Genomic DNA, 55,199 nt, shown 5'->3' with positions numbered 1-55,199 from the left:
TCGGCCCGACACTCAGGCTCGGTGCACCGTTACTCAGGTTGAGGCGAACGCCAGGAATAATGTTGATCGACTTTCTGAACCTGAACCCCATTATGATTTCCTTAATGATGCTGGGTCACGGTAAGTAATCTGATTCCATCAGCGCTTTGCTCGTTCTGTAACCCATAAAAACGAGCTCTGTCCAGAATGCCAGCCGCCCAGCGGCGATGTGTGGCGGGTTCACACATTGCTCCCTGCGACTTAAACACGGCCTGGGTAGAGTTCAGGATCCGCAGAGCGTCAGAATACTCACCCTGAGTGACCATCAGCGCGTTTTGAATGACCTCTATCTGACCCGGGTGAATGGCCGTTTTCCCAACAAGCCCATGTGCCATATCAAGAGCCAGCTCTCTGGCCATAACGGCATGATCGTCAATATGCTCACATACGGGCGCGGTCAGGGCAAAATCACGCGGGCCGAAGACTGAAACGAGCATTTTGATGACGTAGCCCATCGGGCTGTCATACAGCGTCAGGTCCCGGGGGCGGCGAAGCGACACAACGTTCATAAGATCGTTGCCGCCGATTCGAAGCGCAATAATGCGGTCGTGGCAGGGATGTTCCACCAGGCGAGTGGCCAGCTCGCGCATCTGAACCACGTCAAAGACGTCTTCTGTTTCCAGCGTTGGCATCATGCACAGGTGAGTCCCGCCCATGATATCCCACCATTCAGCTAACGAACTGAGGGTAAATTTCGGCAACACAAACCCATCGACAGCGGAAAGATCATAATGCGCTTTTAACCATCTGCCCATTTCGGCATGCCGAGGGCGAATGAACACCAGAGGCCAGTCATTTTTACCCAGGCTACGCATGCTGTTACTGAGCTCGTGCAGCAGGTGCTCCAGATTTTTGAGGGCGATGGGGATGTCTGCTTCACTGACAGCATCCTCCAGGCAAATCACCAGAGAGCGCAAACCCGGGATTTTCCCGTGCAGGACGGCATCAGCAATATCTTCCCGTGTTGCAGGCATGTATAGCGTGGCTCCCAGATTCCAGGGAGAAAGACGATTTTTCATCAGAGTACCTTCTTGATAATGGTTACAGCCCGATACTGGCCGAGGGTTCCCCCCATTTCTGTAACAACTATTCCCTTTTCACGAGCAAGCCCTACAAGCAAGGCAACGTCCGGGTCGTCAATAGAACGCACAAATACATGGTCCGGTACCCGACGTAATACAGCCCGGGTTGCTTCAGCAATACCGGGTTTAATACGATTGACGCTGTCCACTTTAAATTCATCGGCCAGGAACGCGATAACGTCGCGACTTGTCTGCCATAAGACCCGGGCTGACTCCATATTCCAGCTCAGGGTAGCGAGGGATGACGGGGTTAACTTCTTACGGAAATGGGCGACGGTATCGACAAGCATCCGGCTGCATTCGAATTCACTGAGATGCTCGCAAACCATGCACCCATGTAATCCTTCAGAGGACCATACTGACCGGGAGATCAGGCCTGATACCGGCGCACCCATGATGCCAAAAGGAATGAGCCAGTCATCATCACTGGCTGCAAGCCAGGAGCAGCCACAGGGATCGGCCAGGACAACCAGTCGCGGCTGCTCAGGATAGCCCGGGCGATCTTTCAGTGCGCGTACAAGCTCTCCGGTAATTGCGCCTTTACCTGTCCATCCGTCAACAAAGACAATACCGCTGGTACCATGGCGCTCTTCAATGACGTCGAGGGCTGCACCGTCAATTCCACGATCCCGGATAATGCTGATACCGTAATGCCATGAGGTTTTCCCCATGTCACGCAGGGCCTGGTGCAGCATAACGCCGAGCGGCACGCCAGCTCTGACGAGACTGGCCAGTACAATGGGCTCATCACCGAAGCGTTCGGCCAGAGCAATAGCGAGCTGTGTGACTTCTTTTGCAAGTCTCTCTGCGCCCCGATCCAGCGCCCGGTGAAACAAATCAAGATGCCATTGTGTTGGCGCTGGCTCCTGACTGAGCATGTCCGAATAATGTTTCTTCCCTGACTGAATCAGCTCTTCTTTTTGCTCAACCGGCGTCATCTCAATGACTACCGGCTTTAGCAGAAATTCCACGTCACCGGGCTGGTATGAGCCGGTAAATGTGTCATGTGGCTGCATTTTAATTTTCTCCAAAAATTCGCTGTGAAATGGCATCTGCAAACTGACTCTGACGCGGGATGCCAAACCAGCTGCACAGTTTCATAAAACGATGATCGCTCAGGCTGTCGCCCAGACCAATTACGGGGAAGACTCCGCGTTCAGCCCGAAGTTTTTCAAGAAGCCATCTGACTGCCAGCCCTTTCTCAACCGCGGTGGGAAGCCAGGCCACGTTATTACTGTTGCGGTGGATGTAGAAGCCCTCGGTCGGAAACACCGTTTCTATCTCATCTGCAATGGCATTGAGCTCGTCAAGGCGGGTGCTGTCGCGGTGCTTCATCACCATATAAACCGCCGTTTCACCGTATTCGAAGTTCAGCCTTGCCCAGGCATTGATCCCTTTTGCGTCCATCATTTCAGTGATCAGACGCTGCATCGATGTCAGCTTTTCCTGATAGGGAGCCAGCTGGCCGAGCATATGGGCCTTCCACTCCTCGTCGGGTTTGCCTTCTGGCGTGAGAATGACGGCCCCGTGAGTGGTGATTGCCCAGGAGTGGAAAGGGATCCGTACGCGGCTGATTTCTTCAGTTCCCCGTGCGGTAACGGGTATGAGTTCAGCCTGCTCCAGGAGCCAGTCCACCAACATGGACTGTTCTTCCGTCATAAAGCTTCGTGGATTCAGGGTGCGATCAACGGCACCGGTACGGAATGGCTCCAGGGCCAGCTCGTCCACCATTTTACGACGGGTCTGAAAGAGCGTGTCGTCAAGGTCGCTCAGAACAACGGGTTTATTCATAGGTAACAATCTCCACGACGGCCGCAACCTCAGCCAGCGCTTTAAGAAGCTGCGTGTCAATACTTTCTGCGGGTGTCTCAGTACACACAAGAATGCGGTCAAACTGCTGGTGGGCGACGTTATAGACAAAATTGGGGATGCCCAGCCCGTAGTTATCCGTAAAGGAAATGGCGGACTCAATGGCATAACCAACGGCGATAGGGGAGCGGGTGGTCGATCCATAAAATGCCTGTGCTCCGGCAGCTTCGAGCCGTTCAGCAAGCAGGAACGGCTCCCAGACGAATTCCCCGGTCCCGAGAACCAGAATACGTTCCCCCTTGTGGACGGAGACCTCATGGCCGAGATCGGCCGCAGGTGCGAGCATCCCCAGTCGGCCCCAGGACTGTTTTCCCTGGATGTCCCATTCTCCTCGTGAAGTTACGTTGACTTTCGGCATGTCCGGGACAGGTGCATCAGGTAATGGGGTCCATCCCCACTTACCGCTTACAAGAGAAACCGAAGTGACTGGTAAGGTGCTGCGCTCGGACAAGGCTTTGCCACTCCAGTCGGTAAGCGTAACGGCTATAACCTGTTCAATATGTTGAAGCTTGCCGGTATTACGCAGGGCTGAAAGCAGGTTAATAAAGGTATTACCGGTGGTTGCCTCGTCATCAATCAAAACCAGCGTTCGTGCGTTGGTAACACGACGTCTTTTCTCTTCATCATCTGGCAGATAGATCAGATGATCGGTGGCGTGGCTGTGTTCTTCCTTGAACTCGCAAAGCAACGTGCCATCAACCGGGTGACGGGTAGAGGTCAGATAGACAGATTCAGGATGCTGGTGGCGCACTTCATCAAATACACCGGCCCCAAGCCCAACGGCGGTTTCAGCCATACCGATAAACAGTACGGGTCCTGTCAGTGTCGAGGGGAACTGGCTGGCAAGCTGTCTGTAGGCCTGCCGCATGACTGAGGGTGGCACGGGAATGTGCCTGCCGAGTACTTTGCTGACAAACAGAAAGGCGCGTTTCGGGTTACGTCTTTCAGCGATGTCAAACAGGTCATCGAGCGAAACTTCACCCTGGTCGCGGGTTACCTGAATCGTACCGCATGAGAGGGTACGGCGATAAATCATATCTTCGAGGATATCAGACATAAATACGCCTTAATTCAGAAGGTTAGAGAGTGATTCCGGGTATGCAATTACATCCGTAATGGATCTCACCGCAACCGGAGAAAAGGTGTTTTTAGCGCTCTGGCGCACCATATCTTCAGACATCAGACCGAGCTTAAAGGCAGCAAATAACCCAGGAAGGTTCACCCCGCTGTGAAGGGTATAACCCACCCCCCCTGACGGACGCATGTTGGTTTCAAGCAGCACCGGGTTGCCATTCACATCGTTTCGCGTCTGAACATTCACCAGCCCGTCGGCCTTCATAACCCTGGCGCAGTCACACGCCAGTTCCCAGGCGCTTCCTTCGTTTACCAGATACTGGATAACCCCTTCCTTACGGCGTCCCACGGCTGCGAGTATTTCGCCCTTATCCGCGAGGATATCGACGGAAAATTCCGGGCCTGGCAGGTACGGCATCAAAACAAGGGGTTTAAACGACTCAGCAGCTGATGCTGCTGCAATATACTGTTGCGGACTGACCAGACGATGTTCGGGATGATTAAAGACGGCCATAGGCGAAGCACTGTCATCAAAGCGCCAGAATCCCATGCCATAGATACCCGTCACCGGCTTCACGCATACCGGGCTGTCAGTGAACGGCGGGGCCGCGAGGTGTGTTTTTAATTCTGCCAGCGTATTCACCCGCCAGGATGGTACGACCGGGAGACCCTTTTGCTCCATAAACTGAGCAAAAGTAACTTTTTCGTCAGCCAGAGTTAACCAGTCGACGCCCGTTGCACCGGTAGTAAGGGTGGCACCGGTCGATTCAATGGCTGAACGGTGTTCTTCAAACCACTGGCTGTTACGGCCAGTATGAATATGGTGGATGCCGTAGGACTGAATGGTTTCCTGGATAAACTGAAGACGTTTTTGAGGATCTTCAGGTTCAGTCAAAGAATAGTCGGCAACGGAAAGGATTTCATTTCTTTCGTTACGGTGGGAGGCAAAAACGGTAATGGCAAAATTATTTTTTTTTGCAAATGATTTTACCCCCTGAATAATATCTCGCTGGGAGGATAAACCTTCCATAAACCAAATTTTCTTGTTCATTTTTTTTAATTATCCGGAACGCCATGCAAATTTATGATTGAGAAGTGAGTCTATGAGTGTCTAAGCTACATGTCAATCATAATATGATTAATAACTCCTGTGGTTATGGAGTGCGTCAGGTTTTTTGGATTCCTGATAACACATTGATATTTAAATTAAACTTAGAAAATTAACACCCTGAAAAGGATTTCTTTTTGTGTTTTTACAGAAAACTACCAAAATTTCCCTTGTCAGAGAACTTCATCATGATATGATTTTCTTCGTCAGTTACTAAATATACCTTTGATTGTCTCGGTCATTACCATTTTAAGGAATAAAACATGGTTTCATTAGTTAAGAACCAGACGGTATCACTCAGCAAAGAATCATCTGCATTAAGCCAGCTTCATTTCGGTCTCGGTTGGGATCCGGTTAAGAAAAAAGGTCTTCTTGGAGGATTGTTTGGAGGCAACGACTCAATCGATCTCGATGCTGGCTGCGTATTAATGGACAGCACCGGTAAAACAATTGACACCATCTGGTTCCGCAAACTGGAATCCACCTGCGGCGCTGTTGTGCACAGTGGCGATAACCTGACCGGTGAAGGTGACGGTGACGATGAGGTGATTAATGTCAACCTCTCCCGACTGCCTGCAAACGTTGAATACCTGGCGTTTACGGTAAACAGCTTCCGTGGTCAGTCGTTCAATGACGTCGAAAACGCGTTCTGCCGCGTTGTCGATCAAACCGGCAAAGAGCTGGCTCGCTACAAGCTGACTGAGCAGGGCTCACATACCGGGATCGTTATTTCTTCGCTGCGCCGTAATAACGGCAACTGGGACTTTACCGCCCTTGGCCATGCCTGTCGCGGCCGCACAATTGACGATATGCACTCCGATATCGTTTCAGCGGTTATTCGCTAATGAACCTGACGCCGGGGGGCAATGCCCCCGTTCCAGCCCAGGAGTTGCGGGTCCGGATCACCTCGGGCGGCCAGGTGGATGCTTCGGCGTTTCGCCTGTATGCCGACGGGAAGGTGCAGGGTGATGCGGACATGGTGTTTTATGGTCAGCCACGTAACGATGATGGTACCGTCAGCCTGGTCAGTGAAGGCCAGTACTCAACCTTTACTGTCGCGCTCAACCGGCTGAAACCTGATGTCCAGAAAATTGCGTTCACCGTGACCTGTGACGGTGGGCAGACGGCGTCCGGTCTTCGTAATCTTTCCATCGACGTGGAGCAAGGGGCTACCGGCCTGGTTAGCGGCAGTGTCGAACTGAGCGGCCGTCAGGAAGCAGCCTTAATTCTGGGTGAATTTTACCGTCGTAATAATGACTGGAAATTCCGCTTCGTTGCGCAGGGGTTCAACGGTGGACTTAAACCGCTGGCAGAGCATTTCGGCGTAAATATTGCCGACGAACCGGCTCCCGCAGCCCCGACTCCTCCGGTTGTAACCCCTCCGCCAGTTGAGACAAAAATCAGCCTGAGCAAGGTATCGCTGACAAAAGAGAAGCCTGCAATCAGCCTGACCAAACGGGATAACTTCGGTGAAATCCGGATCAACCTGAACTGGCACCGGGGCAGCGGCAAATCAGGCTTTGCAGGCATGTTCGGCTCCAAAGGAATCGACCTGGATCTGGGGGCCTTTGTTGAGCTTCAGGACGGGTATAAATCGGTCATTCAGGCGCTCGGTAATGCATTCGGTGATTATCGCGATGAACCGTATGTTCAGCTCAAGGGCGATGACCGGACGGGTGATGTATCAGACGGCGAGTGGCTGCATATCAATGGACGTGAATGGAAGCATATCCGCGAAGTGCTGATTTACGCCTTTATTTATGAAGGTGTTCCCAGCTGGGACAAGACTGATGGTGTGGTCACCATTCATGTGCCGGATCAACCGCCCATTGAGACCCGCCTGACCGAAGGTGAAAACCGTCGCACATTGTGCGCCATTGCCAGACTCGTAAACGAAAACGGCGCAATTAAAGTCGAGCGAATTAACCAGTACTTCAAAGGCCAGGACGAAATGGACCGGGCATTTGGCTGGGGATTTCGCTGGAGCGCCGGTTCTAAATAACACAGCAACAAAGGAAACAGGTATGAGCTTTTTCGACAAAGTTAAAGGTGCCATTAACTCAGGCCGTGACGAACTGACCCGCCAGGTTGGCCGTTTCAAAAACAAAAAATTCATGCAGGGCACCGTTGCTGTATGTGCCCGTATTGCCGTATCGAGTGACGGCGTAAGTTCGGAAGAAAAGCAGAAAATGATGGGCTTTCTGCGCTCTTCAGAAGAGCTGAAGGTCTTCGATACCAATGAGGTGATTGAGTTCTTCAATAAACTGGTTTCAAGCTTCGATTTCGATGTTGAAATCGGCAAGGGCGAAACCATGAAATACATCCTGGCGCTGAAAGATCAGCCTGAGGCCGCTCAGCTGGCCTTACGTGTTGGTATTGCCGTTGCGAAAAGTGACGGTAACTTCGATCAGGACGAGAAACTGGCCTCCCGCGAGATCGCTATCGCGTTGGGCTTCGACCCGGCTGAATTTGGCCTCTGATCCACATCCCTAAGGGTAAAATATGGTTTCCACACACATCGGCTTCCCGACTGAAACGGTCATTGTTTTTATTGCGCTTTCAGTCGGTGCCATCTTTATTGACCTGTTTATGCACCGTGATGACAAGCCTATTTCGCTGAAGAGTGCGGCGCTCTGGTCCGTATTCTGGGTTGTGGTTGCGATGGCATTTGCCGGTTTCCTCTATATCCACCACGGTGCTGAGGTTGCCAGTCTGTTTGTTACGGGTTATGCGCTGGAGAAAGTGCTGTCGGTCGATAACCTGTTCGTCATGATGGCCATCTTCTCCTGGTTCGCCGTTCCGGATCGTTATCGCCACCGTGTTCTCTACTGGGGGATCATTGGTGCCATTGTCTTCAGGGGCATCTTTGTCGCCATCGGTACGAGCCTGCTGAGTCTGGGGCCGTATGTTGAAGTTGTCTTCGCTATTATCGTTGCCTGGACAGCGGTCATGATGCTTAAAAGCGGTGATGACGATGATGAAATTGAGGATTACTCCCAGCATCTGGCTTACCGCATGGTTAAACGCTTCTTCCCTATCTGGCCGAAGCTCAGAGGGCATGCCTTCCTGCTTAACCAGAAGGAAGTGGATGCTGAACTGGCGAAACCAGAAAACAGCGATGTCACCATTGGCCGTGGTAAAAAAGCGGCGCTGTATGCGACCCCGCTGTTCCTGTGTGTGGCTGTGGTTGAACTCTCGGACGTAATGTTCGCGTTTGACTCGGTACCGGCAATCATTGCCGTCAGTCGTGAACCGCTTATCGTCTATAGTGCCATGATGTTTGCTATCCTGGGCCTGCGTACTCTGTACTTTGTCCTTGAGGCACTGAAACAGTACCTGGTTCATCTGGAGAAGGCCGTTATCGTGCTGCTGTTCTTCATCGCGGCAAAACTCGGCCTGAATGCGACCGATCACATCTGGCATCATGGTTACAGCATCGCGGCAACAACCAGCCTGTATGTTGTACTGGGTGTACTGGCGCTGGGCATTCTCGCAAGCGTCATGTTCCCGGGCAAACCTGAATCTGAGGAAAAGGGGAGTTAATCCCCTTAAGTGTTAACCTGAACAATTACTAATCGAAGAGGTTATTTTATGAGTGTTTCTCTTTCCAAAGGCGGGAACGTCTCCCTAAGTAAAGCAGCTCCGTCAATGAAAAACGTCCTGGTGGGCCTTGGCTGGGATGCGCGTTCAACAGACGGTCAGGACTTTGACCTGGATGCTTCAGCATTCCTGCTGGCCTCAAACGGCAAAGTGCGCGGCGATTCAGATTTCATCTTCTATAACAACCTGACGTCATCCGACGGTTCCGTAACGCACACCGGCGATAACCGCACCGGTGAGGGCGATGGTGATGATGAATCGCTGAAAATTAAACTGGACGCCGTCCCGTCTGAAGTTGACAAGATCATCTTCGTTGTGACCATCCACGATGCTCAGGCTCGTCGCCAGAGCTTTGGTCAGGTATCCGGTGCGTTTATTCGTCTGGTTAATGACGATAACCAGACTGAAGTTGCTCGCTACGATCTGACCGAAGATGCGTCCACTGAGACTGCCATGCTGTTCGGCGAGCTGTATCGCCACAATGGTGAGTGGAAATTCCGCGCAGTAGGTCAGGGTTATGCTGGTGGTCTGGCATCTGTATGTGCTCAGTACGGCATTAACGCGTCCTGATCAAAAAGTAACTTTTCTACCCGGGGCTGTTAATGCAGCCCTCATTCAACTGTTTGCAGGAGCTAAAAATGGCAGTTTCTCTCGTAAAAGGCGGCAATGTATCTCTGACCAAAGAAGCACCAACCATGAATGTTGCTATGGTTGGCCTAGGCTGGGATGCCCGTGTAACCGATGGTCAGGGTTTTGACCTGGACGCTTCCGTGTTCGCAGTAGGCGAAGACGGTAAAGTGTTGTCAGATGCGCATTTCATTTTCTTCAATAACAAAACCAGCCCTGATGGCGCGGTAGAGCACCAGGGCGACAACCGTACCGGTGAAGGCGACGGCGACGATGAGCAGGTCAAAATCGATCTGACCAAAGTCTCAGCAGATATCAAAAAACTGGTGTTTGCCGTTACCATCTATGATGCAGAAGCGCGTAAACAAAACTTCGGCATGGTGAGCAACAGCTTCATGCGCGTTTACAACAACGACAACGGCACGGAAATTGCCCGTTTCGATCTGTCTGAAGATGCCTCAACCGAAACCGCTATGGTCTTCGGTGAACTGTATCGTCATGGCGCTGAGTGGAAGTTTAAAGCTGTCGGTCAGGGCTTTGCCGGTGGCCTGGCGGCTCTTGCCTCCCAGCACGGCGTTAACATCTAAAATAACGCTGAATCATACCCCGGCAATGCCGGGGTTTTTTTTGGTTGCGATCCGCTATCAGGAGGGGGGGGGCAGAAAGGGTTCGGGAATCTCAGAAAGCAGAGAGATGTTAATTCTGACGTGAGCCTTTTAAAGGCAGGAAACGGATTTTTCTCTGGTTGCTGGTTAAAGCCTGTATTCCGTGCCTTATATCAACAGCATGCCCCTCTGATATATGTTACGTTTGCGACTTATGAAGGCACGGGTTCTGGAAGATAAAATACCCGACCAATGGAAATTCCAATTCAACAGGTATAGAAACTTCAACGTGATGAAATATGGTGTCACACCATATATACGCCTCACCAGAAATCCAGCGTCCTGAACTAAGCCAGGGGAACCTATATAAACGCTGCGCTTTAAAATAATCAAAAATCAGGAGAGTTAATGTGAATCTACAATCCGGACAAAACATACCACTTCAGCAATCTGCGATCAGGCTGAATCTTCAGTACCCTACCAAATCCGGCTTTAAAGGCGAACCCGATACCTGCCTGTTCCTGCTTAATGCTCAGGGAAAGGTCAGCGGCGATTCTGACTTTATCTTTTACAATAATCTGTCTTCTCCTGAAGGGGCAGTAAAGCTCGTTACCGGTTCTCAGCAGTCCAGCATTGAGATAGCACTGGATCGTGTTCCTGCGAACATCAGTAAAATTGCAATCACAGTTGTCATTGATGGTGAAGATACCATCAGTGGGCTCAGTTCGTTGAGCATGCAGGCTCAAGGAATCGCTGAGTTCCAGGCTGAGACTCAGGGCCGCAGTGAGAAAGCAATTATCCTGGGTGAAGTATATCGGCACAATGGCGCCTGGAAGCTTCGTGCGCTCGGGCAGGGTTTCAACGGTGGTCTTGAGCCTCTGGCCATTAGCTATGGCGTTGATGTCGCACAGCCAGCTCCGCAGCCAGCAAAGCCTGCTCGTATCAGTCTGGAAAAGAAACTGGAAACCAGATCTCCGCGCCTTGTAAGCCTCGCTAAAAAAGCCTCGGTCAGTCTTACTAAAAATAAACTGGACACCCTTGAGGCAGCGGTTGCATTTGTACTTGACGCATCCGGCTCAATGAGTGGCCAGTTCAGTAAGGGTAACGTTCAGTCTGTGCTGGACCGCATCGCCGTTCTTGCCGCCCAGTTCGACGACGACGGTGAAATGGATGTCTGGGGATTTGGAGAGAAGCATAAGAAGTATCCAAACGTCACACTGGACAACCTGGACACATATATTCAGTCCATTCGCGGGGCTGGAAAGCGTTCAGCCTGGGAGAACCTGCCGGGCCTCGGAGGGACAAACAACGAGCCTCCTGTGATGGAAGAAATAGTCGACTACTTTAAGGACTCGAAAATCCCGGTGTATGTTGTATTTATTACCGATGGCGGGATCAGCAAGACCCGGGCGATTAAAGATGCAATCCGGCGTTCTGCCAACTACCCCATCTTCTGGAAGTTTGTCGGCCTGGGTGGTTCAAGCTACGGTATCCTCAAAAATCTGGATGACTTTACTGACCGCCGGGTTGATAACACCCACTTCTTTGCCATGGATGATTTCGGTTCGATTAGCGATGAAAAGTTATATGATAATCTACTGGAAGAATTCAGACCGTGGATCGATGAAACAAAAAGGTTAGGCATCCTTTAATACGCACAGTTTGAGCTTGGTTGAATGAGCTCTACAGCAGCTTAATACTGTAGAGCCTTTGTTCATTGGAAATCGTACAGGGAGGCGCATATGGACCGCATCAAGTACCTGAAATGGATAGCTGAAGAATCACCAAGTACGGCTCAGCAGCTGGTGGCCTGGTTAAACAGAGCAAGGCACTATACGCCCGACATGAAAGAGCATCAGGCAGGTGTACAGATTCAAGAAAAGGGGATTGTTGTAGGGCTTAGACAAAGTACTAATCGTTATCATGGAGATTGTCTGACCATACATGTGGTACGGCTTCCGGAAGAAATACAAAACAAGGGATGGTTTAAGTCTTTTCTGAAGCTTTGCTGTGAATCGAATCCCTGGTGCGATGTTGTAATAGAAGACGTGAAAAACCCATATTTATTAAGCTTTTGTAAGAAACTAAACTTTACTGTATTAGATGAATTTTACCCGAATACTTACATAGTAAACACAGATGCCATTATGAGTTTACCTATCCCACCCTTAGGGAGATACGAAACCTATCTTTATTAAACCTGCGAACCTTTACCGGTTGCGTGGGGAGCGGATGGACTTCGGCTAAAGAAAAATCACATCGTCTATTTTGACCAGAAAAAGCTAATCTGCTTGATGTAATGCAGAAACGCATTACATTAATATCTTCTCCCAACAATCACCTGAACAATTCCCTGATTGCTTTTCACCTCATACCAGTGCTGGCTCATAGTTAGTCCTTAAGCAAATTTGTTATCGGAATAAAGAACGAAGCCAGCCTCATCGAGGCGCATAACCTTCTTCCCTTAACGCCTGTTGTAATTTTTCAATTGCGCTTTTCATTACCCAGGCTTCTTCGTCACTCACAGCACAGCCACGAAGATCGCTCCAGCTCAGACGTTTAACTAATTGAGCAAGGGCCATAGTTTCATTCTCATCAAGCTGCAAACTCAGTGTCTCAATACCTTCCACTATCTAACCTCCCTTATACTGAAAAATGGCGCTTTATTTCTGACCAGATGCCGAAGCCTTGAATGCGGCCGGAACTGCCGTTGTTTCTACTTTACAGAAATGGAATTAAAAAGTGGTGGTGCTGGGCACGTTTCTTTTCCAGTCGGGGTTTAAGCCAGAGCCGAAACTCATTCAACTTCTCAGCAGCCAAAACCGCTTCAACGGGGAAAACTTTATATTTACCCTGCTGCTGAGGTTCACCCAACCATCGCCTGATGGCTCCGTCAGTCCATAAACGAGTCTCTTTGAGCCTGGTTACAGTGACCCATTTCCTGGACCATTCATCAAATTGTCGCTGGCGATCCCGATAACGTTGTTCTTCCTGCTGACGAAGCCAGTCACGATCAACAGCGAATTTTCGGTATCCAACAAAGAGCCCTTGTACTTTGGCCATGACAACATTCCGGTTTGCTTAGAACTGTTCAGACAGACATGTCAGGGATAAAGCTGAAGAAAAAGGTACAACGAAGAATAACCAAGACATAGGCCTGCCGGGTAAGTGGTGCGGTGCACAGGACTGTCGGAAAGTACGCTCAGAGAGGGTCGTTTAAGCATGATGCACCACCGCCAGCCAGCCTTAATAATGGTAATGTACCACTGGGTTACCAGACAGACCAGTAACGCATCAAACATAAAACTGTTTTTTAAAAAACGTCAGGAACGTAGCCTGACCTTTTAACCAGTGGTGTAAAAAACATACAGATTGCTCTGAGGTATGAGGTTCAGCAACTAGCCTTGTCGACGCAGAAACATTAAGTAATCAATAGCAGCTATCGCAAACAATGGTGAAAACCACCACGTGCTTTTCAACAAGCCAAGCGGCAGAAAGAGTACAGTTGCCATCGAATAAACAAAAACACGAACCATACCATCTGTAATAAACATAGGCTATTTGCAATCTGAGGTTGGATTGTAGATTTTAGTTAGAAATGGATCAAAGTCCGTTTTGTGCAAAACTTGGTTGACAACCCTCTTTTGGAAGATGTGCCGTTTCGTGCAAAAGTTGGTTGGAGGCCAAGATGGCAGAGTTCGTAGGTTCGGCTGCTTCGCAAGCTGATTTCATTTGGAAGAACGCGGAAGACCTGTGGGGGGGGATTTCAAGCATACCGACTTCGGCAAGATCATTTTGCCGTTTACTCTGCTGCGTCGATTGGAGTGCGCACTGGAGTCTACACGGGAAGCATCGCTCGATAGCCAACCAGCCACGATTGAGTTCTTAGAAGCAGAGTTCAGTGTTGATTTCGATGCGCTGCTATCTTGACCGCCAATCAGACCCGCATGGTTCAGGTTTGTGTATGAGAGTCCCCAAATGGCTGTAGTTCTAACCAAAGCCTTGATTGAAGCCGGCCGCGCCGGAAATAGTGGGTACAGAAAAGGCAGTTGCTTGCGCTGGGCGTAAGTTACCCGCCGAAAAGCGGCTGGATCGAACGACTGATCGGCACTGAGGTATCTGACGAGCAGTACGAACGCTTTCTGGGGCACAGCACGAGCAAGCAGGCTGAACAGATCCTACGCGGAGAGCAGCCAGCCAAGGGGCTTCAGTATGCAAAGCGAGCGAAGAAGCTCGCTTCTGAAAGAAAAGCCACAATTGATCTGGATAACGAGCACCTGTCTGAAATCGAAAAGTATCGGTAGCCCTAGACTTTTAGCCGCTGAAGATCTCTTAGATACCATTGGTGAAACTTGCTGAAGTCAGCCTTCTGTTTCTCTACCGTGCTGTTATAGATCGCATCACTGGTAACCGCACAAGCAGTCCAGCCAGCCTCATAGACGAAGCGAGTAGCTATCGGTGACTTCTTCGGGGTGCTATCCCAGCGGTTTTTGAGCCACCGCGCAAGCCCTTCATCAAGAGGGACCACCAGATTTAGCTGCTGTTTTGTGCGAGTGATACCGACATAAAACAGCCGACGTTCCTCCTCGATTTCCTCTTCGGCCGGAGGGGTGTTCATCGATGTGCGAACGCTGTAAACATCATCGGGTTTGCCGCCAGGAAATTCCTGCTCATTCAGCCCGATCAGTATTACGTTATCCCACTCCAGCCCCTTGGAACCATGCAGTGTGGAAAGGATGAAGGGATCGCAGTCAGTAGCAGCCTCGCCTGGATTCAAGATAAGGTTTAAAAACGTGCGGGAATCGATCTTACTGGAGTCAAGTAGCTCCCCGATCCTCACGACCCCTCGTTGCTGGTCGTTCGATCCAGTGCGAGTTACACCCTCAGAGCCAACACTATCAATGAAACCCTCCATACTCAGGCGTCGTAACACATCGATAGCAGGCGTTTCCTCTCCGTCTTTCTGGCAGATAGTGGCGAGCCTGCCCAGCCGATCTTTTTGGTATTGTGCGCCCTCGAATAACTGACCTAGAGCAGACCATAGGTCGGCGTGCGGAGCCATCAATCCACTGAGCGCCGCTTTGAATTGCCCTTTCTGCCATCTAAAACCAGCCTCCTTCAGAAAGCCGTAAACAATCGCTTGTTTGTTGGGATGGTTTTCCAGTAGCCGCAGATCGCCGTACACAGACAGCAAGACGCCAACTACCAGTATCCCGATTTCGGTGCGGGTGTGTAATGAGCTTGAACCATTGAGGTAGCGATAAGGTAGCCCACACAGGCGTAAAGCAATTTCCGCCTCAGCAAGGTTCGCCTTAGTGCGGGACAATATGGCTTGTGTTCCACTGCTCACCGAGAGGTTTGATAGCACCTTGGATAGGCAGTTATCAAAGTGCAATCTGACCTCTGTTTTGGGGGTGCTAGGATGACTGACACAAAGCTTGGTCAGCTTTGTAGAGTTGCGCCGAATTACCGAGTTAGCCATCAAGGAAAGCTCATGGCCAAATCTGAACGTGCATGACAGTTGAAACACCTTCGTATTCGGGTAGTGCCTTTCAAACAGTCCGCCGATAAAGTCTGGTCGAGCACCACGCCACTCATAAATACACTGGTTAACATCACCAACAGCCATAACCGACGTATCCGACTTAGATAGCAAGCGGGTCATGTCATGCTGTATCAGGTTAACGTCCTGATATTCATCAACAATGATGTGCTTGAAGTGGGCACCAAGGCTGCTGTCATTACGCAACAGTGCGACAGCCTCAATCAAACAGTCATCAAAGGTTCGCAGACTGTTTTCCTCCAGCAGCTCACAATAGCGGCCATAGGCGTGAATAAACTCCCGTTTGATGTTGCTGAACGTTGGATCATTGGCAGCATCAACAGGAGTTACGGCCGCCGCCCGGCAGCGAGCAATAAACAGCTCGAAGTTTTCAATTTCATTGGGGTCAATATAATTCGCCTCATGGTCAAAGCCATAGCGGTAGGCTTGCTTTACCAGTTGCTCATAGCGGTAGTCGCTTGGAGTAATGAGGTCTTTCTTCTTGATTATCTGTTGGCGTTCTCCGTAACCAACAATCTTTAAGGCCAAGCTGTGGAACGTGCGGATTTCTGGAATCACGCTCGACATCAGTGCCGTCTTCAAGTTCTCCGTGAAGCTCACCTGCGCCGACTTGTTGTACATCAGGATCAGAATGGAGCGAGGATCAGTTCCCGTCTTGACCAGCCGCTCAACGCGCTTTACAAGTGTGGTTGTTTTCCCGCTACCAGGTACGGCTTTTACCAACGCATGTCCGGTGTCATGGCTGACAATACTTTTCTGCTCCCAAGTCAGTCTTTTGGTCATGCCTTAACCTTGTAATTGGCGCACTGACGGGCCTCGGTGTAGGGAACGATCTTTGCCTTACTGTGACATTGCAGATAGCCATCCTCCCATCGGCCTGCTTGCTCGCACATAATGCAGTTGGGAAATAGTGAATGAGGATCGGCGTGACGGATAAAAGCTCGTAAGTTATCAGCCAGCTCAGCGGCCCCTAACGATCTAGGCCATGTGTTCACGTCAGAATTGATTGTTAAATCCACTTCAGCGAGCGGCATCGTTTGTTCGTTGAGTCGGCCGGAACCACTTAAACTCCAGACAGACATATCCACGTTACCTACTGAGCAGACGCCGCTACAGGTGTCCACAGATTGAAACGGGGGAAGCCAGTTGAATACTCTCAGGATCTTCTCCTTGATCGAGTAGGCCCCGGTAAGCAACATCTGAATATCAGAGGCAGATTGGACCTTAAACTCAAGAATCGGGATACCGGCTTCGATCTTGTCTTGAGAGCAGGGGTGTGTGACACAAATCTCTACGTAGCAACGCCTTTCGCCAGTCGTATCATACAACATCACGTCTGGTCGCAGCCCTGTGACCTTATCGTGTTTTTCCAGCTCTGCCTGATCGAAAAATTGAGTCAAGTTGTAGCGTGCAGGCACGGATTTTACGCACTGACGTGCTTCGTCTCTAACCAAGGCTAAACGAGAACCATTACAGGCAACCCGGCGCTCCAGCTCAAGGCTAATAGGCATTTCACGGCTGAGAGCTTGTTGGTAGCGATAGAAGAATGCTTCTTTGCCGCACTTGTGAAGATAGGTTTCAAGGGCACAGCATTCTTCCGAATGGCGAAAGTGCTTAGCGTTGAACTCGCCCATTACCGGGGTCAGGGGGCTCTTACAACCTGGGCAGGTGTAAGTATGTGAGCGCAGGGCAGCGCCAATGTGCGTGAGGGTGCCCTCGCCGTCTAGCGCGTAAGCGTATTGTATTGAGCTGGATTGAGTTGTCATGACTGCGTATCCTCCCAAAAAAATCCAGCTAAGAACAGACCTTACGGCAGGCAAATGGTAAGTAGTGCTTCTTGAAGCAGTCGAGTGTACAGCGGCTCAGTGAAAAAGCTAATCGCCCGCTCAACAACCTAGTGATACTGGTGCAGATTCGACAATGAGTTAATGCCCGGAGAGCATCTGCAAGACTTCTAGCTGGAAGGCATTCCAACCAGCCCTCGCTTCTGAAAAGCCGTCAGGAAACGGTAAAATCCAACCAAGTGAGCAACTTCACTTGATCAAAGATCTAAGGCTAGAATGATGGAATTCCAACCTTAGTTTGCAAATAGCCTAAACATATAACTTCCTCTGAGGATTTAAAAGAATTCTCAGATGTCTTGAAAGCTACTTTTTAAACTTTCTCATTCTGAGAAGCATATTTAATTTTGCTGCGTCTGCTCGTGCTGCTGCTACAGAAAGGGCTTTATGCAGTGAAACTACCACGACAAACAAACAGAACATCGACCAGAATCCATCCATTTCGTTTACCTAATCGTTGAGGTTTTTATTCGGGATATCTGGCTAAATAGGACTACACAGATACCCAGTTAAACCCCCCGCTTACATAACACTCCGGTTCCTCACCAGACGTTTTATTCTATCGCGGTCTGTGGTTATCAGAAGCTGCATAAACCGGTTATTTAGTCCGTTACGCGAAAATTATTGAGGATCCGGGCTGTTAAACTGTTCTTCCTCTTTCGCTTCCGGAGAAAAGGGGAGGTGTCACCCTGCGGCCGGGTAGTGAAAGGGATTTGACGTAATTCAGGCGAAGGGCGAACAAGACCGCAAAGGACGCCCGGGCGACCGGATACCTGCCGGGTTGTGCGAAGTAAAAACCGGAAGCAGTGATAACACAAACAGGCCCCTACAGCGTAAGGATTGTGATGGACGATAAAGAGCAATTTACGAATCTTGTGGCAAAGCATGCCTCCGGACTCACCGAAGAGCAGCTGGCCGGTTACGATGCCTGTTCCCTGGATGGTGAATGCGTCACGCCTTCATACGAGGTTTTCCGGGGGTATCGTACCCGCCATACCCTGGATGAATTTCTGGAGATGGCCATATCGCTGAATGCCATCCACCCGGATGAATATTTAACGGATATGCTGCTTAAGCCTCATGAGGTGATCGGCGCTCTGGCCGATGAAGGCGACCAGCTGAACAACGCCACCCCGGTTTATTTCTTCCCGGATACCGGCGTCTATGCAGCGGCCGTCAGTGAAACCCGGGTGCTCGATGCCTGGCTTTGCTGGCCATGCTACCCGGCGAACTGGTAACGCGGCCGTTGGAATTGCACCGGCAGGATACGAATTTAACCGACCCCGTGGCGGGAAGGTTATCACAATTGCATGTCCTCATCCCTCAAGCCCCCTGCCAGGCCCTAACGTGCTGTCAGGCTTCGCCTGATTCCCGATCTGCGCCGGTACTTCAGCCGATAACTTTTTGTTTTCTTTTTATTTTCTCCCCATTTCCTCAAAGTTCGCGGGCGGCGTGGACAGGGCACCATTGCCGCATGTGGGGTCTTAATAAGGGCAGGGTGGTCAGGTTTGCTCGATGCCGGGGGTAGGCCCTACCCTTTATGGGATGAGGACATGCAATTCACTAAATTAATCGACAGCACCGGTGGTGACTTATCTGTAACGGGTCAGTTTTGATACGGGGAATGTTTCAGGGTTAAGATCTGGAATCATAAAAATATACGCTCCCGTTCAGGACATACGACTTGAAATGGATAATGCCATTAAAGGAATTCCAGCCTTTCGTCGATAACAGTTTCTGACCATCGCCATAACCATGTCATGGAGGAGACTAACCGTGTTTCAGAGGTGAGCTGGTGCCTGGCAAAACATACAAACTCAAATATCAGGAAGCGAGTTTAGTTGTTTATAACATGCAGCCGTGTAACTGATTAGGTACCGGCAAAAGGAGGAAATAATGTTTGAAAACTACGTTTGTAAAATCTATGTAAGCAATGATCCTCATTTTAGTAGCCATCTCGAAGCAACTGCGTTTGGTTTCGATAATGGTCAGCAGCAAAAGATTCTCACCGCAGCCCATGTTGTTACCAATGCTCTTGGAAAAATTTATCCCGTCAGCAATACACTTAAACTTTACGTCAAATTTCTTAACCATCAAGGACTGGTGAACGAAGAGCCTGTTCTAGTCGATTTCATTCTCAATGAGGCTAATGACAGGGCAGACTTTAAAGACGGCATTCCGTTTGTTGACAGTGCAGAAATCGTATTACCAGCTGGAATACAACAGCCTGTAAGTAGTTACTTTAAGGTCCTGGCTCCCGCAGCTGGCATGGGTACATTGGGTGTCGGATATCCAATGAATGAGACAACAATTTCGACATTCCCTGGTGAAGTTTCAGGCATTTGGCCTTTAAATTGCTCAAATCATTCTCCCCAACATCTCACAACTCGCTTTGTAATAGCACATTTCAACACCGATGGTTGCTCTGGTGGACCCTATGTCGTCTCCGAGAATGACGAGCATTTTGTCATTGGAAGTCTGGTTGGAATAATGTCTGGAACCTGCCCAGATTCAAATCCACACATGTCTGTTCAGTCCGCTACTGATTTTTAGCAAAGTCAGTTCCAAAATGACGCTGGCACGATAGTTATTTTGGGTCTGCCCGATATGGCGTCTGCCCTTACTAACAGCAACAGCATTGAAACTGACAAACATGAACTCGAAAGTGCCACAATAGTAAGTCATGATTTCTTCATCACTTTTATGGTGCTCTTTTTCACCTATCACACAGCAAGTTATGAATACGAGGCCTGTAATGGACGCTACCGAAACTGAAGAGCTCGAAAAAATTCGCAAGAAGGCAATGGATGAAGTTACAAGTGCTCTTCAGGCGCTTGAAAATAAGTTCCCGGGTATTACTGAGGGCGCAGCAGCTTTGGCGGGGTCAGGCGTAGGCGCAGCGGCTTCCTTCGGTGCTCTCTATACGCTTGGTACAACGGGAGTGTCAGCAGCAGGCATAACCTCCGGGCTCGCTACAGCAGGGTCTATCGTCGGTGGCGGTATGGTTGCAGGCATTGCGGTATTGGCCGCACCTGTAGCTGTGTTAGGGATTGGCGGGTACGCGATAGTGAAACACAAAAAAAATGCGAAACTGACAGCCGCCCTTAGTCAGGCCATCCAAAAGCTCTACGAAGTTCAGGAAAGGTTGATGTCGAATGCGGAATATTTTAAGGCAGAAATTGCTGGCATCAAGGCAACAATCGACATGCTTACTAAGAAAGCTCCAAAAGGTAGCCTGGTCGCGGTGAGGTAAACACATGAGTCAGTCTCCTTATGATGATGAGTTCAGGGCCATCCGTTATATTCAGCTCCGTGGTCAGGATATCGCGAACGCTCACGAGACAATTAACAGTGATATAGAGAGCCTTAAGGCACAGTTGACCGGGCTAATCAGCGGCACTGAACTTGATGAAGCGGAGCATCTGGCGCTTAAAGAACATCATCTGCGAGAAATGACCCCTTCAGATACTGCCATGCATTCTACTGGTCTCAAGACTATATATAGCGAGGCTAACCAGCGTGTATGCGGTGATATTGGACTGGCCACAATACTCTCCACGGATGACTTGGCTGTTGTAGATGCCCGGATCCAGAATCATATTAAAGAATTTAATGATCGCTACGCACTCGACGCCTGGGATTATGCTATTGCCTGCGGATGCGGGCTCATAGCATCCATGCTGGATTTACTTTGCGTCAGAGCCCCGCCAAAACCTACGGTGAGCTTTACGGCAGAAGTGGATGGTATTTTCAATAAACAGGTGCAGAAAGCCTTCAATGCCATTTTGCCGGAGGACCTGAGTACAAAACTCTCAGATTTGTTCCCTATAGGGGCACCAGACAGTTCGATCAGCAGCGATTTAGTGGGTGCGGCCGGTGGCGTTTTGTCTCCCACAAATCACCGCTTAAGAGCTTTGTCACACGATCCCGTACTGGGCATTATTTTCGGTATAAAGGATATGCTGAACGGGACCTGTACGGTGGTTCAGAATGGACAGATCGTGGTTTATCCTTCCAGTAAAGGCGTTACAGACGAAACCAATATTTTCAGGCTCATCGCCAGAATGTTTGGACACCTGGCATCGGATGTTAATGCCCCCTCAGCAAAAGGAAACCGTGGCATGGGGTTACCGGCTCCTTTTATGGGGCTACTTCGTATGCTTGAGGGGATCCCTGTGGGGAGTTCTAACTTCGGCAAACAAATAGAGTACATGTATGTCAACGGGTATGACTTTCGTCAGTTTATCGTGACAAGTATTCCGATGAGCATAATGGAAGTTTTGATGCGGGTTTTCTATGTGGCGAAACAGGTATCGCTGGGAAAAGGAGCTTTTGGGGAGACCTTACTGGATACCATGCCGTTGCGGCTAAATCCACGCTTCCGGATGATGCTTGCCCTGGGTTATGGAACTTCCAGTGCTGTTAACGCAGGTAAAATGTATATCACCGGCAATATTCTCAATGCGAATTACGCCTCCTGGATGGGGTTGGCCTGGAATGGTTTTCACTCACTCAAGTGGTCCCTTTATCAGCGACACTTAAAGCTTTGGGCCGGTATTGAAAAGGCAGAACTGGAACGGCTTCAGAACAATATAGACAGCATCGAGGCATTGACCATCATAGCAGGAAACTTGCCAGTCAAGTAACATTCACCGGAGCACCTCCGGAACCCCATAGCCCACCAGCTGCTAAAAATGTCTGCCTTTGCTTTTAATACTCTCTCTGCCTCCTCCCCGAGGCAGAGAGTAGCTCGTAGTTATTTATACAGCTCACAACAGGGCCATAAGATACTCCGCTTCTCGTTTACCGATGATCCTGATCTGTCAGCTCTCTTACCGGATGCTGTACGAGCGTAACGGCTTATTATTGATAGTTCTCTCATATCAAACCTCATAAAGATTTATGCTGCCACTTAGTAACAGCCTAAAGGTTGTACTCTCTATTTAACAGCTTTTAGGCTGTTAATTTGATATTACAGCTTTTAGGGTGTATGTTTAGAAAACAGCGTACAAGGTGTATCAGAGGAACTACTGAGGCCAGCTTATGATCAATAATGATTACCCGTTAAACACGCTCAACCAGTTGCGTCCCTTGCTCATTGGTTTTCGCAAGGCGAATGGCCTGACGCAAAAAGACCTGTCCGAAAGGTTAGGGGTCACTCAACAGACATACTCACGTCTGGAAGCCAACCCTGCCAGTGCGAGCATTGAACGGCTATTCAAGGTGTTTTCTATCCTGGGCGTAAAAATCAGCTTCTCCTCGACAACCGCCTCTTCAGAGGGGAAGCAGACGGAAGAAATGCTTAAATCAAACTCACCTGCACGACAGGAGAAATGGTAACGATATGAGCCGGAAACAGCAGCGTCTGGCAATCTGGATGAACGGAATCAAAGTCGGATACTGGGAAAAAAGTAAAGGGGTAGACAGCTTACAATACCTTCCTGACTGGAGTGCAGACGAACAGGGAAGGCCGCTGTCATTGTCCCTTCCTTTTACTCCCGGGAACCAGGTCTGGCGTGGAAATGTGGTACGTGACTATTTTGATAATTTACTCCCGGACAGCGAAGGCATACGCAGACGTCTGGCAATGCGTTACAAGGCCGATAGCCTGGAGCCTTTTGATCTTCTGACGGAGCTGGGAAAAGACTGCGTGGGCGCGATACAGCTGCTTCATGACGGAGATGAACCCACAGATTTATATTCCGTGAAGTATCACCCGCTTACTGAATCAGAAATTGCGGCAACTTTGCGTAATACCACGGAGACATTGCTACCGGGCAGGCCAGAAGATAACGACGACTTACGTTTATCTATTGCCGGTGCTCAGGAGAAAACAGCCCTACTGTGGCATGAAGATCGGTGGTGTATGCCGGAGGGTAATACACCAACGACGCATATATTCAAGCTACCGCTCGGACTTGTGGGGAACATGAAAGCCGACATGCGCTCGTCGGTTGAAAATGAATGGCTCTGCTCGGTACTTCTCGAACAGTACGGGCTCCCCGTGGCAAGAACGCAGATTGCTCACTTTGAAGATCAGAAAGCGCTGGTGGTAGAACGTTTTGACCGAAAATGGTCAGGAAACGGACAATGGATCATTCGTTTACCCCAGGAGGATATGTGTCAGGCCCTGGGCATTTCGCCATTACGAAAATATCAGGCGGACGGCGGGCCAGGTATATCGGAAATTATGGAAGTTCTGAGTAATTCAGACCGTGCTGAGCGTGACAAAGCGCAGTTTTTTATGACGCAGATAGTTTTCTGGATGATGGCCGCAACAGATGGCCACGCTAAAAATTTCAGTATTTCTATTGGGCCACAGGGACGTTATCACCTTACACCACTCTATGATGTGTTGTCGGCATGGCCGGTGATCGGTCATGGGAACAATCAGATATCCTGGCAGAAGTGCAAACTGGCGATGGCCGTACGTGGCAGTAGCAACTATTACCAGATATATCGAATACAACGACGCCACTGGATCAGGCATGGTGAGATAACCGGCCTGAGTAAACAGCAGACAGAGGCGATGATAGAGGAAATCATCGCCAGAACCCCGGGTGTCATTGAACGTGTTAGCGGGCTTCTTCCGGACCAGTTCCCCCAGCAGCTTGCGGAAAGTATTTTTGATGGAATGAGGCAGCAATGCAGGCGCCTGGCTGAGAAATGACAGCCGCAATTTATAGTGTGCATGTTTTCAGAATAGCTGATGTAAGCGTGAGGATTCAGTATGACTGAAGAACAAAAAAGAATAGAGCGGGCTATTGAGTTGGCTTGTCGTTACGGCGGAACCGATGAAATGCATCATCTGCAATGGGTCGTGGATCAGATGGTAAGAGAACTTGCTGGAGAACGTTATGCACAGATTGTAGCAGATGCCACCAGCGGAGAAGATGGGCCTGATACTTACAAATGGAGTGTTGGGATCGCGCCTTAGCATCTGTCAGTCTGGGGATGAAAACGTACTTAACATCCAGCGAATTCCCAGACTTCACATTAAGACTAGAGTAACGGCCGCAATCACGTGAGAGAAAAAAATGGCAATTTTAGCAATCATTGCAGTTATCGCCCTGGGTGGGTACGCCTGCGGGTTTATTAAAGCCCGTGAGCTGAGCGCTTTGCGTAAAGAAATGAAACTATACGTGGATCGCATGGAAGCGGCGGAGCTGGACTTACACGCAATCAGAAGTGTAGCGGAGCACCGGTTGCACGGTGCAGGTAAACAGTTTGCCGACCTTTACAGCCGTATCGACGGTGCAACTGTGACGCTGACACCCGAAGATCAGCTGTTACTGGCAACGATGCCATTTAATATTCAGGATGTAGAAGACATCGTAAACGAGCGCGGTCCAAAGACAATTAGCGGCCGTCCATTCTGGGAAGTTGAGCCAGGCCCGCATGACTATGAATATGGCCCGCAATATCCGTATTTCCCAGACCAGCGCTAGGAAGAGATCAAGATGAGAGAGCCAAGACCCCGCCATACCTTGCAGGTCATTCGAGTGCCTTCTCTGGAGGTTCAGGATCTGGGGCTGACCAGCTTTGATAGCTGGCTTGACGAGAACGGTTATGACAAAACGAATGCCAGAAATAACCGTACCATCTGGGCGAGAGAAGGCGGATGGCATCTGAAACGTTGCAGAAATCTGGAAACTGGCACGGACGATTTCTGGTTTATCGCTTTCGATGGTAAAGGCGGAAAGATATACCCGCTGAAAACCCAAAGAGACTACCGGGCTGCATATCGTAAGCTGGAAGCAGAAGGTTATGCACCTGCGGTCATCGAGCAAATGACCACAGGCGCAGCATATAACCTGGCCTATCCACGTTCCACCCTAAAACAAGCTGAGACGGCCACCAGCGAACCAAAGCGGAAACCTGACGTAGATGGGGTCGTGTCAGAAAACGGAATCTATGGTCACTCCCGTTTTTGCAACACCGATTTTGACGACAAGTTGGCTTGCTTGAATCTATCCGGCGTCTGAATGGGATTTTATTCCCGCGCCTTGATGAGTTCCGCGCCTGATGAACCTCCAGAAAATATACGGCTTCAATGAGCCTTTCCGTTTTACAGGTTCCTCAACAGGCCGGTGGGCCGTTAGTATCATCAATATCAGTATTCGCAAAACCAGATCAGTAATTCTTTAAACCGGTGTATTTCTGCCGTTATGCTACATAAGTTTGCTGTCGTGCCGTTAGGGCCCAGGCTATTCTGGCCAGCTTGTTTGCCAGAGCACAAGTGACGACAAAGTTGCTTTTCCGGCACAGTAAATCCCTGACCCAATCGGCCAATTTGCCAGACTGGTGTTCCAGTTTTTGTATGAATACCCTGGCACATTGAACCAACAAAGTTCGGATCTTTTTATTACCTCGCTTACTAATTCCCAGCAATGTCGTCCTACCTCCCGTGCTGTACTGCCGAGGTACAAGCCCTGTTGCCGCCGCAAAGTCACGGCTGCTGGCGTACTGCTTCCCGTCGCCAATCTCAGTTGAAATAGTACTCGCTGTCAGTGTTCCGACGCAGGGAATGCTCAGCAAGCGCTGTCCAACCTCATCTTCGTCCAACTTTCGTTTCAACTGGGATTCCAAATCTTTAATCTGCTCAACAAGATAGTGATAATGCTGTTGTAATTTCAGCAATAACTGGCTGAGGTAAAGAGGCAAACTATTATCCTCAAGAATGGTACTCAGTCGGCTAATAACGGCAGCTCCTCGGGGAACGCTAATGCCAAATTCCAGCAGAAAAGCATGCATTTGATTGGTTGTTTTTACCTTATCCTGAACCAGGGATTCACGGACACGATGCAGAGCCCGCATTGCCTGCTGAGATTCCGTTCTGGGCTGCACAAAACGCATAGACGGACGCGATGCAGCTTCACAAATAGCTTCGGCGTCGACAAAGTCGTTTTTATTGCTTTTAACGAACGGGCGGACAAATTGTGGTGATATCAGCTTTGGGGAATGCCCCAACCCTTCCAACTTGCGTGCCATAAAGTGAGAACCGCCACAGGCTTCCATTGCGATGGTTGTAGCGGGGCATGTCGCCAAAAATTCGATCAACTTTGGCCGGGTAAATTTTTTACGGTAAACAGCCTTCCCGCGACGATCCTGGCAATGAATATGGAAAGAGTTTTTACCCAGATCGATACCAATGAGCGCAATGTTTTCCATGATAGTTCTCCGAATGAAAGCCTGTCCTCAGCATAGTACCGGGAAGGAGGGAGTGACCATCTCATTAAATAAAGCACGCTAAGCCGGTGGCAGCGGTCGCAATGGCCTAAACTTCCCCGCACCGACCTTGGCGCTGCTGCGCCATAGGTAATCGCCGGTCAGGTTGATGTGCTCCCACCCCAGCGGCGACAGATATTGCAACAATGTGTCGTCCAGCGCCGTGCCGTTGCCACGCAAAGCACTGGTGGCACGCTCCAGATATACCGTGTTCCACAACACGATGGCCGCCGTCACCAGATTGAGGCCGCTGGCCCGGTAGCGCTGCTGCTCAAAACTGCGGTCGCGGATTTCACCCAATCGGTAGAAGAAGACCGCCCTGGCCAGCGCGTTGCGCGCCTCGCCCTTATTCAGCCCCGCATGGACGCGGCGGCGCAGCTCCACGCTTTGCAGCCAATCCAAAATGAACAGCGTGCGCTCGATGCGCCCCAGCTCGCGCAACGCCACGGCCAAGCCGTTCTGGCGCGGGTAGCTGCCGAGTTTGCGCAGCATCAGCGAAGCCGTTACCGTGCCTTGCTTGATGGAGGTGGCCAGCCGCAGAATTTCATCCCAATGGGCGCGTATTTGCTTGATGTTCAGCCTGTCGCTGCTAATCATCGGCTTGAGCGCGTCATAGGCGGCATCGCCCTTGGGGATGAATAGCTTGGTTTCGCCCAAGTCACGGATACGCGGCGCGAAGCGAAATCCCAGCAAATGCATCAAGCCAAACACGTGATCGGTGAAGCCTGCCGTGTCGGTGTAGTGTTCCTCGATGCGCAAGTCCGACTCGTGGTACAGCAGGCCATCAAGCACGTAAGTTGAATCACGAATGCCCACGTTGACCACCTTGGCACTGAAGGGCGCGTACTGGTCGGAGATATGGGTGTAGAAAGTCCGTCCTGGACTGCTTCCATACTTCGGGTTGATATGACCAGTGCTTTCTGCTTTGCTGCCGGTTCTGAAGTTCTGGCCGTCCGACGATGACGTGGTGCCGTCACCCCAGTTGCCGGCGAAGGGTTGCCGAAACTGCGCATTCACCAGCTCGGCCAGCGCCGTCGAATAGGTTTCATCGCGGATGTGCCAGGCTTGCAGCCAAGACAGCTTGGCGTAGGTGGTGCCAGGGCAGGACTCGGCCATTTTGGTCAGACCCAGGTTGATCGCGTCGGCCAGGATCGTCGTCAACAGCAAGGTTTTGTCCTTGGCCGTGTCGCTGGTCTTCAGGTGTGTGAAGTGGCGGGTGAAGCCCGTCCATTCATCGACCTCCATCAGCAACTCGGTGATTTTGAGGTGCGGCAGCAGCATAGCTGTCTGGTCGATCATGGCTTGCGCGGCGTCTGGTACTGCCGCGTCCAGCGGCGTGATCTTCAGGCCTGACGCGGTGGTGATGATGGCATCCGGTAAGTCGTTGGCCGCAGCCATGCGGTTGACTGTGGCGAGTTGCGCCTCCAACAATTCCAACCGGTCATGCAGGTATTGGTCGCAGTCGGTGGCCACTGCCAGCGGCAATTCGCTGGCCAGCTTCAAAGTGGCGAACTTCTCGACCGGCACCAGGTATTCGTCGAAGTCCTTGAACTGGCGAGAACCCTGCACCCAGACATCACCGGAGCGCAGCGCGTTCTTCAGCTCCGACAGGGCGCATAACTCGTAGTAACGCCGGTCGATGCCGTCGTCGGTCAGAACCAGCTTTGCCCAGCGCGGCTTGATGAATGCGGTTGGCGCATCGGCGGGCACCTTGCGCGCGCTGTCGCTGTTCATGCCGCGCAGCATGTCGATGGCATCGAGCACACCCTTGGCGGCGGGCGCAGCCCGCAATTTGAGCACGCCCAGGAACTGCGGCGCGTAGCGGCGTAGCGTGGCATAGCTTTCACCGATGTGGTGCAGGAAATCAAAGTCGGCAGGCCGCGCCAATGTTTGCGCTTCGGTGACGCTGGCGGCGAAGGTGTCCCAGGGCATAACGGCCTCGATGGCGGCGAACGGATCGCTGCCGCTTTGCTTGGCCTCAATCAACGCTTGACCGATGCGCCCATACATCCGCACCTTGTCGTTGATCGCCTTGCCGGAAGCCTGGAACTGCTGCTGATGCTTGTTCTTGGCCGCGTTGAACAGCTTGCCGATGATGCGATCGTGAAGGTCGATGATTTCATCGGTGACGGTGGCCATGCCTTCGATGGCCAGCGCTACCAGCGTGGCATAGCGTCGTTGCACCTCGAACTTTGCCAGATCAGCAGGCGTCATCTGGCCACCTTCACGAGCGATTTTGAGCAGGCGGTTCTGGTGAACCTGCCGCTCGATGCCTGCGGGCAGATCAAGTGCTTGCCAGGATTTCAGGCGCTCAATATGTTCGAGCATGTGGCGAGAGTTCGGTTTGGCAGGCGACTGGCGCAGCCATGCCAGCCACGTCACTTTACTGCCGTCCTTGCGCTTGAGAAGTTCGTCCAGGCGCTGACGGTGGGGTGATAACAAAGAATCGGTCAGCGCCGCGTAAATGCGTCGGTTGGCACGGGTGATGGCCTCGGCGCTTGCGCGCTCGATGGCATTCATGGCGGGCAGGATAATGCTCTGCCGCCGCAGATTCTCGACAAGTGCGCTCGCCAGCACGATGCCTTTGTCGGTCTGCAAGGCCAGCTCGGTCAATGTATGCACGGCTTGCCGATAGTGGCTCATGGTGAAGGGCTTGAACCCAAAAACCGTTTGCAGCTCGACCAAGTGCTCCCGCCGTGTCTGTTCGCGCTGGCCGTACTCGCTCCAACTTTCCACTGGCATCTTGAGTTGCGCGGCCACCATGCGCAACAGGGGCGGAAACGGAGGCTCATCGACGCCCAAAAAGGTGCCAGGGAATCGCAAGTAGCAAAGCTGCACAGCGAAGCCCAATCGATTCGCGGCGCCGCGACGCTGACGGATCACCGACAGGTCGGTTTCGTTGAACGTGTAGTGCCGTATCAGTTCGTCTTTGGCATCTGGCAGTGCCAGCAGGCTTTCGCGCTCGGTGGCGGACAGGATTGAGCGGCGTGGCATGGTCAGTCTTCCCGCAGGTACTGGTACAAGGTTTCGCGGCTGATGCCGAAGTCACGGGCCACCAAGGTTTTTTGGTCGCCTGCCGCAACTCGCCGTTTCAACTCGGCAATTTGTTCGCTGTTCAGCGATTTCTTTCGTCCCCGGTAGGCACCGCGCTGCTTGGCCAGCACGATTCCCTCGCGCTGACGTTCGCGGATCAGGGCGCGCTCGAACTCAGCGAAGGCTCCCATGACCGACAGCATCAGATTGGCCATCGGTGAGTCCTCGCCGGTGAACTTCAGCCCTTCTTTGACGAACTCCATGCGCACGCCCCGTTGTGTCAGCCCTTGGACGATGCGGCGCAGGTCATCAAGGTTGCGTGCCAGCCTGTCCATGCTATGCACCACCACGGTGTCGCCCTCGCGGACGAAGGCCAGCAGCCTTTCCAGCTCGGGACGCTGGGTGTCCTTGCCAGAAGCCTTGTCGGTGAACACCCGCGCCACCTGAACACCCTCCAATTGCCGTTCCGGGTTCTGGTCGAAGCTGCTGACGCGGACATAGCCGATGCGTTGACCTTGCAAGATGCCTCCAAAGGCAAAAGTGTCAGGATGAAATCTATTACCTTTGACGGAATATGTCAATCAATAGGAAATTTAACTCTATTCTGACATCGTTTGTCGTTTTCAGAAGACGGCTGCACTGAACGTCAGAAGCCGACTGCACTATAGCAGCGGAGGGGTTGGATCCATCAGGCAACGACGGGCTGCTGCCGGCCATCAGCGGACGCAGGGAGGACTTTCCGCAACCGGCCGTTCGATGCGGCACCGATGGCCTTCGCGCAGGGGTAGTGAATCCGCCAGGATTGACTTGCGCTGCCCTACCTCTCACTAGTGAGGGGCGGCAGCGCATCAAGCGGTGAGCGCACTCCGGCACCGCCAACTTTCAGCACATGCGTGTAAATCATCGTCGTAGAGACGTCGGAATGGCCGAGCAGATCCTGCACGGTTCGAATGTCGTAACCGCTGCGGAGCAAGGCCGTCGCGAACGAGTGGCGGAGGGTGTGCGGTGTGGCGGGCTTCGTGATGCCTGCTTGTTCTACGGCACGTTTGAAGGCGCGCTGAAAGGTCTGGTCATACATGTGATGGCGACGCACGACACCGCTCCGTGGATCGGTCGAATGCGTGTGCTGCGCAAAAACCCAGAACCACGGCCAGGAATGCCCGGCGCGCGGATACTTCCGCTCAAGGGCGTCGGGAAGCGCAACGCCGCTGCGGCCCTCGGCCTGGTCCTTCAGCCACCATGCCCGTGCACGCGACAGCTGCTCGCGCAGGCTGGGTGCCAAGCTCTCGGGTAACATCAAGGCCCGATCCTTGGAGCCCTTGCCCTCCCGCACGATGATCGTGCCGTGATCGAAATCCAGATCCTTGACCCGCAGTTGCAAACCCTCACTGATCCGCATGCCCGTTCCATACAGAAGCTGGGCGAACAAACGATGCTCGCCTTCCAGAAAACCGAGGATGCGAACCACTTCATCCGGGGTCAGCACCACCGGCAAGCGCCGCGACGGCCGAGGTCTTCCGATCTCCTGAAGCCAGGGCAGATCCGTGCACAGCACCTTGCCGTAGAAGAACAGCAAGGCCGCCAATGCCTGACGATGCGTGGAGACCGAAACCTTGCGCTCGTTCGCCAGCCAGGACAGAAATGCCTCGACTTCGCTGCTGCCCAAGGTTGCCGGGTGACGCACACCGTGGAAACGGATGAAGGCACGAACCCAGTGGACATAAGCCTGTTCGGTTCGTAAACTGTAATGCAAGTAGCGTATGCGCTCACGCAACTGGTCCAGAACCTTGACCGAACGCAGCGGTGGTAACGGCGCAGTGGCGGTTTTCATGGCTTGTTATGACTGTTTTTTTGTACAGTCTATGCCTCGGGCATCCAAGCAGCAAGCGCGTTACGCCGTGGGTCGATGTTTGATGTTATGGAGCAGCAACGATGTTACGCAGCAGGGCAGTCGCCCTAAAACAAAGTTAGGCCGCATGGACACAACGCAGGTCACATTGATACACAAAATTCTAGCTGCGGCAGATGAGCGAAATCTGCCGCTCTGGATCGGTGGGGGCTGGGCGATCGATGCACGGCTAGGGCGTGTAACACGCAAGCACGATGATATTGATCTGACGTTTCCCGGCGAGAGGCGCGGCGAGCTCGAGGCAATAGTTGAAATGCTCGGCGGGCGCGTCATGGAGGAGTTGGACTATGGATTCTTAGCGGAGATCGGGGATGAGTTACTTGACTGCGAACCTGCTTGGTGGGCAGACGAAGCGTATGAAATCGCGGAGGCTCCGCAGGGCTCGTGCCCAGAGGCGGCTGAGGGCGTCATCGCCGGGCGGCCAGCCCGTTGTAACAGCTGGGAGGCGATCATCTGGGATTACTTTTACTATGCCGATGAAGTACCACCAGTGGACTGGCCTACAAAGCACATAGAGTCCTACAGGCTCGCATGCACCTCACTCGGGGCGGAAAAGGTTGAGGTCTTGCGTGCCGCTTTCAGGTCGCGATATGCGGCCTAACAATTCGTCCAAGCCGACGCCGCTTCGCGGCGCGGCTTAACTCAGGTGTTAGACATCATGAGGGTAGCGGTGACCATCGAAATTTCGAACCAACTATCAGAGGTGCTAAGCGTCATTGAGCGCCATCTGGAATCAACGTTGCTGGCCGTGCATTTGTACGGCTCCGCAGTGGATGGCGGCCTGAAGCCATACAGCGATATTGATTTGTTGGTTACTGTGGCCGTAAAGCTTGATGAAACGACGCGGCGAGCATTGCTCAATGACCTTATGGAGGCTTCGGCTTTCCCTGGCGAGAGCGAGACGCTCCGCGCTATAGAAGTCACCCTTGTCGTGCATGACGACATCATCCCGTGGCGTTATCCGGCTAAGCGCGAGCTGCAATTTGGAGAATGGCAGCGCAATGACATTCTTGCGGGTATCTTCGAGCCAGCCATGATCGACATTGATCTAGCTATCCTGCTTACAAAAGCAAGAGAACATAGCGTTGCCTTGGTAGGTCCGGCAGCGGAGGAATTCTTTGACCCGGTTCCTGAACAGGATCTATTCGAGGCGCTGAGGGAAACCTTGAAGCTATGGAACTCGCAGCCCGACTGGGCCGGCGATGAGCGAAATGTAGTGCTTACGTTGTCCCGCATTTGGTACAGCGCAATAACCGGCAAAATCGCGCCGAAGGATGTCGCTGCCGACTGGGCAATAAAACGCCTACCTGCCCAGTATCAGCCCGTCTTACTTGAAGCTAAGCAAGCTTATCTGGGACAAAAAGAAGATCACTTGGCCTCACGCGCAGATCACTTGGAAGAATTTATTCGCTTTGTGAAAGGCGAGATCATCAAGTCAGTTGGTAAATGATGTCTAACAATTCGTTCAAGCCGACCGCGCTACGCGCGGCGGCTTAACTCCGGCGTTAGATGCACTAAGCACATAATTGCTCACAGCCAAACTATCAGGTCAAGTCTGCTTTTATTATTTTTAAGCGTGCATAATAAGCCCTACACAAATTGGGAGATATATCATGAAAGGCTGGCTTTTTCTTGTTATCGCAATAGTTGGCGAAGTAATCGCAACATCCGCATTAAAATCTAGCGAGGGCTTTACTAAGCTTGCCCCTTCCGCCGTTGTCATAATCGGTTATGGCATCGCATTTTATTTTCTTTCTCTGGTTCTGAAATCCATCCCTGTCGGTGTTGCTTATGCAGTCTGGTCGGGACTCGGCGTCGTCATAATTACAGCCATTGCCTGGTTGCTTCATGGGCAAAAGCTTGATGCGTGGGGCTTTGTAGGTATGGGGCTCATAATTGCTGCCTTTTTGCTCGCCCGATCCCCATCGTGGAAGTCGCTGCGGAGGCCGACGCCATGGTGACGGTGTTCGGCATTCTGAATCTCACCGAGGACTCCTTCTTCGATGAGAGCCGGCGGCTAGACCCCGCCGGCGCTGTCACCGCGGCGATCGAAATGCTGCGAGTCGGATCAGACGTCGTGGATGTCGGACCGGCCGCCAGCCATCCGGACGCGAGGCCTGTATCGCCGGCCGATGAGATCAGACGTATTGCGCCGCTCTTAGACGCCCTGTCCGATCAGATGCACCGTGTTTCAATCGACAGCTTCCAACCGGAAACCCAGCGCTATGCGCTCAAGCGCGGCGTGGGCTACCTGAACGATATCCAAGGATTTCCTGACCCTGCGCTCTATCCCGATATTGCTGAGGCGGACTGCAGGCTGGTGGTTATGCACTCAGCGCAGCGGGATGGCATCGCCACCCGCACCGGTCACCTTCGACCCGAAGACGCGCTCGACGAGATTGTGCGGTTCTTCGAGGCGCGGGTTTCCGCCTTGCGACGGAGCGGGGTCGCTGCCGACCGGCTCATCCTCGATCCGGGGATGGGATTTTTCTTGAGCCCCGCACCGGAAACATCGCTGCACGTGCTGTCGAACCTTCAAAAGCTGAAGTCGGCGTTGGGGCTTCCGCTATTGGTCTCGGTGTCGCGGAAATCCTTCTTGGGCGCCACCGTTGGCCTTCCTGTAAAGGATCTGGGTCCAGCGAGCCTTGCGGCGGAACTTCACGCGATCGGCAATGGCGCTGACTACGTCCGCACCCACGCGCCTGGAGATCTGCGAAGCGCAATCACCTTCTCGGAAACCCTCGCGAAATTTCGCAGTCGCGACGCCAGAGACCGAGGGTTAGATCATGCCTAGCATTCACCTTCCGGCCGCCCGCTAAATATCTCCTTTTGGGTTGTTAATAAAACATCCAATAAGTTGACTGTGCGTGAAAAAGAAAGTTTTGTGTGATGGCGTTGAAGATCGCACCGTTAAGCTCTTATGTGGGATGGTGCAGAGCTCGACGACTACCGATAAAACGGGCACTGTTGCAAATAGTCGGTGGTGATAAACTTATCATCCCCTTTTGCTGATGGAGCTGCACATGAACCCATTCAAAGGCCGGCATTTTCAGCGTGACATCATTCTGTGGGCCGTACGCTGGTACTGCAAATACGGCATCAGTTACCGTGAGCTGCAGGAGATGCTGGCTGAACGCGGAGTGAATGTCGATCACTCCACGATTTACCGCTGGGTTCAGCGTTATGCGCCTGAAATGGAAAAACGGCTGCGCTGGTACTGGCGTAACCCTTCCGATCTTTGCCCGTGGCACATGGATGAAACCTACGTGAAGGTCAATGGCCGCTGGGCGTATCTGTACCGGGCCGTCGACAGCCGGGGCCGCACTGTCGATTTTTATCTCTCCTCCCGTCGTAACAGCAAAGCTGCATACCGGTTTCTGGGTAAAATCCTCAACAACGTGAAGAAGTGGCAGATCCCGCGATTCATCAACACGGATAAAGCGCCCGCCTATGGTCGCGCGCTTGCTCTGCTCAAACGCGAAGGCCGGTGCCCGTCTGACGTTGAACACCGACAGATTAAGTACCGGAACAACGTGATTGAATGCGATCATGGCAAACTGAAACGGATAATCGGCGCCACGCTGGGATTTAAATCCATGAAGACGGCTTACGCCACCATCAAAGGTATTGAGGTGATGCGTGCACTACGCAAAGGCCAGGCCTCAGCATTTTATTATGGTGATCCCCTGGGCGAAATGCGCCTGGTAAGCAGAGTTTTTGAAATGTAAGGCCTTTGAATAAGACAAAAGGCTGCCTCATCGCTAACTTTGCAACAGTGCCCTTTCATCAACCTGCGTAGGGGCAGGCATAACCGGTTGGGAATTGCCCTTCAACTCACAACTGCCCGCTTTCTGGGAACCTTCTTGTCCGATCTCATGCAAATACCGCCCGGTGTCCAGTTTTATGTCGCAAGGCAACTTAACATCCGCTATCCAGAGATCATTTCCCGCTATGCTCAAAGGGAAAACACACGTTGGGAGCACCACGGGCTTATCAGGCAGCACTATAGCTATCATGATTTCGGTGATTTCCCGTGGTCGTTCAGACTGAAGCGATTGCTGTATACCCGTGCATGGCTCAGTAATGAACGCCCCGGACTGATGTTCGATTTTGCCACCGCGTGGTTGCTTCAAAATAAAGTGTTGTTGCCAGCCGCATCCACCCTGACGAGAGTCATTGGTGAAATCCGTGAGCGTGCGACCCGCCGCTTGTGGCGAAAATTGGCCGCGCTGCCAAACCGTTGGCAGACCGCACAACTGGCTGGGTTACTTGAAATCCCCGAAGGACAGCGACTCTCAGTGATGGAGCACCTAAAAAGAGGCCCTGTCACTATCAGCGGCCCCGCGTTCACTGAAGCACTTGAACGTTACACTCGCCTGCGCAGCCTGGAGTTTTCCTGTCTGAATTTCACTGGGCTGCCCGCCATACAGCTCCGCAATCTGGCACGCTATGCCGGAATGGCATCGGTGAAATATATCAGCAGAATGCCAGAAGAACGGCGGCTGGCGATCCTTACCGCATTCGTGAAAGCGCAAGAAATCTCGGCGCTGGACGAGGCCGTTGACGTGCTGGATATGCTGATCCTCAATATTACCCGGGAGGCGAAGAAAACCGGGCAGAAAAAGCGACTTAGGACGCTCAAGGATCTTGACCGCGCGGCGTTGCTGCTGGCGCGGGCATGCGCACTTTTACTTGATGAAGATACCGCCGATGATTTGCTGCGAAAGACCATATTCAGCAGTGTGTCTGTCGCCAGACTGGCAGAGTCCGTGGAAAAAGTGAATGAACTGGCCCGCCCCCAGGATACAAACTTTCAGGATGAAATGGTGGAGCAATACGGACGGGTAAGGCGTTTTTTGCCCGCACTACTGCGCGATCTGCACTTCCGTGCGGCCCCAGACGGTGAACATACCTTGGCTGCCATCCATTACCTGGCAGAGCTAAACGGCTCGAAAAAACGGATCCTGGACGATGCACCTGAACATATCATTTCAGGCCCTTGGAAACGCCTGGTGTACGATGCTGACGGTCGGATACAGCGAGCAGGTTACTCGTTGTGTCTGCTGGAGCGACTTCAGGATGCGCTACGCCGTCGTGACATCTGGTTGGAAAACAGCGATCGTTGGGGTGATCCGCGCCAAAAACTTCTTCAGGGGGAGGAATGGCAGGCGCAGCGGGTTCCAGTCTGCCGGGCATTGGGTCACCCCACTAATGGCAGTAAAGCATCGGAGCAATTGGCCGCTCAGTTAGATGAAACCTGGAAAACGGTGGCATCACGTTTTGATCGCAATACCGCCGTGGACATCTGCAATGAAGGTAAACATCCTTCGCTGACCATCAGCAGCCTGGATAAATTGGATGAACCACCGGCGCTGATACAACTGAGCAGCCGAGTCAGACAATTGCTTCCACCCGTTGACCTGACAGAACTGTTGCTCGAGATTGACGCCAGAACTGGCTTCACCCGTGAATTCAGCCATGTCAGCGAGTCAGGTGCCCGTGCGCAGGATCTGCATATAAGCCTGTGTGCGGTGATGCTGGCTGAGGCCTGCAATATCGGACATGAGCCGCTGATCAAGCACAATATCCCTGCACTGACTCGCCATCGTCTGAGCTGGGTGAAACAGAACTACATCCGAGCAGAAACGCTGGTTAGCGCCAATGCGCGGCTGGTTGATTTTCAGTCCTCGTTAGCGTTGGCAGGATACTGGGGGGCGGGGAGGTAGCCTCCGCTGATGGTATGCGTTTTGTCACGCCAGTGAAAACGGTGAATTCTGGCCCCAACAGAAAATACTTTGGTTCAGGGCGCGGCATCACCTGGTACAACTTTGTCTCTGACCAATATTCGGGTTTTCATGGCATAGTGATTCCTGGAACACTGCGGGATTCCATCTTTGTGCTGGAAGGGCTACTTGAGCAACAAACGGGACTAAACCCGGTTGAAATCATGACGGACACAGCAGGTACCAGTGACATTATCTTTGGCCTGTTCTGGCTACTGGGATACCAATTTTCACCTCGTCTGGCGGATGCGGGTGAGGCTGTGTTCTGGCGGGCCGACAAAGCAGCGAATTACGGGGCGTTGGACAAACTGGCGCGGGGTTGTGTTGACCTTTCTAAAATCGAAAGCCACTGGGATGAGATGATGCGGGTTGCCGGTTCGCTGAAGCTGGGCACTATTCATGCGTCAGAACTCATTCGATCGCTATTGAGAAGTACCCGACCGTCAGGGCTTGCTCAGGCAATAATGGAGGTCGGAAGAGTTAACAAGACACTGTATCTTCTCAACTATATTGATGATGAGGACTATCGTCGCCGGATCCTAACACAGTTGAACCGGGGTGAAGGCCGCCATGCCGTTGCAAGAGCCATCTGCTACGGTCAGCGTGGCGAGATCAGAAAACGTTACCGCGAGGGGCAGGAAGATCAGTTGGGTGCGCTGGGTCTGGTGACAAACGCAGTGGTGCTGTGGAATACGCTTTATATGCAGGAAGCCTTGTCGCACCTGCGCAGCATCGGGGAAGGGCCAGAGGATGAACATATCGCGCGGCTTTCGCCTCTGATGCACGGTCATATCAACATGCTGGGACATTATACGTTCACACTACCGGAGGATATTATGAAGGGGGAATTGAGGCCGTTAAATCTCAATTTAAACAATGAATTATCTCCTTAGCGTGGTTTTTTACATCATTGGCCCTCAAACCCCATGATGATGGTTTCGAAACGTCTTAAGGCCAAAGACTATCGAACGGTTTCCACGGGATTTAACGTCCTGAGCTCTAAGCCAGGGCTGATAACTTTGGCCATAGCCCACTCCTATGCCGTCACCTAGCGCATTTTCATAATCCAAATAGGATTTGAGACGCCTACCCCTACCCATGATCGTACCCAAAAAACGACATTGATACGTACCTATATGTGCATTTTATAGTCTCCAACCCTATAACCACACATTCAGTAAGCATACAACATTAGCGTCGTTTTTTGAGAATGGTTACAACTTTAGTGCTTTGTGTACAACTTTATTGTCTTCGGACAGTAGGACCCTCTAAAACCAATAGAATTTACGTAGAAACGCGTTTAGTAAAGGCTTTACTAATTACTAATGACTAACATATTAGCACTTTCAGATCTGTCAGCAATAACCCCGGGCGGCGAAATAATGAGAAGAGTTCTTCCGGAGAGCCTTTTCTTTCTATCTGATTGATTTTTAACACTTTTAAATGTCAGCTTTATGTAAACCTGTGGGATTTACTCCTAATTAAATCCCATAGTATGAAAATTAGGCATTTGCAAACCTTAATGACGTGACGTTGTCACGTAAATCAATGGAATTTAGTCTCTAGTAAAGAGTTAACTAGTGACTAACTGCCTGATCGGTGTGCTTGAACGGTGCACTTCAGGCCGGATATAAAAATTGATGAGAGATATACAGAAAATGATGGACCGGCTTAATAAGCCAGCCTTTCTTGGGATGATTGATGATGTTGAACACGCTATAAAGCGAAAATGCCCCTTTTTAACCTATAGGTTGGGCACTATGAGTAAGATACAATCAAATCGCCAGTCAGATGGCTAATTTCATTTTGACCAAAGCGGGCTATTTCAAGCGTTATCGCTGAGACGAGGCTTCAATGACAAGTACACTTGACCCATCACACAAGCAAATTGAAATGTGGCGCAGAGCTACCGGTTCCGAAGGTGGACTCAACGAATACCGCAACTGGGTTCTGGAAAATAGTATGAGATTTACAGCATACGGTATCCATACCGTTATCGTCGAAGGTGAGGCGAAGCATATAACAGCGCTTGATGATGTTACCCTCTGTAACGAGTGGGCGAAGCTTAAAAGAGAAAACAATAGGCTTTACGCAGCAAATGAAAAAATTTGCTCTGGCTGGCGTGGTTTTGTGTTGCGTTTGTTAGGAATAACACTGTCATGCAGAAAACCGGTCATCTTACTGGGGGCAGACGCGAAGAATCAAAATGATGCCGTGAAAGGGGCTGATTTGTAATTTTCAGGCGAGCCCACCGTTCTTAGAAAGCTGTTCTATGGGTATGTAAGGAAGATAATGTTCTCTGAACGCTCAGTACACTTAATCACTTCCTGTACAAAGGGCAAGAATCATCAGGGCCACGTCTGGCCGACATTGGACATAGATCCAAAACAAACCCCGGACGACGCAGCATATGCCTGGAGTAACATTGTAGACGACGCCAGAAGTAATCAGGCGGTACCGGCATTGTCCTTGTATTCAGGTAATCACTGGTCTACGGCAAAGGAAATTTTAAACTCAACCAGAAATCTGGAGTTGTGGATAATCTCTGCCGGGATGGGGTTTTTAAATAGTCGAGATCGGGTGCCCTCTTACGAGGCGACATTTCATCAAGTACCATTCAGGCATGATCTCTGGTGGAAAGCCATCACAAAATCACTAGGAAAGCATAACCGTTGCGCAACTATAAGCCAGTTAATGCAGTCCAGTCCGAATGATGAATATTTGATTGCGGCTTCGCCTGTTTATATTTCTGCTGTCCAGAATGACATCCTGAAGGGCATTGAGAGTTTGACTCATCCTCTTACGCAACTAACGATCGTGACATCAGGGGCATATGCTGGCCCACTTGAAGAATACTTAATTAAGAGTTCTTCTAGGATGATGAAAGAGCTAGAGTGCAATATGGTGTGCCTGAATATAAAACTGGCTCAATACATACTTAAAAGTGGTAGTCGTTAGAACTAGACTGTTAATGATACAATTCTCCTGTTATTTTATTTTTATAAAAGGTCTCAAATATGCTCAAAAACAGATTTTCTTTATTGTGTCTTGCTGTGGCATCGTCACTTACTCTTACTGCTTGCGATGTAGTTGATGCTGCCTATGACGAGACTTTAAATGATAATGCACCCGAAATTGTAATAGCTGGAGGATTCAAAATTGATATCCAAGGTAATGCAGTTCCGGTTGAGGGATATGATAATTGCTCTTTGAATACTCTTCAGGGAAGCGTTGATACGGATAAATCAAATTGTATTGTTCTGGATAGAACACGTAAAAAAGTACCGGTTCTAGTTCATTTGTCATCCGGTCCCGTCAAAGAAGAATGGAAGATCGAGCACCAGGTTGAAAAAACCAAATCCGGCAAAAATTTCATCCAAACTCGTATGATTAGACCTGACGGTAACTTTGTAGTGCCTGCATCCTCAGAACGAGGGATCTTTAGTGGCAAACATTACAGTCAAGCCAGCTAAGTCAAGTCTATCCGTTCAAACAGAAAAAGGTTTCTTAAAAATGACGTTATCCGCTGCATTGCAAGGCACTTTTAAAGAGATGAGGAAAGACAATACAGTAGGCATCACAGTTCAAACTTGTTCAGATATTTTTGACAGCAATGTTCCTCCGGCTTATGTTTTCTGGCTTTATCGTCTCAAAGCGGGAGAAACTTTGCCGCGCGGAAGGTTCTTCAGAAAAAGAAAGCCAATCATCAATGTTATGGCAGTTGTTCATGATGCTGCATTCGAAAAATAACTGCGCTATCAGGAAAGTTACTTTTATGAACGTAATTGCAGCTGGAATTTTTTGCTTTATTTTTTACCCTACAGCTTTCGCTTATGCTTGTTATAAAAAGAGATGGCTAGAGTGGATTTTTCTTACTTTAATTATAATTTTTGCTTCTGCCATTTCGATTCAACAATACAATGAAGCGAATTTTGTAAGTGAGTTAAATTACCCTATGTTTATCTCCGCCATATATGGCCTGTCACTGGCATGGTTTCCTTTTCCGATTGCTTATGTTGTTCTGCGCTTCCTTCTTGATGATTTACAGCATGAGTACCCTAAACAGTGAGCAGATTTTAAGACTCATGAACAACATCGAAAGCACGAAACAGTCTGCACAAGGAAGATAAGGAGTATTCTTAGCAAGATATCTTTGTACCTGAAGACATAAAGCTGGCATCTTTTTCCTTATAGAGTGTATTATGATTAAGTAAATCCTTATCAAAGAATTAGAAAGTGAGGTCGTATGTCTGAAGCACTCAAATCGTTAAACAATATTCGTACTCTTCGCGCCCAGGGCCGCGAGCTGCCTTTAGAAGTACTTGAGGAAATCCTCGAAAAGCTTAATGTCATTGTTGATGAGCGTCGTCAGGAAGAATCATCCAAAGCTGCCGAACTGCAAGCTCGTCAGGAGAAACTTGACGCCCTGCGTAAGTTAATGGAAGAAGATGGTATCAACCCGGAAGAGCTGCTTGGCTCATTCCAGGCCAAATCTACGGCTACCAAGAAAAGCCGTGAACCACGCCCGGCCAAATACTCATTTACTGATGAAAATGGCGAAACAAAAACGTGGACTGGACAGGGCCGTACCCCCAAAGCTCTGGCAGAACAAATTGCAGCCGGTAAAAGTCTTGATGATTTCCTGATCTAACTTTTGCCACCAGTTTTGATAGAGGCCACTTCGGTGGCCTTTTCTCATACGGAATCAATTTCAGGTACAGAACATATGAAAAATTCAGAACCTAAGAGCTGTGATCCCTATGTGGACAGTTTGATTAGAAATGCAGATGCAAAGTAAGCCAGGTCATTTCTCAAAATATTGAAGCCCTTACCATTCCTTATCGTTATCATCGCTGTATTCTTTTTTTGGGTATCGTTTTCCCGTTTATTATCCCAGGTCGCGTAAAACCTTTTTAAAGACTCTTCTTTACCAGATATGCTCCCTCACCGGGATGGTTTCAACCTCTTCAGTTTCCCATATTGGCAAAACCTTCAGGAAATAAGACGATACCCTCCACGCTTTCCATTAAAGCGGGATGACGACGCCCAGTTCTTACGACCAGACTCCACGTTTTCGATTAGGATGCCTTTGGGCCCTTCTAACGAGGCCACCTCAACAACTCGCACTTTCCGGATCAGTCTTGGATCCACTTCTTCCCAGATCTGGCCAACTGTAATATCTTTTTGGGTTTGCATTTAATCTCTCGCTGTCATTTAGTGAACAAGACTAATCCTCGCCGTGGTTCAGCTTATGGCTTTATTTACGCTGACGATCCTTAGCCTTAAATTTTTGCCATCGTATCCGAAGGTTTTCGATGTTAACCGGAACCTGCATGCGTGTCGTCTCTATCTCATTCCCATGCCATTTCAGGAGATCATCATCCAACTCCCGGGCCTCCCGGCTGAAGTAAATTTTCATAGTGTCAGGGTTTATGGCGCAATGGTCATTGTCGAACAGTGTATGGATATCACGGCGAAGTAAAATTCCGTTCGTTACGTCGGGAATGCCTTCTTCATGACGTGGCGTTAAGTGCGCGGCCTCAGTACGCCAGGGGGACCTTACGCCGGTGACAACACATCGCCCGTAGCAATTCAACCTAACATCCCGGGCGAAAGGACCTTGGTCAGGACTGGTGACAGAAGTACATTCCTGGCCCTCTTTGTAGATACGCTTCGGGAAGTCGATAGTGGTTTGAGCTGTTTGGGAAAGTGACACATACGTAACCCCTTTGTATCTCTTTATCCCACCATTAAAAGTGGTAGGAATCGAGCTGGTTATGGCCACCAGTTTCACATCGCCCATTTCGACGATCTTAAGGCTCTTATTAGCGGCTACATGTAACTGGATGAATTTACCTACGTACACATCATGGTTCTCATCTTGTCTTTCAACACACAGGGGTCGTCTCAGAATTCGGAAAATAAAGCACGCTAAGGCGTAGTCACCCCGTGACTCCCCCGCGCCGATGCAGCGAGCTTCGTTCCGTCTTGCAGTGACGCAATCAGCGGGCAGGAAACGTTCCCTTTCCGCGCATGGCAGGCGCACACCAGTTCAGACAGCACGGCCTCCATGCGTGCCAAGTCGGCCATCTTCTCGCGCACATCCTTGAGCTTGTGCTCGGCCAGGCCGCTGGCTTCCTCGCAATGGGTGCCATCCTCCAGCCGCAGTAGCTCGGCGATTTCGTCCAGGCTAAAGCCCAGCCGCTGGGCCGATTTCACGAACCGCACTCGTGTTACATCCGCCTCGCCATAGCGGCGAATGCTGCCATAGGGCTTGTCTGGCTCCGGCAGCAGGCCCTTGCGCTGGTAGAACCGGATGGTCTCCACATTGACCCCGGCCGCCTTGGCAAAAACGCCAATGGTCAGATTCTCAAAATTAATTTGCATATCGCTTGACTCCGTACATAACTACGGAAGTAAGCTTAAGCTATCCAAACCAAATTTGAAAGGACAAGCGTATGTCTGAACCACAAAAGTCTGAACCACAAAAGTCTGAACCACAAAAGTCTGAACCACAAAACGGGCGCGGCGCGCTCTTCGCCGGTGGGCTGGCCGCCATTCTTGCGTCGGCCTGCTGCCTGGGGCCGCTGGTTTTGATCGCCTTGGGGTTCAGCGGGGCATGGATCGGCAACCTGACGGTGCTGGAACCCTATCGCCCGATCTTCATCGGCGCAGCGCTGGTCGCGCTGTTTTTCGCCTGGCGGCGCATCTACCGCCCGGCGCAAGCCTGCAAACCGGGTGAGGTCTGCGCGATTCCCCAAGTGCGAGCTACTTACAAGCTCATTTTCTGGATCGTGGCCGCGCTGGTCCTGGTCTCGCTCGGATTTCCCTACGTCATGCCATTTTTCTATTAATCACAGGAGTTCATCATGAAAAAACTGTTTGCCGCCCTCGCCCTCGCTGCCGTTGTTGCCCCCGTGTGGGCCGCCACCCAGACCGTCACGCTGTCCGTGCCTGGCATGACCTGCGCCTCTTGCCCGATCACTGTCAAGCACGCGCTTTCCAAGGTTGAGGGCGTGAGCAAGACCGACGTAAGTTTCGACAAGCGCCAGGCCGTCGTCACCTTCGACGATGCCAAGACCAACGTCCAGAAGTTGACCAAGGCGACCGAGGACGCGGGCTATCCGTCCAGCCTCAAACGCTGATCCGTTAACCGAACTCGGGAGCGACACATGGGACTCATCACGCGCATCGCTGGCAAAACCGGCGCGCTCGGCAGCGTCGTTTCCGCGATGGGCTGCGCCGCCTGTTTTCCTGCCATCGCCAGCTTTGGCGCGGCCATCGGACTGGGCTTCTTGAGCCAGTACGAGGGGCTATTCATTGGCATCCTGCTGCCGATGTTCGCCGGCATCGCGTTACTCGCCAATGCTATCGCTTGGCTCAATCATCGACAGTGGCGACGCACGGCGCTCGGCACGATAGGCCCGATCTTGGTGCTGGCAGCGGTGTTTTTAATGCGGGCTTACGGCTGGCAGAGCGGTGGACTGCTCTATGTCGGCCTGGCCTTGATGGTTGGGGTGTCGGTCTGGGATTTCATCTCGCCAGCACATCGCCGCTGCGGGCCGGACAGCTGTGAATTGCCAGAACAACGTGGCTGACGGCAACAGCCGTAGCCACCACAGAAAAGGAAAAATACATGACCACCCTGAAAATCACCGGGATGACCTGCGACTCGTGCGCGGCTCACGTCAAGGAAGCCTTGGAGAAAGTGCCCGGCGTGCAATCGGCGCTGGTGTCCTATCCGAAGGGCACAGCGCAACTCGCCATTGAGGCGGGCACGTCATCGGATGCGCTGACTACCGCCGTGGCCGGACTGGGCTACGAGGCAACGCTTGCCGATGCGCCACCGACGGACAACCGCGCCGGCCTGCTCGACAAGATGCGCGGCTGGATAGGGGCCGCTGATAAGCCCAGTGGCAACGAACGCCCGTTGCAGGTCGTCGTCATTGGTAGCGGTGGAGCCGCGATGGCGGCAGCACTGAAGGCCGTCGAGCAAGGCGCGCAGGTCACGCTGATTGAGCGCGGCACCATCGGCGGCACCTGCGTCAACGTCGGTTGTGTGCCGTCCAAGATCATGATCCGCGCCGCCCACATCGCCCATCTGCGCCGGGAAAGCCCATTCGACGGCGGCATGCCACCCACACCGCCGACGATCTTGCGCGAGCGGCTGCTGGCCCAGCAGCAGGCCCGTGTCGAAGAACTCCGTCATGCCAAGTACGAAGGCATCCTGGACGGCAATTCAGCCATCACCGTTCTGCACGGTGAAGCGCGTTTCAAGGACGACCAGAGCCTTATCGTTAGTTTGAACGAGGGTGGCGAGCGCGTCGTGATGTTCGACCGCTGCCTGGTCGCCACGGGTGCCAGCCCGGCGGTCCCGCCGATTCCGGGCTTGAAAGAGTCACCCTACTGGACTTCCACCGAGGCCCTGGCGAGCGACACCATTCCCGAACGCCTTGCCGTAATCGGCTCGTCGGTGGTGGCGCTGGAGCTGGCGCAAGCCTTTGCCCGGCTGGGCAGCAAGGTCACGGCCCTGGCGCGCAATACCTTGTTCTTCCGTGAAGACCCGGCCATCGGCGAGGCGGTGACAGCCGCTTTCCGTGCCGAGGGCATCGAGGTGCTGGAGCACACGCAAGCCAGCCAGGTCGCCCATATGGACGGTGAATTCGTGCTGACCACCACGCACGGTGAATTGCGCGCCGACAAGCTGCTGGTCGCCACCGGCCGGACACCGAACACGCGCAGCCTGGCATTGGAAGCGGCGGGGGTAGCCGTCAATGCGCAGGGGGCCATCGTCATCGACAAGGGCATGCGCACCAGTAGCCCGAACATCTACGCGGCCGGCGACTGCACCGACCAGCCGCAGTTCGTCTATGTGGCGGCAGCGGCCGGCACTCGTGCGGCGATCAACATGACTGGCGGCGATGCGGCCCTGGACCTGACCGCAATGCCGGCCGTGGTGTTCACCGACCCGCAGGTCGCCACCGTGGGCTACAGCGAGGCGGAAGCACATCACGACGGGATCGAGACCGACAGTCGCCTGCTAACACTGGATAACGTGCCGCGTGCGCTTGCCAACTTCGACACACGCGGCTTCATCAAGCTGGTCATCGAGGAAGGTAGCGGACGGCTCATCGGCGTGCAAGCGGTGGCCCCGGAAGCGGGTGAACTGATCCAGACGGCGGTGCTCGCCATTCGCAACCGTATGACCGTGCAGGAACTGGCCGACCAATTGTTCCCCTACCTGACCATGGTCGAAGGGCTGAAGCTCGCGGCGCAGACCTTCAGCAAGGACGTGAAGCAGCTTTCGTGCTGCGCCGGATGAGGAAAAGGAGGTGTTCAATGAGCGCCTACACAGTGTCCCGGCTGGCCCTTGATGCCGGGGTGAGCGTGCATATCGTGCGCGACTACCTGCTGCGCGGATTGCTACGGCCGGTCGCGTACACCACGGGCGGCTACGGCTTGTTCGATGACACCGCGTTGCAACGGCTGCGCTTTGTACGGGCTGCCTTCGAAGCGGGTATCGGCCTGGACGCACTGGCGCGGCTGTGCCGGGCGCTGGATGCTGCGGACGGTGACGGTGCGTCTGCGCAGCTTGCCGTGTTGCGGCAACTCGTCGAGCGTCGGCGCGAGGCCCTGGCCAGCCTCGAAATGCAACTGGCCGCCATGCCAACCGAACCGGCACAGCACGCGGAGAGTCTGCCATGAACAGCCCAGAGCACTTGCCGTCTGAGACGCACAAACCGATCACCGGCTACTTGTGGGGCGCGCTGGCCGTGCTCACCTGTCCCTGCCATTTGCCGATTCTCGCCATTGTGCTAGCCGGCACGACGGCCGGCGCGTTCATCGGGGAGCACTGGGGTATTGCAGCCCTCACGCTGACCGGCTTGTTTGTCCTGTCTGTGACGCGGCTGCTGCGGGCCTTCAAGGGAAGATCATGACCGCTTCCCAGCCAGCCGAGAGTGGGCAGCTTTGAGCTTCGCTACCAATCTGGAGGAGTACCACCATGAACGCAAACGCCCCGAACACTGCCAGTTGCACCACCTGCTGCGTATGCTGCAAAGAAATTCCGCTCGATGCCGCCTTCACCCCGGAAGGCGCGGAATACGTCGAACATTTCTGCGGGCTGGATTGCTATGAACGCTTCCAGGCACGCGCCAAGGCCGCGACAGAATCTGACATTGCGCCTGTCCCTGGCGGTTCGCAGCCGTCAGATTGAGGCATACCCTAACTTGATGTCAGATGCCATGTGTCATTTTCAGAAGACGACTGCACCAGTTGATTGGGCGTAATGGCTGTTGTGCAGCCAGCTCCTGACAGTTCAATATCAGAAGTGATCTGCACCAATCTCGACTATGCTCAATACTCGTGTGCACCAAAGCGAGGTGAGCATGGCGACGGAGGCTCTGTTGCAAAGATTGGCGGCAGTCAGAGGTAGGCTGTCGCTCTGCGCCGATCAGGCGGCTGCTGCGAAATGGTGGTTGAGCATGCCCATGGCCTCCGTCAGCGCCGAGGGCCCAATGCCAAAAGCTCTCTCCACAAGGCGCACCTCGCCCCTGATGCCGGGCTGCAGGCACCAGGGGCGAGCCTGTCCTTTGCGCAGGGCTCGCATGACTTCGAATCCCTTGATCGTGGCATAGGCCGTGGGGATCGATTTGAAACCGCGCACCGGCTTGATCAGTATCTTGAGCTTTCCGTGATCGGCCTCGATCACGTTATTGAGATACTTCACCTGCCGGTGGGCCGTCTCCCGGTCCAGCTTTCCTTCGCGCTTCAATTCGGTGATCGCTGCACCATAGCTCGGCGCTTTGTCGGTATTGAGCGTGGCAGGCTTTTCCCAGTGCTTCAGGCCTCGCAGGGCCTTGCCCAGGAACCGCTTCGCTGCCTTGGCGCTGCGGGTCGGCGACAGGTAGAAATCGATCGTGTCGCCCCGCTTGTCGACTGCCCGGTACAGGTAGGTCCACTTGCCCCGCACCTTGACGTAGGTTTCATCCAGGCGCCAGCTCGGATCAAAGCCACGCCGCCAGAACCAGCGCAGCCGCTTCTCCATCTCCGGGGCGTAGCACTGGACCCAGCGATAGATCGTCGTATGGTCGACCGAAATGCCGCGTTCCGCCAGCATTTCCTCAAGGTCGCGATAGCTGATCGGATAGCGACAATACCAGCGCACCGCCCACAGGATCACATCACCCTGGAAATGGCGCCACTTGAAATCCGTCATCGTTCCGTCCGTCCAATCTCCGCCAAGCATGCTCAAGCTTCACGATTTTTGCAACAGAGCCCACACGAGTATTGAGCATAGTCGAGATTGGTGCAGATCACTTCTGATATTGAACTGTCAGGAGCTGGCTGCACAACAGCCATTACGCCCAATCAACTGGTGCAGTCGTCTTCTGAAAATGACATTTGGTATCTCTCATAAACGGATGTTTTTGAGAGAACTATCTTCGGCCTTCACACGCACGAAAGGCGGCGAAGCTCCGCCGTTAATCCGTCCGCCGGAGATCTCGCCCAGGCAGGCTGAAGGCCGAGCAAGCCTGACAGGCCCGAAAAGCCCGGCACGGGCGTCGGCGGCGATGACGGCGGCGGCATTATCCAGGGTTGATGATGGAAGTGGAGGATATCGACAACCTCTCGCGCAACCAAGACATCGCGGTCGGACTGCAAGTGATCTTGAAGCCACGGGCCCGTCCCACCCCGACATGGACCTCGATGCCCGAACGGACGTTAGATTTCGAGTTCTAGGCGTTCTGCGATGAAGGTTGGATCCCAGCCGGGATTGAAAGTGTCGACGTGGGTGAATCCGAGCCGCTCGTATAGGCCACGCAGGTTCGGGTGGCAGTCGAGCCGCAGCTTGGCGCACCCCTGCGTTCGCGCGGCATGGCGGCAAGCCTCGATCAGCGCGGAGCTGACACCCCGGCCCGCATGTGTCCGTCGCACCGCGAGCTTGTGCAGATATGCGGCCTCCCCCTTGAGGGCGTCGGGCCAGAACTCGGGATCCTCGGCCGACAAGGTGCAACAGCCGACGATGCCGTCGCTGCAACTCGCGACTAGGAGCTCGGATCTCAGGACGAAGGTCTCCGCGAATGTCCGGTCGATCCGCGCGACGTCCCAGGCGGGCGTTCCCTTGGCGGACATCCACGCCGCAGCGTCGTGCATCAGCCGCACAACCTCGTCGATATCACCCGAGCAGGCGACCCGAACGTTCGGAGGCTCCTCGCTGTCCATTCGCTCCCCTGGCGCGGTATGAACCGCCGCCTCATAGTGCAGTTTGATCCTGACGAGCCCAGCATGTCTGCGCCCACCTTCGCGGAACCTGACCAGGGTCCGCTAGCGGGCGGCCGGAAGGTGAATGCTAGGCATGATCTAACCCTCGGTCTCTGGCGTCGCGACTGCGAAATTTCGCGAGGGTTTCCGAGAAGGTGATTGCGCTTCGCAGATCTCCAGGCGCGTGGGTGCGGACGTAGTCAGCGCCATTGCCGATCGCGTGAAGTTCCGCCGCAAGGCTCGCTGGACCCAGATCCTTTACAGGAAGGCCAACGGTGGCGCCCAAGAAGGATTTCCGCGACACCGAGACCAATAGCGGAAGCCCCAACGCCGACTTCAGCTTTTGAAGGTTCGACAGCACGTGCAGCGATGTTTCCGGTGCGGGGCTCAAGAAAAATCCCATCCCCGGATCGAGGATGAGCCGGTCGGCAGCGACCCCGCTCCGTCGCAAGGCGGAAACCCGCGCCTCGAAGAACCGCACAATCTCGTCGAGCGCGTCTTCGGGTCGAAGGTGACCGGTGCGGGTGGCGATGCCATCCCGCTGCGCTGAGTGCATAACCACCAGCCTGCAGTCCGCCTCAGCAATATCGGGATAGAGCGCAGGGTCAGGAAATCCTTGGATATCGTTCAGGTAGCCCACGCCGCGCTTGAGCGCATAGCGCTGGGTTTCCGGTTGGAAGCTGTCGATTGAAACACGGTGCATCTGATCGGACAGGGCGTCTAAGAGCGGCGCAATACGTCTGATCTCATCGGCCGGCGATACAGGCCTCGCGTCCGGATGGCTGGCGGCCGGTCCGACATCCACGACGTCTGATCCGACTCGCAGCATTTCGATCGCCGCGGTGACAGCGCCGGCGGGGTCTAGCCGCCGGCTCTCATCGAAGAAGGAGTCCTCGGTGAGATTCAGAATGCCGAACACCGTCACCATGGCGTCGGCCTCCGCAGCGACTTCCACGATGGGGATCGGGCGAGCAAAAAGGCAGCAATTATGAGCCCCATACCTACAAAGCCCCACGCATCAAGCTTTTGCCCATGAAGCAACCAGGCAATGGCTGTAATTATGACGACGCCGAGTCCCGACCAGACTGCATAAGCAACACCGACAGGGATGGATTTCAGAACCAGAGAAAGAAAATAAAATGCGATGCCATAACCGATTATGACAACGGCGGAAGGGGCAAGCTTAGTAAAGCCCTCGGTGCGGCGGACATTATCCGCGAACAGGCTGAACAGCACGGCATTGCGCGGGTAACGGATGTCTGGCTGGAAGTCGGCGCACTGGCGGATGTTGAGGAGAGTGCACTGCATTTCTGTTTTGATATCGCCTGCCGTGATACCGTGGCGCAGGGCTGCACACTGCATATTGATGTTATCCCGGCACAGGCATGGTGCTGGGATTGCAGCCGTGAGGCCGAAATCATGCAGCACGCCGGATGCTGTCCGCACTGCGGCAGTGAACGGCTGCGCATCAGTGAAGGTGATGATTTGCGGGTAAAAAGCCTGGAAGGTGAGTGAGTTTTACGCCGCCGCCGTATTCAGCAGCCAGCGGGCGAATTGCTGCATGGCCGGGGTTTCCGTACGGGACTGTAACCGCGTCAGCCAGTAGCCGCCGAGGGTGATTTCTGCGGCAAACGGCTGTACCAGTGCGCCTGACTGTAACAGGCGGCTGAACATACATACCGGTGCGATCGCTACCCCGGCACCCAGTTGTGCCGCCTCGGCCATGGCCAGTGAGGTATCGAACACCATTACCGGCTGTGACGGGGAAGGCGGTGTGCCGCCCGCACAATCCAGCCAGCGGCTCCATTCATCCCGGCGGAATGAGCGCAGCAGGGTAAAGCGGTGAACATCATCCGGCTGCTGTAACTGTTCTGCAATGGCCGGTGAGCACAGCGGAGCGTGTGGTGCACTGAAAATCAGTTCCGCATCTGACTCATGCCACGCGCCGTTACCGAAACGGATCGTATAATCATGCCCTTCCGCCGCCGGGTCCACATGATTGTTATGGGTGGAGATATGCAGATCAATATGCGGATGGCTGTCATAGAATCCGGCCAGACGCGGCAGCAGCCAGCCTGCGGCAAATGTTCCCACCGCACCGACTTTCACCCGCTCACGGAACTGCCCGTGAGAAAAACACTCCAGAGTATCCGCAATCCGGTCAAACGCCTCATTGAGCACCGGCAGTAATCCCTCACCTTCATGGGTCAGCACCAGCCCGCGCGAGACGCGGGTAAACAGCACACAGCCGAGTTGTTCTTCCAGCGCCCTGACCTGCTGGCTGACGGCGGCATGGGTGACATTCAGCTCAATCGCCGCGCGGGTAAAACTGAGATGACGGGCGGCGGCCTCAAAGGCGCGCAGCGGGTTAAGGGGGAGATAACGTCTGACCATAATCCACCTGTAAGTTTTTCTTTAGGGCAGTTGAGTCTTCATAATGCCTCCTTTGAAGGGAAGGTATAACGTCGGCTGCGGCAGCAGAGAAACGGCATTCCGGCGGTAATACTCTGCTATAGCAGAATCTGCCTTGTTGTAGCGCGGAACTCAAGTGATATTTGCCTCTTGTGTTTGCATTCGAGCTAATCCGGCAGCACTATTACTCCCAAGGGTTCCAGCAGTTGCTCCTGTTGCCAGGCACAGATCTTGACTCCTTCGAGGTTGACCCGTCTGGGGTCGAGCCCATCCAGATCGGCAAAGGTCAGGTCACAGCCCCGCAGATTGACCTGTTGCCAACAGTCGCGGGAGAAGGTGCCGCGGCTGAGATCTGAGCCCATCAAGGAAGCGCCGCTGAGATTGGCATTGCTCCAGTTGTTTTCAAACAGCTCGCATTTTTCCAGGCATTGGCCACTCAAGTTGGTATAGGCCAGGTTGCAACCTGAGATATAAGCCGAGCAGAAGTACATCTTATGGCTGACTTGATTGTAGAAGCGGGCCCGGGAAAAGTTGGCGCCCTTGAGATCGCACTCCCTGAACTCTATGCCAAAGCAGTTGGCACCGCTGAAGTTGGCCAAAGACAGACGGCAGGCCTTGAAACTGGCATCGCGCAGATCGGCATAGCTGAAGTGACACCCTTCAACGGCGCCGCTTTCAATGAAACTGCAATCCTCGAAACTGGCATCCTGCAGCTGACAGTGGCTGAAGTCACACTGATAAAAGCGGCAGCGGCGAAAACGGCTGTCACTCAAATCCTGGCGTGAGAAATCCTCTTGCTGAAAAACTTTATCAATAATATCCATACGGCTTCCTTTAATCAGGGAGGGTGCTAACGGGTATAGGAAGTATAAACCACCTTTTTGCTCCTCATCCGAAGTATCTTACCTGAAATTCCCTCACTCGTTTACCGCTCAAGCCCCAATTTTAACTGCCGGTCCAGCCTAAACCGCTCTAATAAGGTTCGATTTGGCGGTAAAATCTCTAGCCTGATAGCTCGAGAGATACAAACTGCCCCACCGCCCCGTTTAAAAGTTGGCAGTGTTGAGCAGTGTTGGATTTGGGGTCGTCAGTCAAAGAGACGACTCTGTGATGGATCGAACAGGCTGGGAGTCAGTGGCGGCGCTCGTTCTGGTGGCAGCTCACGCTGCTTGGCGGCATTCGCCTTGGCTGTTTTCTGTTTCAGATGCTTGAGAATCTGCTCAATGACCTTCGGATCTTCGATGCTGGCAATCACTTTGACGTGACCGCCGCAGTGTTCGCAGACTTCAATATCAATATTGAAGACTCGCTTGAGGCGTTGCATCCAGGTCATGGCGCGGTGGCGCTCTGCAGGACTCTTGTCACGCCAGTTAGTATCGAGACCTTCCGATTTGTCGGGCTTCTTGCCCCGCTTGGCGGGTGTTACTTGAACTCGGTGTTTGCTGTTCGGTGCAAAGACGCCGTGGAAGCGTGTGAGGTTGACTCGCGGCTTAGGTACCAACGCAGCGAGTTTGGCGATGAAGTCCAGCGGCTCGAAGATCACATGGGTGGTGCCATTGCGGTACGGAGTTTTGAGCTCGTAACGCACCTGCCCATTGGCGGTTAATGCCAGACGTTTTTCTGAAACCGCTGGCCGACTAATGTAGCGACACAAGCGCTCAAGCTTATCCCGCTGATGCGCTTCGGCCATCACACCGGCGTGTAGCGAGAAACCAGCATGGTTGGCTACTCGACTGCTTGAGTCGGCTTTATCCTCACGCCCTGGCAAGGTTTGCAGGGTGAAGACTTTGCGCCCTTGCTGGGGGCCGACGGCAATGCGATACGTAACCGAAGCACCATGTAATTGAGTCAGCGTATCGTCTTCGCCCTCTTCCAGTGTCAACCACGTATTCTCGGCATCACGCTCCAAAATCCCACGCTTTTCCATGCAGCGAGCGATGCGATGGCTGAGGGTGTGAGCGAGCGTATTCAGCTCATCGTAAGTGGGTGCCTTGACACGATGGAAGCGTTGCTTGCCATAGTCATCTTCGGCATAGACACCATCGAGAAACAGCATGTGGTAGTGGACATTGAGATTTAGCGCGGAGCCAAAGCGTTGGATAAGAGTCACTGAGCCAGTTTGTGCAGAGGCTTTGGTGTAACCGGCTTTTTTGATCAGATGAGTTGAGAGTGTACGATAGACGATACTCAAGACCTGGCCCATCAGCTGGGGATGGCGAGCCAGCAAAAAGCGTAGCTGGAAAGGAAAGCTGAGCACCCACTGGCGAATGGGCTCCTTGGGGAAGACTTCGTCTATCAGCAGCGCCGCACTCTCGGCCATCCGGCGGGCACCGCAGCTAGGGCAAAAGCCGCGTCGTTTACAGCTGAAGGCGACCAGACGCTCGTGATGACAATCCTCGCAGCGAACCCGCATGAAACCATACTCCAGACGGCCACATTGGAGGAGGTCGTTGAATTCTTGTTGGATGTAGCGAGGCAGGTGTTGACCTTGGGCTTCGAGTGAGGCTTTGAAGGCTGGGTAGTGCTGCTCAACCAGCTGGTAGAGCAGCGTCTGGTCGGGTTGGTGGCGTTCGTAACCGTTTGTTTGAGTGGGCGATTGACTCGCCGTGGCGTTCCTTGCCAGCGACATGGGTATCCTCCGCTGATACTGTGGTTATGTACAGTATCAGCGGCTTGCGTTCAGACGTCCAGTCTGGCCCTAGACATCGCTAAATGCTTAACCCGCAATAGCCCTCACGAGTTGTTATCAGCCACTACCGGTTGAGCGAGAAGGTTTTGGGTTCAGGGTGCTATTGCTCCACCAATCACAATACTGAAGCCCCAACTGTTATCAGTTGGGGCTTTTTCTTGTCTGTTTGCGGCGGTTGCGTTTTATCGGTAGTCGTCGAGCTCTGCACCATCCCACATAAGAGCTTAACGGTGCGATCTTCAACGCCATCACACAAAACTTTCTTTTTCACGCACAGTCAACTTATTGGATGTTTTATTAACAACCCAAAAGGAGATATTTAGCGGGCGGCCGGAAGGTGAATGCTAGGCATGATCTAACCCTCGGTCTCTGGCGTCGCGACTGCGAAATTTCGCGAGGGTTTCCGAGAAGGTGATTGCGCTTCGCAGATCTCCAGGCGCGTGGGTGCGGACGTAGTCAGCGCCATTGCCGAT

At 52.5% G+C, this 55,199-nt stretch carries 61 protein-coding genes and 4 pseudogenes (2 of these 65 cut by a window edge); 39 read left to right on the top strand and 26 right to left on the bottom strand.

Translation table 11 applies throughout. The annotated features are described in order from the left end of the window. The 6 genes in view from ACQG03_RS22415 to ACQG03_RS22390 are tightly spaced (at most 10 nt apart) and all read right to left on the bottom strand, a layout consistent with a single transcriptional unit that may run on beyond the window. Positions 1 to 91, bottom strand: the 5' portion of a protein-coding gene (locus ACQG03_RS22415) for a DUF4236 domain-containing protein (protein WP_011152964.1). It extends 1,118 nt beyond the left edge of the window; the window shows 91 of its 1,209 coding nt (coding positions 1-91); it begins with the start codon at positions 89 to 91; its stop codon lies off the left edge, out of view. A 10-nt stretch (positions 92 to 101) separates the two neighbouring features. Beyond that, complete coding sequence (locus ACQG03_RS22410; protein ID WP_011152965.1) at positions 102 to 1,058, bottom strand: HpcH/HpaI aldolase/citrate lyase family protein; 957 nt, start codon at positions 1,056 to 1,058, stop codon at positions 102 to 104. Further along, positions 1,058 to 2,137 (bottom strand): cysteine protease StiP family protein, encoded by a 1,080-nt coding sequence (locus ACQG03_RS22405; protein WP_001585166.1) that lies wholly within the window; start codon positions 2,135 to 2,137, stop codon positions 1,058 to 1,060. Before ACQG03_RS22405 ends, ACQG03_RS22410 begins: the two co-directional genes overlap by 1 nt. Position 2,138: 1 nt before the next feature. Continuing rightward, positions 2,139 to 2,912: a hypothetical protein gene (locus ACQG03_RS22400; RefSeq protein WP_001040058.1), complete on the bottom strand. Its 774-nt coding sequence runs from the start codon at positions 2,910 to 2,912 to the stop codon at positions 2,139 to 2,141. Then, complete coding sequence (locus ACQG03_RS22395; protein ID WP_001280115.1) at positions 2,905 to 4,047, bottom strand: phosphoribosyltransferase domain-containing protein; 1,143 nt, start codon at positions 4,045 to 4,047, stop codon at positions 2,905 to 2,907. The genes ACQG03_RS22400 and ACQG03_RS22395 overlap by 8 nt, the downstream gene beginning before the upstream one ends. A 9-nt stretch (positions 4,048 to 4,056) precedes the next feature. Continuing rightward, positions 4,057 to 5,115 carry an ATP-grasp domain-containing protein gene (locus ACQG03_RS22390; protein WP_012695441.1) on the bottom strand — a complete coding sequence of 353 codons (1,059 nt, stop codon included), beginning with the start codon at positions 5,113 to 5,115 and terminating at the stop codon, positions 4,057 to 4,059. A gap of 320 nt (positions 5,116 to 5,435) precedes the next feature. Between ACQG03_RS22390 and ACQG03_RS22385 the strand changes: the two genes are divergently transcribed. The 8 genes from ACQG03_RS22385 (at position 5,436) to ACQG03_RS22350 (ending at position 12,202) form a co-directional block, all read left to right on the top strand. Further along, positions 5,436 to 6,017, top strand: a complete 582-nt coding sequence (locus ACQG03_RS22385; RefSeq protein WP_000254137.1) for a tellurium resistance-associated protein TerZ — start codon at positions 5,436 to 5,438, stop codon at positions 6,015 to 6,017. Further along, on the top strand, positions 6,017 to 7,174 hold the full coding sequence (locus ACQG03_RS22380; RefSeq protein WP_044704557.1) for a TerD family protein: 1,158 nt from the start codon (positions 6,017 to 6,019) through the stop codon (positions 7,172 to 7,174). The genes ACQG03_RS22385 and ACQG03_RS22380 overlap by 1 nt, the downstream gene beginning before the upstream one ends. 22 nt (positions 7,175 to 7,196) lie before the next feature. Then, on the top strand, positions 7,197 to 7,652 hold the full coding sequence (locus ACQG03_RS22375; protein WP_000007449.1) for a tellurite resistance TerB family protein: 456 nt from the start codon (positions 7,197 to 7,199) through the stop codon (positions 7,650 to 7,652). A gap of 22 nt (positions 7,653 to 7,674) precedes the next feature. Further along, positions 7,675 to 8,715, top strand: coding sequence for a tellurium resistance membrane protein TerC (gene terC, locus ACQG03_RS22370; protein WP_000255079.1), 1,041 nt, complete (start codon positions 7,675 to 7,677; stop codon positions 8,713 to 8,715). 48 nt (positions 8,716 to 8,763) lie between these two features. Then, positions 8,764 to 9,342, top strand: a complete 579-nt coding sequence (gene terD / locus ACQG03_RS22365; protein ID WP_000116680.1) for a tellurium resistance membrane protein TerD — start codon at positions 8,764 to 8,766, stop codon at positions 9,340 to 9,342. 68 nt (positions 9,343 to 9,410) lie between these two features. Then, the gene (locus tag ACQG03_RS22360; RefSeq protein ID WP_000301247.1) at positions 9,411 to 9,986 is read left to right on the top strand and encodes a TerD family protein; all 576 of its coding nucleotides are present in this window, start codon (positions 9,411 to 9,413) and stop codon (positions 9,984 to 9,986) included. Between the two features lie 428 nt (positions 9,987 to 10,414). Further along, positions 10,415 to 11,656, top strand: coding sequence for a vWA domain-containing protein (locus ACQG03_RS22355; RefSeq protein WP_001053340.1), 1,242 nt, complete (start codon positions 10,415 to 10,417; stop codon positions 11,654 to 11,656). Positions 11,657 to 11,746: 90 nt separating this feature from the next. Beyond that, entirely contained in the window at positions 11,747 to 12,202 is a 456-nt protein-coding gene (locus tag ACQG03_RS22350) for a hypothetical protein (protein ID WP_000374058.1), read from the top strand. Positions 12,203 to 12,442: 240 nt separating this feature from the next. Here ACQG03_RS22350 and ACQG03_RS22345 read toward each other — a convergent pair whose 3' ends face one another. Continuing rightward, complete coding sequence (locus ACQG03_RS22345) at positions 12,443 to 12,634, bottom strand: DUF7706 family protein (protein ID WP_000398479.1); 192 nt, start codon at positions 12,632 to 12,634, stop codon at positions 12,443 to 12,445. A gap of 91 nt (positions 12,635 to 12,725) precedes the next feature. Next, complete coding sequence (locus tag ACQG03_RS22340) at positions 12,726 to 13,067, bottom strand: hypothetical protein (protein ID WP_001151572.1); 342 nt, start codon at positions 13,065 to 13,067, stop codon at positions 12,726 to 12,728. Positions 13,068 to 13,692: 625 nt separating this feature from the next. Here ACQG03_RS22340 and ACQG03_RS22335 point away from each other — a divergent pair. Together ACQG03_RS22335 and ACQG03_RS22330 are read left to right on the top strand one after the other, a co-directional pair. Beyond that, a pseudogene (locus ACQG03_RS22335) lies at positions 13,693 to 13,913 on the top strand (type I restriction-modification system subunit M N-terminal domain-containing protein); the annotation flags it as partial. Between the two features lie 140 nt (positions 13,914 to 14,053). Next, positions 14,054 to 14,308, top strand: a complete 255-nt coding sequence (locus tag ACQG03_RS22330) for a hypothetical protein (protein WP_000880375.1) — start codon at positions 14,054 to 14,056, stop codon at positions 14,306 to 14,308. Positions 14,309 to 14,310: 2 nt separating this feature from the next. Here the strand turns inward: ACQG03_RS22330 and ACQG03_RS22325 are convergent, their stop codons facing one another. Further along, positions 14,311 to 16,350, bottom strand: a complete 2,040-nt coding sequence (locus tag ACQG03_RS22325; protein ID WP_426726159.1) for an ATP-dependent helicase — start codon at positions 16,348 to 16,350, stop codon at positions 14,311 to 14,313. After that, on the bottom strand, positions 16,347 to 17,333 hold the full coding sequence (locus ACQG03_RS22320) for a hypothetical protein (protein ID WP_000211823.1): 987 nt from the start codon (positions 17,331 to 17,333) through the stop codon (positions 16,347 to 16,349). Before ACQG03_RS22320 ends, ACQG03_RS22325 begins: the two co-directional genes overlap by 4 nt. 881 nt (positions 17,334 to 18,214) lie before the next feature. On the opposite strand from ACQG03_RS22320, the gene ACQG03_RS22315 reads away from it, so the two are divergent. From ACQG03_RS22315 to ACQG03_RS22275, 9 genes are all read left to right on the top strand, one after another. Next, on the top strand, positions 18,215 to 18,646 hold the full coding sequence (locus ACQG03_RS22315) for a hypothetical protein (protein ID WP_011152969.1): 432 nt from the start codon (positions 18,215 to 18,217) through the stop codon (positions 18,644 to 18,646). A 658-nt stretch (positions 18,647 to 19,304) separates the two neighbouring features. Then, positions 19,305 to 19,961, top strand: coding sequence for a trypsin-like serine protease (locus tag ACQG03_RS22310; RefSeq protein ID WP_000462754.1), 657 nt, complete (start codon positions 19,305 to 19,307; stop codon positions 19,959 to 19,961). Positions 19,962 to 20,163: 202 nt separating this feature from the next. After that, entirely contained in the window at positions 20,164 to 20,661 is a 498-nt protein-coding gene (locus ACQG03_RS22305) for a membrane protein (RefSeq protein ID WP_000340139.1), read from the top strand. Between the two features lie 4 nt (positions 20,662 to 20,665). Next, complete coding sequence (locus tag ACQG03_RS22300) at positions 20,666 to 22,054, top strand: hypothetical protein (protein WP_012695445.1); 1,389 nt, start codon at positions 20,666 to 20,668, stop codon at positions 22,052 to 22,054. Positions 22,055 to 22,454: 400 nt separating this feature from the next. Beyond that, the gene (locus ACQG03_RS22295; RefSeq protein ID WP_012477377.1) at positions 22,455 to 22,748 is read left to right on the top strand and encodes a helix-turn-helix transcriptional regulator; all 294 of its coding nucleotides are present in this window, start codon (positions 22,455 to 22,457) and stop codon (positions 22,746 to 22,748) included. A 4-nt stretch (positions 22,749 to 22,752) separates the two neighbouring features. Continuing rightward, a complete protein-coding gene (locus ACQG03_RS22290; RefSeq protein WP_000088044.1) occupies positions 22,753 to 24,078 on the top strand; it encodes a type II toxin-antitoxin system HipA family toxin in 1,326 nt (441 codons plus the stop codon). A gap of 60 nt (positions 24,079 to 24,138) precedes the next feature. Continuing rightward, positions 24,139 to 24,345 (top strand): hypothetical protein, encoded by a 207-nt coding sequence (locus ACQG03_RS22285; protein WP_000134171.1) that lies wholly within the window; start codon positions 24,139 to 24,141, stop codon positions 24,343 to 24,345. A 100-nt stretch (positions 24,346 to 24,445) separates the two neighbouring features. Next, the gene (locus ACQG03_RS22280) at positions 24,446 to 24,856 is read left to right on the top strand and encodes a hypothetical protein (RefSeq protein ID WP_000985909.1); all 411 of its coding nucleotides are present in this window, start codon (positions 24,446 to 24,448) and stop codon (positions 24,854 to 24,856) included. A gap of 54 nt (positions 24,857 to 24,910) precedes the next feature. Beyond that, complete coding sequence (locus ACQG03_RS22275) at positions 24,911 to 25,393, top strand: hypothetical protein (RefSeq protein WP_001139512.1); 483 nt, start codon at positions 24,911 to 24,913, stop codon at positions 25,391 to 25,393. A gap of 181 nt (positions 25,394 to 25,574) precedes the next feature. Here the strand turns inward: ACQG03_RS22275 and ACQG03_RS22270 are convergent, their stop codons facing one another. The 4 genes from ACQG03_RS22270 to intI1 all read right to left on the bottom strand — a co-directional run bounded on the left by ACQG03_RS22270 (position 25,575) and on the right by intI1 (position 31,500). Further along, entirely contained in the window at positions 25,575 to 26,579 is a 1,005-nt protein-coding gene (locus ACQG03_RS22270; protein ID WP_001567384.1) for an IS110-like element IS4321 family transposase, read from the bottom strand. 78 nt (positions 26,580 to 26,657) lie between these two features. Continuing rightward, entirely contained in the window at positions 26,658 to 29,630 is a 2,973-nt protein-coding gene (locus tag ACQG03_RS22265) for a Tn3 family transposase (RefSeq protein WP_001138073.1), read from the bottom strand. A gap of 2 nt (positions 29,631 to 29,632) precedes the next feature. Beyond that, on the bottom strand, positions 29,633 to 30,190 hold the full coding sequence (locus ACQG03_RS22260) for a recombinase family protein (RefSeq protein WP_001162012.1): 558 nt from the start codon (positions 30,188 to 30,190) through the stop codon (positions 29,633 to 29,635). A 296-nt stretch (positions 30,191 to 30,486) separates the two neighbouring features. Further along, positions 30,487 to 31,500: a class 1 integron integrase IntI1 gene (gene intI1, locus ACQG03_RS22255; RefSeq protein WP_000845048.1), complete on the bottom strand. Its 1,014-nt coding sequence runs from the start codon at positions 31,498 to 31,500 to the stop codon at positions 30,487 to 30,489. A 145-nt stretch (positions 31,501 to 31,645) separates the two neighbouring features. Between intI1 and aadB the strand changes: the two genes are divergently transcribed. The 6 genes and pseudogenes from aadB to ACQG03_RS22225 all read left to right on the top strand — a co-directional run. Continuing rightward, positions 31,646 to 32,179 (top strand): aminoglycoside nucleotidyltransferase ANT(2'')-Ia, encoded by a 534-nt coding sequence (gene aadB, locus ACQG03_RS22250; protein WP_426726158.1) that lies wholly within the window; start codon positions 31,646 to 31,648, stop codon positions 32,177 to 32,179. Between the two features lie 57 nt (positions 32,180 to 32,236). After that, positions 32,237 to 33,075 (top strand): annotated as a pseudogene (locus ACQG03_RS22245) (AadA family aminoglycoside 3''-O-nucleotidyltransferase). Positions 33,076 to 33,191: 116 nt separating this feature from the next. Beyond that, positions 33,192 to 33,539, top strand: a complete 348-nt coding sequence (locus ACQG03_RS22240; protein WP_000679427.1) for a quaternary ammonium compound efflux SMR transporter QacE delta 1 — start codon at positions 33,192 to 33,194, stop codon at positions 33,537 to 33,539. Then, positions 33,533 to 34,372 carry a sulfonamide-resistant dihydropteroate synthase Sul1 gene (gene sul1 / locus ACQG03_RS22235; protein WP_000259031.1) on the top strand — a complete coding sequence of 280 codons (840 nt, stop codon included), beginning with the start codon at positions 33,533 to 33,535 and terminating at the stop codon, positions 34,370 to 34,372. The genes ACQG03_RS22240 and sul1 (ACQG03_RS22235) overlap by 7 nt, the downstream gene beginning before the upstream one ends. Positions 34,373 to 34,601: 229 nt before the next feature. Further along, positions 34,602 to 35,306 carry an IS6-like element IS26 family transposase gene (locus ACQG03_RS22230; protein WP_001067855.1) on the top strand — a complete coding sequence of 235 codons (705 nt, stop codon included), beginning with the start codon at positions 34,602 to 34,604 and terminating at the stop codon, positions 35,304 to 35,306. A 54-nt stretch (positions 35,307 to 35,360) separates the two neighbouring features. Continuing rightward, positions 35,361 to 38,254: pseudogene (locus ACQG03_RS22225) on the top strand (Tn3 family transposase); the annotation flags it as partial. Between the two features lie 36 nt (positions 38,255 to 38,290). Here the strand turns inward: ACQG03_RS22225 and ACQG03_RS22220 are convergent. After that, a pseudogene (locus tag ACQG03_RS22220) lies at positions 38,291 to 38,461 on the bottom strand (TnsA endonuclease N-terminal domain-containing protein); the annotation flags it as partial. Positions 38,462 to 39,215: 754 nt separating this feature from the next. On the opposite strand from ACQG03_RS22220, the gene ACQG03_RS22215 reads away from it, so the two are divergent. The 6 genes from ACQG03_RS22215 (at position 39,216) to ACQG03_RS22190 (ending at position 42,012) form a co-directional block, all read left to right on the top strand. Then, positions 39,216 to 39,596, top strand: a complete 381-nt coding sequence (locus ACQG03_RS22215) for a hypothetical protein (RefSeq protein ID WP_001371925.1) — start codon at positions 39,216 to 39,218, stop codon at positions 39,594 to 39,596. Positions 39,597 to 39,653: 57 nt separating this feature from the next. Next, positions 39,654 to 40,319, top strand: coding sequence for a hypothetical protein (locus tag ACQG03_RS22210; RefSeq protein ID WP_001447900.1), 666 nt, complete (start codon positions 39,654 to 39,656; stop codon positions 40,317 to 40,319). 59 nt (positions 40,320 to 40,378) lie between these two features. Then, positions 40,379 to 40,834, top strand: coding sequence for a hypothetical protein (locus ACQG03_RS22205; RefSeq protein ID WP_000916941.1), 456 nt, complete (start codon positions 40,379 to 40,381; stop codon positions 40,832 to 40,834). Further along, positions 40,806 to 41,111, top strand: coding sequence for a hypothetical protein (locus tag ACQG03_RS22200; RefSeq protein WP_223152485.1), 306 nt, complete (start codon positions 40,806 to 40,808; stop codon positions 41,109 to 41,111). The genes ACQG03_RS22205 and ACQG03_RS22200 overlap by 29 nt, the downstream gene beginning before the upstream one ends. Before the next feature lie 25 nt (positions 41,112 to 41,136). Further along, positions 41,137 to 41,430 carry a hypothetical protein gene (locus tag ACQG03_RS22195; protein ID WP_001100635.1) on the top strand — a complete coding sequence of 98 codons (294 nt, stop codon included), beginning with the start codon at positions 41,137 to 41,139 and terminating at the stop codon, positions 41,428 to 41,430. Positions 41,431 to 41,607: 177 nt separating this feature from the next. Further along, positions 41,608 to 42,012 (top strand): H-NS family nucleoid-associated regulatory protein, encoded by a 405-nt coding sequence (locus ACQG03_RS22190; protein ID WP_001287391.1) that lies wholly within the window; start codon positions 41,608 to 41,610, stop codon positions 42,010 to 42,012. 341 nt (positions 42,013 to 42,353) lie between these two features. Here the strand turns inward: ACQG03_RS22190 and ACQG03_RS22185 are convergent, their stop codons facing one another. The 3 genes from ACQG03_RS22185 to merR all read right to left on the bottom strand — a co-directional run bounded on the left by ACQG03_RS22185 (position 42,354) and on the right by merR (position 43,748). Then, positions 42,354 to 42,557 carry a hypothetical protein gene (locus tag ACQG03_RS22185; RefSeq protein ID WP_001194554.1) on the bottom strand — a complete coding sequence of 68 codons (204 nt, stop codon included), beginning with the start codon at positions 42,555 to 42,557 and terminating at the stop codon, positions 42,354 to 42,356. Between the two features lie 61 nt (positions 42,558 to 42,618). Then, entirely contained in the window at positions 42,619 to 43,227 is a 609-nt protein-coding gene (locus tag ACQG03_RS22180; RefSeq protein ID WP_000289256.1) for an HNH endonuclease signature motif containing protein, read from the bottom strand. Between the two features lie 65 nt (positions 43,228 to 43,292). Continuing rightward, positions 43,293 to 43,748 carry an Hg(II)-responsive transcriptional regulator gene (gene merR / locus ACQG03_RS22175; protein ID WP_001166628.1) on the bottom strand — a complete coding sequence of 152 codons (456 nt, stop codon included), beginning with the start codon at positions 43,746 to 43,748 and terminating at the stop codon, positions 43,293 to 43,295. A 71-nt stretch (positions 43,749 to 43,819) separates the two neighbouring features. Between merR and merT the strand changes: the two genes are divergently transcribed. The 7 genes from merT to ACQG03_RS22140 all read left to right on the top strand — a co-directional run bounded on the left by merT (position 43,820) and on the right by ACQG03_RS22140 (position 47,577). Further along, on the top strand, positions 43,820 to 44,215 hold the full coding sequence (merT, locus tag ACQG03_RS22170) for a mercuric ion transporter MerT (RefSeq protein ID WP_001294653.1): 396 nt from the start codon (positions 43,820 to 43,822) through the stop codon (positions 44,213 to 44,215). A 15-nt stretch (positions 44,216 to 44,230) separates the two neighbouring features. After that, positions 44,231 to 44,506 carry a mercury resistance system periplasmic binding protein MerP gene (gene merP / locus ACQG03_RS22165; protein WP_000732275.1) on the top strand — a complete coding sequence of 92 codons (276 nt, stop codon included), beginning with the start codon at positions 44,231 to 44,233 and terminating at the stop codon, positions 44,504 to 44,506. Between the two features lie 27 nt (positions 44,507 to 44,533). Beyond that, on the top strand, positions 44,534 to 44,959 hold the full coding sequence (merC, locus tag ACQG03_RS22160) for an organomercurial transporter MerC (protein WP_000522996.1): 426 nt from the start codon (positions 44,534 to 44,536) through the stop codon (positions 44,957 to 44,959). A 38-nt stretch (positions 44,960 to 44,997) separates the two neighbouring features. After that, on the top strand, positions 44,998 to 46,683 hold the full coding sequence (merA, locus tag ACQG03_RS22155) for a mercury(II) reductase (RefSeq protein WP_000209296.1): 1,686 nt from the start codon (positions 44,998 to 45,000) through the stop codon (positions 46,681 to 46,683). Positions 46,684 to 46,700: 17 nt separating this feature from the next. Further along, on the top strand, positions 46,701 to 47,066 hold the full coding sequence (gene merD, locus ACQG03_RS22150; RefSeq protein WP_001277466.1) for a mercury resistance co-regulator MerD: 366 nt from the start codon (positions 46,701 to 46,703) through the stop codon (positions 47,064 to 47,066). Next, positions 47,063 to 47,299, top strand: coding sequence for a broad-spectrum mercury transporter MerE (gene merE / locus ACQG03_RS22145; protein WP_001087807.1), 237 nt, complete (start codon positions 47,063 to 47,065; stop codon positions 47,297 to 47,299). Before merD ends, merE begins: the two co-directional genes overlap by 4 nt. Before the next feature lie 65 nt (positions 47,300 to 47,364). After that, complete coding sequence (locus ACQG03_RS22140) at positions 47,365 to 47,577, top strand: DUF3330 domain-containing protein (RefSeq protein WP_000993245.1); 213 nt, start codon at positions 47,365 to 47,367, stop codon at positions 47,575 to 47,577. Positions 47,578 to 47,814: 237 nt separating this feature from the next. Here the strand turns inward: ACQG03_RS22140 and ACQG03_RS22135 are convergent, their stop codons facing one another. The 4 genes from ACQG03_RS22135 to ACQG03_RS22120 all read right to left on the bottom strand — a co-directional run bounded on the left by ACQG03_RS22135 (position 47,815) and on the right by ACQG03_RS22120 (position 50,882). Beyond that, a complete protein-coding gene (locus tag ACQG03_RS22135) occupies positions 47,815 to 48,579 on the bottom strand; it encodes an IS6-like element IS6100 family transposase (protein WP_001389365.1) in 765 nt (254 codons plus the stop codon). A 506-nt stretch (positions 48,580 to 49,085) separates the two neighbouring features. After that, positions 49,086 to 49,586, bottom strand: a complete 501-nt coding sequence (locus ACQG03_RS22130) for a GNAT family N-acetyltransferase (RefSeq protein WP_000376623.1) — start codon at positions 49,584 to 49,586, stop codon at positions 49,086 to 49,088. Between the two features lie 127 nt (positions 49,587 to 49,713). Then, positions 49,714 to 50,553 carry a sulfonamide-resistant dihydropteroate synthase Sul1 gene (gene sul1 / locus ACQG03_RS22125; RefSeq protein ID WP_000259031.1) on the bottom strand — a complete coding sequence of 280 codons (840 nt, stop codon included), beginning with the start codon at positions 50,551 to 50,553 and terminating at the stop codon, positions 49,714 to 49,716. Continuing rightward, positions 50,547 to 50,882, bottom strand: coding sequence for a DMT family transporter (locus ACQG03_RS22120; protein WP_052238321.1), 336 nt, complete (start codon positions 50,880 to 50,882; stop codon positions 50,547 to 50,549). The genes sul1 (ACQG03_RS22125) and ACQG03_RS22120 overlap by 7 nt, the downstream gene beginning before the upstream one ends. Between ACQG03_RS22120 and hypA the strand changes: the two genes are divergently transcribed. Further along, positions 50,775 to 51,140, top strand: a complete 366-nt coding sequence (gene hypA / locus ACQG03_RS22115) for a hydrogenase maturation nickel metallochaperone HypA (protein WP_025999322.1) — start codon at positions 50,775 to 50,777, stop codon at positions 51,138 to 51,140. The two genes, ACQG03_RS22120 and hypA, sit on opposite strands and share 108 nt — an antisense overlap. Before the next feature lie 3 nt (positions 51,141 to 51,143). On the opposite strand, the gene ampR is transcribed toward hypA, so the two are convergent. From ampR to sul1 (ACQG03_RS22095), 4 genes are all read right to left on the bottom strand, one after another. Then, positions 51,144 to 52,019, bottom strand: a complete 876-nt coding sequence (gene ampR, locus ACQG03_RS22110) for a LysR family transcriptional regulator AmpR (protein ID WP_004193231.1) — start codon at positions 52,017 to 52,019, stop codon at positions 51,144 to 51,146. A gap of 185 nt (positions 52,020 to 52,204) precedes the next feature. Continuing rightward, a complete protein-coding gene (locus ACQG03_RS22105) occupies positions 52,205 to 52,861 on the bottom strand; it encodes a quinolone resistance pentapeptide repeat protein QnrA1 (protein ID WP_012579084.1) in 657 nt (218 codons plus the stop codon). Between the two features lie 263 nt (positions 52,862 to 53,124). Then, the gene (locus ACQG03_RS22100) at positions 53,125 to 54,666 is read right to left on the bottom strand and encodes an IS91-like element ISCR1 family transposase (protein ID WP_000050481.1); all 1,542 of its coding nucleotides are present in this window, start codon (positions 54,664 to 54,666) and stop codon (positions 53,125 to 53,127) included. 404 nt (positions 54,667 to 55,070) lie between these two features. After that, positions 55,071 to 55,199: the end of a sulfonamide-resistant dihydropteroate synthase Sul1 gene (sul1, locus tag ACQG03_RS22095; RefSeq protein WP_000259031.1), read on the bottom strand. The gene runs 711 nt beyond the window's last position; 129 of the gene's 840 nt are visible here — the last part of the coding sequence; its start codon lies off the right edge, out of view; it ends in the stop codon at positions 55,071 to 55,073.

The organism is Enterobacter cloacae complex sp. 342H5 (assembly GCF_050030905.1).
Lineage (GTDB): Bacteria > Pseudomonadota > Gammaproteobacteria > Enterobacterales > Enterobacteriaceae > Enterobacter > Enterobacter intestinihominis.
This window is presented reverse-complemented; position numbering and strand designations above follow the sequence as displayed.

Excerpts from the sequence above, each read along its gene's own strand:
- ACQG03_RS22410 (WP_011152965.1), bottom strand. The coding sequence starts at position 1,058 with ATGAAAAATCGTCTTTCTCCCTGGAATCTGGGAGCCACGCTATACATG.
- ACQG03_RS22405 (WP_001585166.1), bottom strand. The coding sequence starts at position 2,137 with ATGCAGCCACATGACACATTTACCGGCTCATACCAGCCCGGTGACGTG.
- ACQG03_RS22400 (WP_001040058.1), bottom strand. The coding sequence starts at position 2,912 with ATGAATAAACCCGTTGTTCTGAGCGACCTTGACGACACGCTCTTTCAG.
- ACQG03_RS22395 (WP_001280115.1), bottom strand. The coding sequence starts at position 4,047 with ATGTCTGATATCCTCGAAGATATGATTTATCGCCGTACCCTCTCATGC.
- ACQG03_RS22390 (WP_012695441.1), bottom strand. The coding sequence starts at position 5,115 with ATGAACAAGAAAATTTGGTTTATGGAAGGTTTATCCTCCCAGCGAGAT.
- ACQG03_RS22385 (WP_000254137.1), top strand. The coding sequence starts at position 5,436 with ATGGTTTCATTAGTTAAGAACCAGACGGTATCACTCAGCAAAGAATCA.
- ACQG03_RS22380 (WP_044704557.1), top strand. The coding sequence starts at position 6,017 with ATGAACCTGACGCCGGGGGGCAATGCCCCCGTTCCAGCCCAGGAGTTG.
- ACQG03_RS22375 (WP_000007449.1), top strand. The coding sequence starts at position 7,197 with ATGAGCTTTTTCGACAAAGTTAAAGGTGCCATTAACTCAGGCCGTGAC.
- terC (WP_000255079.1), top strand. The coding sequence starts at position 7,675 with ATGGTTTCCACACACATCGGCTTCCCGACTGAAACGGTCATTGTTTTT.
- terD (WP_000116680.1), top strand. The coding sequence starts at position 8,764 with ATGAGTGTTTCTCTTTCCAAAGGCGGGAACGTCTCCCTAAGTAAAGCA.
- ACQG03_RS22360 (WP_000301247.1), top strand. The coding sequence starts at position 9,411 with ATGGCAGTTTCTCTCGTAAAAGGCGGCAATGTATCTCTGACCAAAGAA.
- ACQG03_RS22350 (WP_000374058.1), top strand. The coding sequence starts at position 11,747 with ATGGACCGCATCAAGTACCTGAAATGGATAGCTGAAGAATCACCAAGT.
- ACQG03_RS22340 (WP_001151572.1), bottom strand. The coding sequence starts at position 13,067 with ATGGCCAAAGTACAAGGGCTCTTTGTTGGATACCGAAAATTCGCTGTT.
- ACQG03_RS22325 (WP_426726159.1), bottom strand. The coding sequence starts at position 16,350 with ATGACCAAAAGACTGACTTGGGAGCAGAAAAGTATTGTCAGCCATGAC.
- ACQG03_RS22320 (WP_000211823.1), bottom strand. The coding sequence starts at position 17,333 with ATGACAACTCAATCCAGCTCAATACAATACGCTTACGCGCTAGACGGC.
- ACQG03_RS22310 (WP_000462754.1), top strand. The coding sequence starts at position 19,305 with ATGTTTGAAAACTACGTTTGTAAAATCTATGTAAGCAATGATCCTCAT.
- ACQG03_RS22305 (WP_000340139.1), top strand. The coding sequence starts at position 20,164 with ATGGACGCTACCGAAACTGAAGAGCTCGAAAAAATTCGCAAGAAGGCA.
- ACQG03_RS22300 (WP_012695445.1), top strand. The coding sequence starts at position 20,666 with ATGAGTCAGTCTCCTTATGATGATGAGTTCAGGGCCATCCGTTATATT.
- ACQG03_RS22290 (WP_000088044.1), top strand. The coding sequence starts at position 22,753 with ATGAGCCGGAAACAGCAGCGTCTGGCAATCTGGATGAACGGAATCAAA.
- ACQG03_RS22285 (WP_000134171.1), top strand. The coding sequence starts at position 24,139 with ATGACTGAAGAACAAAAAAGAATAGAGCGGGCTATTGAGTTGGCTTGT.
- ACQG03_RS22280 (WP_000985909.1), top strand. The coding sequence starts at position 24,446 with ATGGCAATTTTAGCAATCATTGCAGTTATCGCCCTGGGTGGGTACGCC.
- ACQG03_RS22270 (WP_001567384.1), bottom strand. The coding sequence starts at position 26,579 with ATGGAAAACATTGCGCTCATTGGTATCGATCTGGGTAAAAACTCTTTC.
- ACQG03_RS22265 (WP_001138073.1), bottom strand. The coding sequence starts at position 29,630 with ATGCCACGCCGCTCAATCCTGTCCGCCACCGAGCGCGAAAGCCTGCTG.
- intI1 (WP_000845048.1), bottom strand. The coding sequence starts at position 31,500 with ATGAAAACCGCCACTGCGCCGTTACCACCGCTGCGTTCGGTCAAGGTT.
- aadB (WP_426726158.1), top strand. The coding sequence starts at position 31,646 with ATGGACACAACGCAGGTCACATTGATACACAAAATTCTAGCTGCGGCA.
- ACQG03_RS22240 (WP_000679427.1), top strand. The coding sequence starts at position 33,192 with ATGAAAGGCTGGCTTTTTCTTGTTATCGCAATAGTTGGCGAAGTAATC.
- sul1 (WP_000259031.1), top strand. The coding sequence starts at position 33,533 with ATGGTGACGGTGTTCGGCATTCTGAATCTCACCGAGGACTCCTTCTTC.
- ACQG03_RS22230 (WP_001067855.1), top strand. The coding sequence starts at position 34,602 with ATGAACCCATTCAAAGGCCGGCATTTTCAGCGTGACATCATTCTGTGG.
- ACQG03_RS22215 (WP_001371925.1), top strand. The coding sequence starts at position 39,216 with ATGACAAGTACACTTGACCCATCACACAAGCAAATTGAAATGTGGCGC.
- ACQG03_RS22210 (WP_001447900.1), top strand. The coding sequence starts at position 39,654 with ATGTTCTCTGAACGCTCAGTACACTTAATCACTTCCTGTACAAAGGGC.
- ACQG03_RS22205 (WP_000916941.1), top strand. The coding sequence starts at position 40,379 with ATGCTCAAAAACAGATTTTCTTTATTGTGTCTTGCTGTGGCATCGTCA.
- ACQG03_RS22195 (WP_001100635.1), top strand. The coding sequence starts at position 41,137 with ATGAACGTAATTGCAGCTGGAATTTTTTGCTTTATTTTTTACCCTACA.
- ACQG03_RS22190 (WP_001287391.1), top strand. The coding sequence starts at position 41,608 with ATGTCTGAAGCACTCAAATCGTTAAACAATATTCGTACTCTTCGCGCC.
- ACQG03_RS22185 (WP_001194554.1), bottom strand. The coding sequence starts at position 42,557 with ATGCAAACCCAAAAAGATATTACAGTTGGCCAGATCTGGGAAGAAGTG.
- merR (WP_001166628.1), bottom strand. The coding sequence starts at position 43,748 with ATGCAAATTAATTTTGAGAATCTGACCATTGGCGTTTTTGCCAAGGCG.
- merT (WP_001294653.1), top strand. The coding sequence starts at position 43,820 with ATGTCTGAACCACAAAAGTCTGAACCACAAAAGTCTGAACCACAAAAG.
- merP (WP_000732275.1), top strand. The coding sequence starts at position 44,231 with ATGAAAAAACTGTTTGCCGCCCTCGCCCTCGCTGCCGTTGTTGCCCCC.
- merC (WP_000522996.1), top strand. The coding sequence starts at position 44,534 with ATGGGACTCATCACGCGCATCGCTGGCAAAACCGGCGCGCTCGGCAGC.
- merA (WP_000209296.1), top strand. The coding sequence starts at position 44,998 with ATGACCACCCTGAAAATCACCGGGATGACCTGCGACTCGTGCGCGGCT.
- merD (WP_001277466.1), top strand. The coding sequence starts at position 46,701 with ATGAGCGCCTACACAGTGTCCCGGCTGGCCCTTGATGCCGGGGTGAGC.
- merE (WP_001087807.1), top strand. The coding sequence starts at position 47,063 with ATGAACAGCCCAGAGCACTTGCCGTCTGAGACGCACAAACCGATCACC.
- ACQG03_RS22140 (WP_000993245.1), top strand. The coding sequence starts at position 47,365 with ATGAACGCAAACGCCCCGAACACTGCCAGTTGCACCACCTGCTGCGTA.
- ACQG03_RS22135 (WP_001389365.1), bottom strand. The coding sequence starts at position 48,579 with ATGACGGATTTCAAGTGGCGCCATTTCCAGGGTGATGTGATCCTGTGG.
- ACQG03_RS22130 (WP_000376623.1), bottom strand. The coding sequence starts at position 49,586 with ATGGACAGCGAGGAGCCTCCGAACGTTCGGGTCGCCTGCTCGGGTGAT.
- sul1 (WP_000259031.1), bottom strand. The coding sequence starts at position 50,553 with ATGGTGACGGTGTTCGGCATTCTGAATCTCACCGAGGACTCCTTCTTC.
- ampR (WP_004193231.1), bottom strand. The coding sequence starts at position 52,019 with ATGGTCAGACGTTATCTCCCCCTTAACCCGCTGCGCGCCTTTGAGGCC.
- ACQG03_RS22105 (WP_012579084.1), bottom strand. The coding sequence starts at position 52,861 with ATGGATATTATTGATAAAGTTTTTCAGCAAGAGGATTTCTCACGCCAG.
- ACQG03_RS22100 (WP_000050481.1), bottom strand. The coding sequence starts at position 54,666 with ATGTCGCTGGCAAGGAACGCCACGGCGAGTCAATCGCCCACTCAAACA.